Consider the following 56463-nt stretch of genomic DNA (forward strand, 5'->3'; position numbering starts at 1 on the left):
GCTGCGCCTGGAACGCTACCTCGCCGCGGCCGGGGAGGCCGCGGCGGCCGGGGACAGCGACCTGGCCCGGCAGGCGGCGGACGCGGTCGCCGCGTCCCGGCCCGCACCGGCGGAACACGTCGCGGTGCTCCTGGCGGTCGTCGACTCCCACAGCCAGGCCCTGGCCGGGGTCGAGGGGACGCTCGAACTGTGCCGGCGGATCGCGTCCGGTGACCCGTGCCTGCTGGCCGCCGTGGAGCTGCGCGCCGCCATCGCCGCCAACGTGTCGCGCAGCGACCCCGACGCGGCCCTGCGCGCCGCCACCGCGGCGGCGGGGCTGGCCCGGGCCGCCGGGCAGCCCCGGCTGGAGGCCGCGGCGCTGACCATGCGGGCCCGGATGGAGCGGGTCCTGCGCAGCGGGGACTGCGCCCGTACCCTCGGCCGCGCGCTGGCCCTGAACGTGCCCGCCCAAGCGGACGGGATCGGCAACAGTCCCCAGTACCTCGCGGCCCGGCACGCCGTCTTCGACGACCGCCTGGCGGAGGCCAGGACCCGCCTGACCTCCCTCCTGCCGCTCGCGCAACTGCGCGGACAGAGCGAGGACCTCGTCGACATCTGGCGCAGTCTGGCCGAGGTGGAGGCCCGCAGCGGTGCGTGTGCCCGGGCCCTGGCCTGGGCGGACAAGGCCCTGGAGGCGTCGCTCGGCGCCGGTCTGTCCCTCGGCCCGGCCTGTTACACCGCCGCCCTCGCGCAGGGCGCGGGCGGTTCGTTCGCCGCGGCGATGCGGTACGCGGCCTGCGGGGAACGCGCCGCGCGGGAGGAGGGCGACGTACTACACCTGGAACGCAACCTGTGGGTCGCGGGCGCGGTCCGGCTCCACACCGGGGACGTGGACGGGGCGGTGTCCGCCTTCGCCCAGCTCGCCCGGGCGGAGGACGGCCGCCGTCCCGCCGATCCCTCGATGTTCCGCTGGCAGCCCGACGCCGTCGAGGCGTTCGTCGCGGCGGGCGACCTCGACGCGGCCCACGAACTGCTCCGGAGGCACGAGGACGGGGTACGGGAGGACACCGCCACCGGGGCGGCGTGGACGCGCGCCCGGGCGTTCCTGCTGGTGCGCGCCGGGGACACCGACCGGGCCGTCGGCCTGTTGCGGCAGGCCGACGGGTTGTTCCGGCGGTTCGGGCTGCCCGTCGAGGAGGCGCGTACGCATCTGGCACGGGGGCGGGCCGAGCGCGGGCGGCGGCGCCAGGCCGCCGCCCGCGGCGCGTTCCAGGAGGCGGCCGATCTCCTCGCCGGGGCGGGGGCGGCACCGCTGCTCGCCACCGCGCGGGAGCATCTGGACCGGCTGGGCGGGAACGGCCGGCCCGGGGCCCGCCCGGCCGGGCGGGCGGAGCTGACGGAATCCGAGCTGCGGCTGGCGGACCTCGTCCGCGGGGGAGCCAGCAACCAGCACGCGGCGCAGCAGATGTACCTCTCCGTCAAGACCGTCGAGGGCATGCTCAGCCGGATCTACCGCAAGCTGCGGATCCGTTCCCGGACCCAGCTCGCCGGTGTCCTGGCCGACCTTCCCGGATGAGCCGCGGGCCGGCGGTTCAGGCCCGCGGGGCGGCCGCCTCCAGGTCGTCGACGGTGCCGGACATGACGGTCCGCACGTGCGCGGTGAGGTGCTCCGCGGGCCAGTCCCACCAGGCGACGGACAGCAGACGCGCGATGTCCGCCTCGCTGTGGCGGCTGCGGATGAGCCGCGCCGGGTTGCCGCCGACGATGCCGTAGTCGGGTACGTCGTCGACCACCACGGAGCCGGAGGCGACGACCGCGCCGTGCCCGATGCGCACGCCGGGCATGACCGTGACTCCGTAGCCGCACCACACGTCGTTGCCGACGACGGTGTCCCCCCGTCCCGGAAGGCCGGTGATCAGGTCGACGTGCTCGGCCCAGGAGCCGCCCATGATCGGGAACGGGAAGGTGGAGGGGCCGTCCATGCGGTGGTTGGCGCCGTTCATGAGGAACCGCACGCCCGTGCCCAGGGCGCAGAACTTCCCGATGACGAGCCGTTCCGGTCCGTAGTGGTAGAGCACGTTACGGGTCTCGAACGCGGTCGCGTCGTCCGGGTCGTCGTAGTAGGAGTACTCGCCGGCCTCGATCAGCGGCGAGGTCACCAGTGGCTTCAGGAGCACCACGCGCGGCTGGCCGGGGATCGGGTGCAGCACCGTCGGGTCGGCGGACAGGTGGTTCACGGCGGTCGCTTTCGACGTCGGACGGGGCCTCGACGACAGTACCCGCGGGCTCGGGCGGCAGGTACGGGAATACGCCGGTGCGGGCCGGGCCGGTGCTGTCGCACCGGGGCCGGCCCGCACGTCGGGGGGCGTGGGTCAGGAGGCGAAGCAGAGGGACTGGCCGGTGCCGAAGCCGTAGCAGTCGATCCGGCGGCCGGCGGTGGAGGTCAGGCCGGAGTTGTCGGTGACGGTGAGTTCGACGGTGTAGCTGCGCTGCCCGGCCGGGTAGCGGTGGGTGGTGGTGCGGCCGGTGGCGGAGGTGTTGTCGCCGAACTTCCAGCCGTACGAGGCGATCGTGCCGTCACTGTCCTTGGAGGCGGAGGCGTCGAAGGAGCAGTCCTGGTACCAGCACGACACCGAGAAGGAGGCGGTCGGCGGGGTGCCCGTCGGGGGCTGCACGCTGCCGGCGGTGACCTGCTTGGTGACGGTGCCGGTGCGGCCGGCGTCATCGGTGACCGTCAGCTTCACGGCGTAGGTGCCGGCCCTGGCGTACTCGTGCGACGGCCTGACGCCCTCGCCGTTCGCGCCGTCGCCGAACTGCCAGGCGTACGAGGCGATCGTGCCGTCGGGGTCCTTCGAGGCGGAGGCGTCGAAGGAGCAGGTCGCGGCGGTCGTGGAGCACTGGGCGGTGAAGTCGGCGACCGGCTCGCCGGGCTGGGCGGGCCCGCCCAGCTTGGTGACGTTCAGGAACTTGTTCGGGGAGCCCGAGCCTGCTCCGGTCACCACGCCCGACTGGGCGTTGTCCACGAGTGCGTCCCGGACCTGCGCCGGGGTGGCGTTCGGGTGGGCGGACAGGTACAGCGCGGCCGCTCCGGCCGTGTGCGGGGTCGCCATCGAGGTCCCGCTCATCGTCTGCGTGCCCCCGTTCATCTTGGTGGAGACGATGGAGCCGCCGGGGGCGAACAGGTCAAGGCAGGAACCGTAGTTGGAGAAGCTGGAGCGGGCGTCGTTGCTGTCGGTGGAGCCGAGGGTGATCGCCGCGGGCAGCCGGGCCGGGCTGGTGTTGCAGGCGTCCTTGCTGTCGTTGCCGGCCGCCACCGCGACCGGGATCCCGGCGCTGATGACACCGGCCACGGCGTCGTCGAGGGCGCGGTCGGCGCTGCCGCCCAGCGACATGTTCACGATGGCGGGCTTCTTCGCGTTCCTCGCGATCCAGTCCATGCCGGCCGCGATCTGCTCGGTCGTTCCGGAGCCCTGGCAGTCGAGGACGCGGACGCCGACGAGCTTGACGTTCTTCGCGACGCCGTAGTCCTTGCTGCCGACGGTGCCGGCCACGTGTGTGCCGTGGCCGTGGCAGTCGGCGGAGTTCGCGTCGTTGTCGATGAAGTCGTAGCCGGAGGCGGCCCGGCCCTCGAAGTTGGAGTGCTGCGTGTACAGCCCGGTGTCGGCGATGTAGGCCGTGACGGCGCTGCCGTCGTTCGGGTAGGTGTACGAACTGTCCTTGGCGCCGTCGACGCGGTCGATGCCCCAGGACGGCGGGTTGGGCTGCGTCCCGGTGGCCCGGAAGACGGTGTTCGCCTGGACGTAGCGCACTCCGGGCGCCGCGGCGAGCCGGCGGGCCTGCTCGGGGGTGGCCTTGACGGCGAAGCCCCGGAAGGCGGCGGTGTACACCTGACGGACCGCCCCTCCGTGGCGGTCCGTCAGGGTCTTCGCGTCTCCCGCGGTCTCGGCCGTGGCGGCGGCGAGCGGGGAGGGGGTGCCGGCCAGGGCCACCAGGTACTGGCCGGGGACGGCTTCGGCGGCGCCCTCGCCGAGCACGCGTCCCCCGGCGGGGCCGGCGTGCGCCGGGGCCGTGAAGAGGCCGAGAACGGTCACGGCGGCGGCGCCGAGACATATGGCGCCGAGCCGGGTGCTTCTTGCCGCACGCTGTGCACGCATCCAAGTGCTCCTACTGATCGGGTTCCTGTACGCCCCGGCGTGGGGGCCGGGGCGCAGGCACCACCCTGGGAGCGGGGGCGGTACGGGACAATCCGTAGCCGCATCCGTAGCGCTACCTATTCGGGGCCGGGCCCGCCGTCGAGGGCGCGCAGGGGTGTGCGTACCTCCGTGCGCGAGGCCACGTTCAGCTTCCGCAGCACCTTCGCGACGTGCTGCTCGACCGTGCGCGGCGACAGGAACAGCAGCTCGGCGATCTCCCGGTTGGTGCGGCCCGCCGCGACGAGCCCGGCCACGTCCGCCTCGCGCGGGGAGAGCGCGGCGCCGTAGCCGCGGGGTCCCCGTGCCGGGCCGGTGGCCAGCCCGCTCCCCCGCAGGGCCCGGCGGCAGCGGGCGGCGTCACGGATGGCGCCGCGTTCCTCGAACTCCCCTGCCAGGGCGACGAGTTCCGCCGCCCTGCCGGGGACGCAGGCGAGCGCGGCGGCGGTGGCGCGGGCCGCCGTGTACGGCCGGCGCAGGGCGGTGAGGGCGGTGGCGGCCCGCCGGTAGCCGGCCGCCGCTTCCTCGGGACGTCCCGCCGCGCGCGCCAGCTGGCCCCGGCACAGCGGCAGCGCCGCCGCGGCCAGCGGCAGGTCCCGTCCGGCGACGGCCTCGGCGAAGGCGTCGGCCAGGCCGCGGGCGTCCCGGGTGCGGCCGGCCCGTACGTACGCGCCGACCGCGGCCGGGACGAGGTCGGCGGCCCACCCCCAGAGGCCGGTGCGGCGGATCCGGGCCAGGCTCCGGTCGGCCTCGGCGCAGGCCGCGGCCGCGTCGCCACGGGCCAGGTGGATGCGTACCGCCGCGGCGGCGGCCGTCGCCAGTACGGGGGTGGCCGCGTTCGCGGGGTCGGCCAGGGCGGCGGCGTCCAAGTGGGCGCGGGCCTCGTCCCATTCGGCGTGGACGGCGCTGAGCAGGCCGAGCACGAGCCGGGCCTCCGACTCGATTCCGGAGGCGCCCTGGGCGGCGTCCCGTACGTGCTGGGCGCGCTCGGCGAGGCCGTCCCAGCGGCCCTGGCTCCATTCCAGGCGCAGCACGGTGGCGTCGATGATGCCCCGGAGGTACGGCGCCCCGCAGGCGGCGGCGATCCGGCCGCCCTCACCGTGGAACCGCTCGGCGACGTCGTCCTTGCCGAGCCAGGCGGCGCTGTCGGCGAGGTTGCCGCACATCCGGGCCAGTTCGAGGCGCCCCGCGCGGTCGGCGGCGCCCGCGCCGAGCAGTTCCTCGGCCTCGCGGCTGACGGCGGGGTCGCCGCCGCTCATGCGCAGCACGAGGTGGTTGCCCCGTACGGCGAGGCGCAGGGCCTCGTCTCCGTGCACGGCGGCAAGCTCCTCGGCTCGGTCCATCCAGTCCTGGTACACGGCGTAGGACTCGTCGCCCCAGGTGGGCATGGCGAGCCCGGCCATGCCGCGCGCGGCCCTGGCGGGCCGTTCGCGCAGTTCGGCGACGGCGCGGGCGGTGTCGGTGCGGCCCTGCCGGTGGTCGCCGCCCTGGTTGTTGAGCAGCAGGCCGAGGTTGAGGCGGATGTCGCCGCGGACGGCGTCGGGCAGTCCCCCCTCGTCCACGACCCGGCGCAGCAGGCGGGCGGTGCGCCGGTGGGAGAGGCCGATGACGGCGGCCCGGCTGAGCCGCAGTGCGAGCCGGGCGCAGTCTTCGGCGGGCAGCCCGGGATCGTCGAGGAGCCCTTCGAGGAGTTCCACGGCCAGGGCGGTGTCGCCGATCTCGCGGGCGTGTTCGGCGGCTTCCTCGGCGTACTTCCGCCAGCGTTCCGGCGCACCGGCCCGGCGGGCGTGGTACGCGAGCCGGACCAGGGGCGGTACGGGCGCGGCGGCGAGCACGTCGACGGCGCGCACGTGCAGGCGCCTGCGTTCCGGGCCCAGCAGCATGGCGTAGACCGCCTGCTGGGCGAGTCCGTGGCGGAACCCGTAGCGGTCCTGTCCCCAGTCGTGCAGGACCCCGGCCCGCAGGGCCTCGCCGATCGCGTCGGCGGCGGCCTCCTCGCCGACCCCGGCGACGGCCGCGATCAGCTCCTCGCCCGCGGGATCGCGCAGCACCGCGGCGGCCCGTACGACGTCCAGCGCGCCGGGGCCGAGGGCGGCGGTGCGGTCGGCCATGGCCTCCTGGAGCAGCGCGGGCACGGCGGCGGGCGCGCCGGGTCCGCGGACGAACTCCTCCAGCACGAAGGGGATCCCGGCGGTCCGCGCGTGCAGTTCGGCGGCGAGCCCGGCGGACACCGGCTCGCCGGTGAGGGCGGCGGCCAGGGTGCGCACCTCGTGCGCGTCGAGCGCCCCGAGCCGCATCATCAGCGAGGCGCTGCCGGGCGGGGGCCGGTAGGCGCGGCCGAGCGGGAGTCCGGGGGCGGACAGGTCCTCGCGCCGGTAGGTGAGGACGACGGCCAGTCCGGCGGGCGGGTCCTCGATCAGGAACCGGATCAGGTCCCGGGTGCCGTCGTCGGCCCAGTGGAGGTCCTCGACGACCAGGACGGCGGGGCACACGGCGGCGAGGAGCGCGCCGACGGCCCGGAACAGCCGGTGGGTGGCGGCGGCGTGGTCGTGGAGGGGCTCGCAGGCGGGCGGCAGCCCGTGCAGGAGCTCGGGGAGGTAGGGGCGCAGGGCGCCGCAGACCGGGCTGAGTCCGGCGGGGACGTCGTCGGCGAGGGTCCTGAGCACGTCGAACAGCGGACCGTACGGGAAGGGCTCGCGCAGCGGCGGGCAGGCTCCGGCGAGGACGCGCGGCCCGCCGCCGGACAGGGCCGCCAGTGCTTCGCGGACGAGGCGGGTCTTGCCGATGCCGGCCTCGCCCTCGACCAGCACCACGGACGGCCGGCGGCCGAGGGCGCCGAGCAGCATCCGCAGCTCGCCATCCCGCCCGACCAGCGTGGATGCGCCCGCCCCTGCGTTCATGCGGCCGGAGTCTACGCAGGCGGCCGGGTGCCGGGTAGATCCGCAGCGGGGCTCCCGGGGCGGGGCCGCGCGGCGGGGCGCCCCCGTCGTTCTCCGTGCGGCGCGGGGGCGGCCGCGGTGCGCGGTCTCCGGTGTCCCGGGGTGTCACCCCGCGCAAGAGGGGCTCCGTACAGGGCTGTTGTCGTCTGCGGGTACGGTTCCGGCATGGACGTTCCCGCAACGAGTTCGGCCGCAGGCAGCGTGACGCTCGCGACAGTGATCAAGGACGCCGCGCGTCGACAGCTGGTGGAGGTGGGGGCCGCGGGCCTGTCGCCGCAGGGCGTGGCCCGCGAGAGCGGTCTTGCCGCTTCCGATGTGACGGCCCTCTTCCCGCACCGGGACGACCTGTTGACGGCACTGGTCATCGACGCCTACAACGGGTCCGGCGCCGCCATGGAGCGGGCCGACGCGGCCGCCGCGGCGGCGCGGGCACCGGCGGGCGGGCGCCTCCTCGCGGTCACCCGGGCGCTCCGCGCGTGGTCCTTCGGCCACCCCTCCGAGTTCACCCTGATCTACGGCTCGCCCGTTCCCGGCTACCGGGCCCCGCACGACACCATCGCGCCCGCCTCGCGCACGCCCGCGGTCCTCGGCGGGATCGTGCGCGCGGCCCTGGAGGGCGGCGAGCTCACCCCGCCCCGCCGGGCCGTGCCCGGTCCGCCGCTGCTCCTGCCGGCGGCCGTGGAGCTCTTCGGGGGCACGCCCGGGGAGCCGTTCTCGGACATCATCGAGCGCGGCATCGTCCTGTGGAGCAACCTGATCGGTCTCCTGGTGTTCCAGGTCTTCAGCCGTACCCACGACAGCGTCAGGGACGAGGCGGCGTTCTTCGACTACGCCATCGCGGTGGCGGCGGAGAGCATCGGGCTGGAGGTCCCCTTGGGCGAGAGCGCCGGCTGACGCGGGCGGCCCGCCGCGCATCGCGGCGCGTGCGGAGTGCGGGCATCGACGCGGCGAGCGCAACGACCGCGATACGGACAATCTCACCGCGGAACTCGCCGGGCCCACCAAAGTCGCGGCCGCCTACAGTAGGCTTCACAGCGCGAGTTGAGAGCTCCCGCCCGGTTTGCATCCCCCGTCAAACCGGGCGGGTCCCCCGTTCCGCCCGCTTTCGCCGGGCCGAACGAGGGCTCCCGCCCGGATTGGTCCGGCCCATCCCCCGAGGGCCGGACCAGTCCGTTTCCGCCACCCGCCACCTCGGCGACCCCCCACACGTCGAGTTAGCTGGCAGCTATCGGCGAGACCCCACGTTGGCGGAGTTCCGGCCAATTGTCAACCAACCGCTAATCTGTGAAACTGGCGTATAGCCAAGGGCTATGCCCAGGGGGCGACGGAGGAAGATTCACCATGACCGACACCGAGGGTGGAGACCGGCCCCTGCTCGCAGTGCGCCTCGACGACCTGTTCAAGACGGTTCGCCCCAAGGGCAGGCACTGGACCAATGCCGAGGTCGCGGAGGAACTGAAGCGGGCCAACCCCGAACTCAAGGCCGGGGGCGTGTATCTGTCGCAGCTGCGGACGGGCAAGCGGGCCAACCCGTCCCCCGACCTCCTGGGCGCCCTGGCACGCTTCTTCGGCGTTTCGGTCGCGTACTTCTTCGACGAGAAGGTCGCCGAGTCGGTGATCGGCGAGCTCGCCGCCGTCGAGGCCCTGCGACAGTCCGGGGTCCGCGCCGTGGCCATGCGGGCCGCCGGGATGAAGAAGGAGAACCTCCAGGCCATCACGGCCATCATGGACCAGTACCGGCAGATGCAGGGTCTTCCCCCGGTCACCGACTCCCCGTCCCCGTCCCCGTCGTGAGGGGCATGAGGGGCATGAGGGGCATCTGGAGGGGACGGTCGGCCGACCAGGACCGCCGCAGCCAGCTCAAGAAGCTCCGGAAGGCAGGAGCCCGACGGCTCGCCGGCCTCGGCCTCCCCGAGGTGGCCGACGTGGCCGAACTGTGCCGGCACCTCGGGGAGGTGCGCGAGCGCCCGATCACGCTGGTCCCGATGCGGATGCCCTCGTCGCATCCGTGCGGCATGTGGGTCGCCGCACGCGACGAGGACCTCATCTTCCACGACGCCAACACGACCGGCGCCCATCAGGAGCACATCGTCCTGCACGAGCTCGGCCACATCATCTGCCGCCACCGGGGGGCGGGCGGCCTGGACGAGGCCGCCTCCCGGCTCCTCTTCCCCAGCCTCGACCCCGCGCTCGTGCGCGACATGCTCCTGCGCGCGACCTACGACGACGTCCAGGAGCAGGAGGCGGAGATCATCGCCTACCTCCTCGCCCAGCGGATGGGCAACGCCGAGCAGCGGCACGCCGCACCCGCGGCCACGGAGGCGGGCGAGTGCGGCGATCTCGGCAGGACGGCCATGCTCAGCCGGATCGAACGCACCCTCATCTGAGGCGAGTCGGTCCCGGCCCGGCGTGCCCCCGCGGGGCCGCTCCCGGCGGCGGAGGTCATCCGCCGTTCCCCCGCCGCCGGCGCCACCACTCCACGGTCGCCCCGATCTGCTCGTCGACCGGGGTGGGCCGCACCGAGAAGACAGCCTCGTACGCGCTGGAGTCCACGACGAACGGCCGGTCGAACTGATAGCGGATCTCCGCCAGTTCACGGAGCAGCGGCGAGAAGAGCGCCGCCACGCCCACGGCGGCGGGCGGGAGCCCGCGCACGGCGACCGGCCCCGTCCCGGCCCGGGCGGCAAGACGGCCGACCATGTCCCGTACGGACAGGGCGGGCGCGGTCGGGACGTGCCAGGGCCGCCCCCAGGCCCGCTCGTCGCCCGCCACTTCGGCCAACACCGCGGCCACGTCGGGGACATAGGTCCAGCTGTGCGGGGCGTCCGGGTCGCCCAGGGTGGATACCGGCCTGCCGCGCAACAGGCGCGGGACGACCCGCCCTGCCAGGTGCCCGCCCTCGGTCACACCGGGCCCGAAGAAGTCCGAGGCCCGCACCTCGACCGCCTTGATCCGGCCCTGTTCGTGCAGCCCGCGGGCCTGCTCCCACACCTCGGCGCGCACCGTGCCCTTGGTGCCGGTCGCCGCGAGCGGCAGCTCCTCGGTCAGGGGACCTTCCACCGGGCCGTATCCGTAGAGGTTGCCGAGCAAGATGAGAACGGCCCCGGTCGCCTCGGCCGCGACGCAGAGGGACGAGGCGAGCGGCGGCCAGCCGGCGGCCCAGCGCCGGTAGGGCGGTGCGGCGCAGCTGTGGATCGCCACCGCTCCCCGCGCGGCTTCGACGAGCCGCTCGGTGTGCGTCGCGTCCAGCGCGACGTGCTCGATTCCGGGCTCGGGGGGTCGGCCCGAGGTGGTCACGACCCGTACCGCATGGCCCTGTTCGGCCAGCAGGCGGGCCGTCGCGGCCCCCGCGGGACCGAACCCCACAACGAGATGAAAGCTCACGTCCGCACACTAGCGCGCACGCCGCGCGAGGAACCGGAGGGGGGTGGCGGGCCCCGCCCGCGGAGGGGCGGGGCGGGGCCCCGCCGGCCGGGAGGCCCGTCAGCAGGACCGGTAGCGGTATCCGCCCGAGCCCGCCGCGGAGACGTCCAGGTCGCGCTGGACGATGGCGAGCTTCGCGCCCCAGGCGGAGCAGGCGCGGCTGTAGCCCGGGGCCTCGTACTCGATGACGTACACGCGGTTCGCGTAGGCCCTCGCGAAGTCCCCGCACTCCTCGTACTGGCCGCACTCCTCGGCCACCGCGAAGTCGAAGCCGACCTTCGCCCGGTCGGGGAGCATCTCGGCGGTGTTCTTCTGGCCGATGGCGAGGCCCTCGGCGTGCGCGCGGTCGGCCAGGAGCCTGGCGAAGGCGACGTTGTCCGCCTTGGTCAGGCGGCCCTTGGAGCGGCTGAAGGAGTCGAGGTTGTCGGGTTCGACGGCCTGGTAGCCGCTGCGGGCGCAGCCGGCGACCCAGTCGCCGACGACCTTCGCGAGGCGGGTGCGCTTGTCGGCGGTGGACGTGTCGAGGAGGGCCTCGCCCCAGTCCTCGTCGATGACGGGCTTCCTGGCACCGTCGCGCAGCACCAGGTCCGGGTGGTTCTTCTGCCACCAGCCGAGGGAGTCGGGCTGGGCCTGGAAGGCGTTGACGTAGCAGATGTTGTACAGGCCCTGCGCGGGCTTCGCGGAGCGGTCGCGGGAGACCACCCGTACGCCCTTGGGGGGCGTGTACGCCCCGCCGATCTGGTAGTCGAAGGCGGCGTTCGGCGCGGGGAGCCGCGGGGCGGCGCTCTGGCCCGCGGAGACCTGGAACAGCGTCAGGCCCGCGCCGAGGGCGGCGGCGACGCCGACGGCCCCGGCGGCGAGGGTGCGCTTGCGGCGCAGGAAGGGGGTTGCGGAGTGCTTCGGCACACGTTCTCCAGTGCGAGATGCGTTCTAGTGTTCGCATCCTGCGCGAGGGATCGTGAGGACTTCATGAGACCGGCGCGGCGCCGGGCTCCGCGCGCCGCCGCCGGGCACGCCGTGTCCCCCGCGGCCCCAGTGCGAGACGGAACACCGCGCCGCCGCCCGGCCGGGTGTCCGCGGTGAGGCCGCCGCCGTGGGCGGCGGCGATCTCCGCGACCAGCGACAGGCCGATCCCCGACCCGCCGCCCGGCGAGCGGAACCGCGACGCCAGGTCCGGCAGGTCGGCCGCCGCGACGCCGGGCCCCCGGTCGGCGACGGCCACGACGGCGCCGCGGACCGTGACGTGGACCTGGGCACGCCCCGCGGCGTCGCCGGGGGTACGGCCGTGGCGCAGGGCGTTGTCGAGCAGGTTGCGTACGGCGATCCGGACGAGCGCCGGGTCCGCGGTGGCCACCGAGGGTTCCAGCGAGGCGGTCAGGGTGTGCGGGCCGGCCTCCAGGTCCTCGCAGACCTGCTCGACCAGCTGGTCCAGGCGCAGCGGCACCGGGCGCAGGGTGTCGGCGGCGCCCTGGAGGCGGCCCCGGGTCAGCACGTTGTCGACGACGTCGGTGAGCCGCTCGGTGGCGCGCCGGATGCGCGGCAGGTGCGGGTCCAGACCGCGCGGGTCCAGGCCCGCCACGTCCACGGAGCTGCGCATGACGGCCACCGGGGTGCGGAGTTCGTGCGCCGTGTCCGCGAGCATCCGTTCCTGTGCCTCCAGCGCCTGCCACGCCGGGCGCAGGCTCCTGCCCGAGAGCAGGTGGCCGGTCACCGCGGCCAGGGCGGTCAGCAGCCCCGCGCCGGTCAGGACGGAGGTGACCAGCCGGGTGTGCTCGGCCACACGGTGGGCGGGGTCGCCGACGACCACGACCGCTCCCTCCACGGCCTGGGACTCGTCGTGGTAGAAGGGCCGGCCCAGCAGGTAGGCGGGCGCGCCGCGGGCGTCGGACACCTCCTGGCGCACGGTGTCGTCGCGGTCCATGGCCGAGCGGGCGAGGGCGGTCAGCCGGGCCTGCGCGACGGGCGCGGCGGGGCCCGGTGAGGTGAAGATGCGTTGCAGCGTGCCGTCCGGGGCGGTGCGCAGCACGGTCACCTGGGGGCGGCCCCGGGTGGCCTCGTCGTCGTAGAGGCCGTCCAGCTGGATCCCGTCGTCCGTGTAGTAGATCAGCGAGGTGCTGACCGCGGCCCGCCGGCCCATCTCGTCGTACTCGGCCGCGCGCCAGGAGCGCTCGTCGGTGCGGATCACCATCCAGGACAGCGCGCTCACCCCGGCGAGGGTGACGAGGGCGTAGGCCAGCGTCAGCCGGAACTGGAGCCGCCGCAGCCGCCGCCGGGCCGGCGAGCGGTGGCGGTCCTGCCGGGAGCGCCGTCGGCGGGAGGGCCCGTCCGGGGCGGTGGCCGTCACAGGTCGTCCGGGTCCGGGCGGCCGAGCAGGAAACCATGGCCCCGTACGGTGTGGATCAGCGGGGGCGGCCCGAGTTTGCGGCGCAGCCCGGCCATGACGGCGTCGACGACGTTGGAGACCGGGTCGGCCATCTCGTCCCAGCAGTGCTCGACCAGTGCGGTGCGGGTGACGACCGTTTCGCGGTGGACGAGCAGGTGGCGCAGGACCGCGTACTCCTTGTGGGTGAGGGTGAGCAGGATTCCGCCGCGGTGGACCTCGCGGCGGGCCTCGTCCATCCGGAGGTCCGCGTGGGCCAGGTGTACGGGGAGCCGGTGGGCCGCCCGGCGGGCGAGGCTGCCGACCCGCACCACGAGTTCCTCCATGGCGAAGGGCTTCGCGAGGTAGTCGTCGGCGCCGGAGTGGAAGCCGTCGACCCGGTCGGGAAGCGTGTGCAGGGCGGTGAGGCAGAGCACGGGGCCGGACCAGCCGGCGCGGCGGCGGCGGTCCAGGGCGTACAGGGAGTCCCCGGAAGGCAGCATCCGGTCGAGGACCACGCAGTCGTAGTCGGCGAGGTCCAGCAGGATCGCGGCGTCCGGCCAGTCGCCGACGGCGTCCACCGCGTATCCGGCGGCTTTGAGCCCCGCGGTCACGAGGTCGCGGAGGTCCGGTTCGTCCTCGATGAGGAGTACGCGCATGTGCTGTTCGCCCTTGGACGTCCCGTCGGCCGCGGAGCAGGCGGGAGGAAACGCGCCGCGCCGCCACGCGGGGGGGGCGCGGCCGGAAGCACATACTAAGCAGGCAGGAGCGGAAGGGTTTCTTCTCGCGGAGTGAAATGGAAGGTAAAATTCCTTTTTCTTCCGGCGGCACCGGGCCACCCCGTAGCCCAGGTCACAGCACCGGCCCGGGAGGAGCGGCGGCGCCACCCGCCGGAACGTGCGGTGCGCGCGCGTCGCCCGCACGGGAACCGTGAACCGTACGGGCGGTGCGGGCGGTGCGGGGCGGGCGAGGCGATCGGTAGGCGGGGCCGAGCGGGGAGGCGGTGGGGCGGGGAGCGGCCGATCGCCGCCGCTCGGCTACGCGTACGGGTCGAAGGGGATGCCCGCCGGCTTGGCCTTGGCCAGGTGGGACGCGAAGGAGCCGTCTTTCAGGCCGAAGTGCGCGCTGCCGAAATCGGCCTGGGTGAGCTTGTCCCGCAGGTTCGCGGGGTAGCCCGCCCAGCCGACGAGCGCGGGGTACTGCCAGGCGCGGCGGTGGTTCTCCGGCGGTTCGTCGTTGGTGTTCGCCGCACGGAAGCAGTGCGTGCCGACCCCGTCCTTGTGGTAGACGATCTTGGGGTGGGTTCCGTCCCAGCGGATCTGGTCGCGCGCGTGGAGGTTGAAGTCGCCGTGGGCGGAAGTCGCCACGTACTTGGCCTCGTTGCCCTGGATCCACACCACGACGTGTTCCCAGTCGTGGCGGTGGCCGCCGAGGCTGATTCCGGGAATCGCCTGGTCCTTCTCGAAGTACAGCCCGTAGATCACGGCGCACCAGCCGTTGTTGCAGGTCCAGCGGGAGTATCCGTTGGTGTTCTCGAGGTCGGAGGCGTCCCGGCAACTCCCGTTGAGAGCGCCGGTGGGTTTGAGCCCGGCGTTCAGCACTCCGCTTGAGCCTATGGCGGGTGTCGGATAGCACCCGTCCGTGTCGTAGTCGTAGGCCGGCTGGAAGGTCAGCTCGATCGCTTCGGCCTGAGAGGGAAGCGCCGGGGGCGGGGCCGCGAAGGCCGCCTGCGGAACGGCGACGACCAGGGCGAGGGCGGCGCCGACGACCACCAACGATCGCTGGATGGGGCGGTTCGTCCACACAACAAGCCTCCTGGGCGGTCCGGTTCGTACGTGGCGGGCGAACGCGTCGCGGCCACGGGCGGCCGACGCGCCCGGAGCATCATTCGCGAACCGGAGCGACACGGCAAGGGCCCGGTCGGCCTTTCCCGCCAGGAATGGACCATTGAACAGCCTTATGTGCCAAGTGACTTGACTGAATGTCAGAAGTGCACGGAGGGAGGATGGAAACCCGGGCACGGGAACGGGCGGCACGGGAACGGGCGCCACGGGAACGGGCAGCACGAAGGCGTTGGCTTCGGCCGAACCGGGCTTCGACGGCACCGAACCGCAGTGGCACTCAACAGCGGTCGGCCGAAGTGACGGTCCGCGGTGACACGGGTGTCCGCATCGGAGCCGCCCCGTCCACGTGCCCCCGGGCCCCCGGGCCCCCGGCACTCTGGAGGCCCAGGCCGGGAACGGTGCCGGTCGTGGCAGGCCGGGGCCCGCCCCGCGCCCCGCGGCCCGGGACTTTCGATCAGCCGCTACGCCGTCGGCGTCAGACGGTGTTCATCAGAACGATGGCCAGGAGGTTCAGGAGGATGACGGCGACGACGACACCGATCGTCATCCAGGCCCTGCGTGATTCGTCCATGCGAACGCCACCTCCACTCGGCCGTGCCGCGGCCTCCTGGCCATGATGACCCGGTTCCGCGCGGAGCACAGATCGGGAGGAGGGGCCCGCGCCCGCACCCCCGCCGACACCTCACACCCGGCACCCCGCCCCCGGCCCGTGCCGAGCCCCCGACTCGGCCGGAGCCCCCGATTCAGCCGGAGTGCCCGTCGGGGGTGAGGCCCGCGGCAGCCGCGAACAGGCGCGCGCAGCGCCGCGTCATGGCCTCCGGGGTCTGCTCCGGGTGCTTGACCCACCAGCGGACGAGGGTGGCGACCAGGTCCCGCCAGACGTACTTGAGCGCGTCGGCGTCCAGCGGGTCGGTGGATCCGGTCGCGCGCAGCAGTTCGGCGGTGCCGCCGGCGGCGAGCCGGTCGATGGCCGCCCAGTACTCCGCGGCCCGGCGTGCGGCCTCGCCGCCGGGCGGCAGGGTGGTGTCGTACAGGACGAACCACGCCTCCCGGCGCCCCTCCAGGGCGGTGAAGATGCTGTGGAGCACGCGCAGCGGCGTGTGCGGCGCGGTCCCGTCCGGCCCGATCGCGGCCCGGATCGTGTCCAGGAGCCGGTCGCCGACGGGGACCAGGCAGGCGACGTACAGGTCTTCCTTGGTGCCGAAGTACTGGTGCAGCAGCGTCTTGGTGACGCCGACGCGCGCGGCGATGGAGGGGAGCGACGCGGCCGCGTACCCGCGGGTGCCGAACTCCTCCGTGGCCGCGTCCAGCATCTGCTGCCGACGGTGCTGACGCGGGACGCCCTTGGTGCCGGCTTTTGAAGGAGGGGTTGCCATGAGTCGATATTATCAGTAGGTAATTTACCGCTAGGTAAGTTCATGCGACCCCCTGGAGCGCACCCATGGCCGACAACCCGACTCAGCCGACCCAGCCGACGTCCCGCACCCGCTCGTGGTGGGGCTGGGGCTGGGCGGACGCTCATCCCGGCGACGCCGAGTGCACCGCGCTGGGCGCGCTGCTCCCCGGCACCCTGGCCCGCCCGCTCCCCGTGCCCCGCGTCAGGGACCTGGGCATCGGGAGCCCCGCCGTCGAACCCCCGCCGAGCCTCGCCCACCTGGTCACCGCCGACCCCGGCGACCGGGCCGCCCACGCCATGGGAAAGGCGTACCGCGACGTGATGCGCGCCCTGCGCGGGCGGCCCGGCCGCATACCCGATCTCGTCGCCCGACCGACGGACGGACAGGGCGTGGCCGACCTGCTGGACTGGGCCGGCGAGCGTCAGGTCGCGGTCGTCCCGTACGGCGGGGGGTCCTCGGTCACCGGGGGCGTGGAGTACCGCGGCGACGCCCACCGGGCGGTGCTGTCCCTCGACCTGACCGCCATGGGACGCGTCCTGGAGGTCGACGCCGAGGGCAGGGCGGCCCGCATCCAGGCGGGCACGCTCGGGCCGAGCCTGGAAGACCAGTTGCGGCCCCACGGCCTCACGCTGCGGCACTTCCCGCAGAGCTTCGAGTTCTCCACCCTGGGCGGCTGGCTCGCGACACGCGCCGGCGGCCACTACGCGACCGGCCACACGCACATCGACGACTTCGTGCAGTCGCTGCGCGTCGTCACCCCGGCCGGTACGAGCAGTTCGTGGCGGCTGCCCGCCTCCGGCGCGGGCCCCTCTCCCGACCGCCTGTTCCTGGGGTCCGAGGGGGCCCTCGGCGTCATCACCGAGGCCTGGGTCCGACTCCGGGAACGCCCCCGCCACAAGGCGTCCGCCGCCGTCGCCTTCACCGGCTTCCACGACGCGCTCCGGGCGGTGCGCGCCCTCGCGCAGTCCGACCTCTCCCCCGCCAACTGCCGCCTGCTGGACGCCGGCGAGGCGGCGCTGTCGGGAGCGTCACGGGACGGTTCCGCGGTGCTGGTGCTGGGGTTCGAGTCGGCCGACGAACCGGTGGACGCCCGGCTCGCCCGGGCCGTCGGCCTGGCCCGCTCGTACGGCGGCCGCTACGGCGGGACCTCCGGCCCGGACGGGGCGAAGGACGGGGCGAGGGGCGGCGGGGCCAGGGGCGCGGACGCGGCCGGTGACGCGGCCGTCGGGGCCTGGCGCTCGGCGTTCCTGCGGATGCCCTACCTGCGCGACGGCCTGGCCCGGATGGGGGCCGTCGCGGAGACCTTCGAGACCGCCGCGACCTGGGACCGGATCCCCGGCCTGATCGACGCGGTGCGCACGGAGGTCGGCGAGGCGGCGCTCAAGGCCACCGGGCACCCTGCGACCGTCAACTGCCGCCTGACCCATGTCTATCCGGACGGCGCGGCACCCTACTTCACCGTCCTCGCCGCGGGCCGCGCCGGTGACGAGGTCGCCCTCTGGGACGACCTGAAGGCCGTCGCGGGCGAGGTCCTGCACCGGCACCGGGCCACCATCACGCACCACCACGCCGTCGGCCGGGACCACCGCCCGGGCTACGACCGCCAGCGTCCCGAGCCCTTCGCCCTCGCGCTGAAGGCCGCGAAGGGGGCGCTCGACCCGCGGGGCATCCTCAACCCCGGCGTGCTGGTGGGCTGAACGGGGCCGCGGGCGGGCGTCCGGGCCTCGGGCCTGCGGCGCCCGCCCGGGCGCCCGTCCTCGGGCCGGAGGGAGCCGGCCCCGGGGGTCACGCCGTGCCGCCGCCGATGCCGGCGTGGAGGAACGAGGTCAGCGTCTCGATCGCCTCCTCGTCGGACAGCTCCCGGCCGAGTTCGGGCCCGCGTCCCGAAAGCCAGAGGCCGGCGCAGGTGGACAGCAGCGTGGTGAACATCGAGGCCACGAGCAACGGATCGCCCGGCAGGTCAAGGTGCTCGAGGTGGCCGGCGACGTGCCGCAGGTCCGGCTCCATCAGCTCCCGGCTGCGCCGCTCGAACGACTCGTCCACCGTGGCCGCCTCGTGCAGCGCCACCACGGTCGTCCGGTAGCGACGGTAGAAGTCCCAGTAGGCGGCCACGTGCCAGCGCACCGACTCGCGGTCGCGGAAGTCGTCCCCGTGCCCGGGCACCACCACGGTCGTGTCGGCTTCGGCCAGCAGGTCCGCCAGCAGCGCCTCGAGCAGCGTCTCCTTGTTGGCGAAGTGGTTGTAGAAGGATCCGGCCGCCCGGCCCGCCTCCGCGGTGATGTCGGTGATCTTCGTGTTCAGGTAGCCGAGGCGCCCGAAGGCCCGGACCGCCGCCGCCTTCAGTTCCGCCTCGGTCCGCGCCGCCTGCTGCTTGCGCACGCCGACCGCCATGCCCACCTCCGAGCTCCGTGTATTGACGGCAGGCTAACAGCACCCCTAGCATGAATCCATGTTCACTGAATCTGGATTCACCGTTCTGATCGTGGGCGCCGGCCCGACCGGGCTCACGCTCGCGATCGACCTGGCACGCCGGGGCGTGCCGTTCCGGATCGTCGAGAAGTCGCCGCACCCGTGCGACGGCTCGCGCGGCAAGGGGATACAGCCCCGCACCCAGGAGGTGTTCGAGGACCTTGGGGTGCTCGGCCGGCTCCAGGCGTTCGGCGCCGGCTATCCCGAGCTGCTGATCCACCGGCCGGACGGCGGTACGACGATCCGGCGGATGGACGCGCCGCACGCGCCGACGCCCTCGGTTCCCCATCCCAACGCCCTGATGATTCCGCAGTGGCGTACGGGGGAAGTGCTGGCCGAGCGGCTGGCCGAACTCGGCGGGCGGGTCGAGCGGGGGGTCGAGGTCACCGACTTCACGCAGGACGGGAACGACGTGCACGTCACGCTCGGCACCGGGGAGCGCGTCACCACCCGCTATCTGGTGGGAGCCGACGGCGGGCGCAGCACCGTGCGGCGGCGGCTCGGCGTGGGCTTCCTCGGCGAGACCCGGGATGCCGAGCACATGTGGATAGCCGATGTCCGTCTGACGGGCCTGGACCGCGCTCACTGGCACGTGTGGCCCTCGGGCGCCCACTCGGTGCGGCTGGCGCTGTGCCCGCTGCCGGGCACGGAGGACTTCCAGCTCACGGCTCCGCTGGAGGGGGATTCCGTGGCGCCCGCGCACGACATCTCCCTGGCCTCCCTCCAAGAGCTCGTCGACGAGGTCGAGTCCGGAGTCACCCTCACCCGGGTCGGCTGGACCTCGCTCTTCCGGCCCAACATCCGGATGGTGGACCGCTACCGGGTGGGCAACGTCTTCCTGGCGGGGGACGCCGCCCACGTGCACTCGCCGGCGGGCGGGCAGGGTCTGAACACCGGAGTCCAGGACGCCTTCAACCTGGGCTGGAAGCTGGCGGCCGGGGACGACGCGCTGCTCGACACGTACGAGGCCGAGCGCCTGCCGGTCGCCTCCGGGGTACTCGGCATCAGTACCCGGCTGCACCAGGCGCACCGCGAGAACGCCGAGGACGCGCTGCGCCGGGACGATCCGGTGCTGCGGCAGCTGTCCCTGAACTACCGCGGCGGGCCGCTGACCGGCGGACCGGGGACGGAGGCGGGCCGGCTGCGCGCGGGCGACCGGGCACCCGACGCGCCGTGCGGCCCGACCCGCGTCTTCGACCTGCTGCGCGGACCGCACTGGACACTGCTGGTCTTCGACGCACCCGACGCCGCTCTCCCGCCGGACGCGCCGGGCCTGCGCGTGCACCACATCGTCCGGCCGGGGGCACCGTCCCTACCGGGCGCCCTCGTCGACGTCGACGGCCACGCCCACGACGCGTACGACGTCACCGCTCCGGCCCTGTTCCTGGTACGGCCCGACAACTACCTCAGGAGCGTCACCTCCCCGTCCGCCGCCCCGGATCTCCCTCTCCGCCGGGAGGCCCGGACGACGGCCTGAGCGTCGGCGGGCCGGGCCGGCCCGGAGTTCGGCGGCGCCGCATCCGCAGGCGGGGGCACCGCATCACCTTGTACGGTCGATGAGAACAAGAGAGGACATCATGCGACATGGCGCCCCCATGCTGCCTTTTCGAAGCCCTTGAGGACGGATGACTCCCTCGATCCCGCAAGATCCGGACGCGCTCAAGGAGCTTCTCGCCCGGGAGATCGCGGCGCTGCGCACGACGGCCCGTCGTGACGCCGGAGTGAGACTGGACGACGGACAGCCGTCCGGCACCCGAACGGACCCTCCCTCCCTTCCGTGCGCCTGCGGCGGCGACGGGCCGGAGCACTCCTGCGGCGACGGGCCCGAGGGCCACGATCCGTTGGCCTGCCTGTGCGCCACGCTGCCCGCCATCCCGGTGTCCGCGGCACTGCTCGTGCCCGTGCGCGACGACTCCGGCCGCACCGTCGACTTCATCGTCAGGGCCGGCAACCACGTCCGGTCCGCGCAGTGGCTGGAAGCGCCCGACCACCACGTCGGCCGACGGCTGCGGGAGGTCCAGCCCGGGGCCGCGGCGGGCGGCCTGATCGACGCGCTGGCCGATGTGCTCACCAGCGGCCGCGCCCTGAAGGCCCAGGCGGTCGACTACACCGAGCAGCGGAGCGACGGGCTGCACCGCACCCAGCTGCTGTACGACGCCGCCTCCTGCGGGGACGGCGTGCTGGCGACGTGGAGACCGGCCCGCAACCGTACGGAACTCCTGTCGCTCGACGCCCAGTACATCGCGTCGATGGGCTGGGGCACCTGGGACCTGCTGTCCGGCACCACCACCTGGTCGGAGGGCCTGGCGTCGATCTTCCGCACCGTCACGGCGCGGCCCCTGACGCTGGCCGAACTGTGTGACGCCGTCCTGCTGGAGGACGTACCCCGGTTCGGGAAGCTGCTCACGGCCCTGCTCGACGGGGAGGAGCCGCCGGGAGCCGAGGTGCGCTTCAGCGTGGTGGGCGAGATCCGGACCCTGCACCTGGTGGGCCACCCCGTCGTCGCCACGGACGGCCTGGTGTGGTCGGTGCACCTCATCGCGCGGGACCTCACGGCGCAGGTCCGCAGTCGCCAGCGGCTCGCGGCGAGCCGACGGCAGTCGGAACGGCTGCGCGAGGAGGCGGCGGCCGAGCGGCGGGTGGCCACCGCACTGCGGGAGGCGCTGCTGCCCACGCACTCCGTCGAACTCGCCCAGATCGGGCTGTCCGTGGCGGCCGCCTACGTCCCCGCGGAATCGGAGGCGGCCGTCGGCGGCGACTGGTACAAGTGCCGTCTGCTGCCGGACGGGCGGATCCTGCTCGCCATCGGTGACGCCTGCGGGCACGGACTGGGCGCGGTCGCCCGGATGGCGCAGCAGCGCCACGCCCTCGCGGGGCTCGCGCACGCGCCGGGGACCCACGCGGGGCAGCTGACCACCTGGCTCAACGAGCTGCTGTGCGGGGACCCGGCGGCCGGGACGGCGACCGGCATCATCGGGCACATCGACGTCGAGAGGAACTTCCGCTGGGCCTGCGCGGGGCATCCCGCGCCTTTGCTGCTCCGCGACGGGCGGGCATCGGTCCTCGACACCGGGCACCGCGGCCCGCTCTTCGGCATGCTGCCCGGCTACGACTACGCCACCGCGACCAGCGCCCTGCGTCCGCAGGACCTCCTGCTGCTCTACACCGACGGCATGGTCGAGCGGCGCGGGGAGGACATCACGTCCGGCATCGACGCCCTGCGTACGGTCCTGGCGGCGTGCGACGGGCTCACGGCCCAGGCCGCCCTTGACCGCATCATGGCCGCGTACACGCCGGAGACCCACGAGGACGACACCTGCCTCGTGGCCGTCCGTCTCGGCTGACCGACCGGCGCAAACGCCCCGCCGGAGCGCCCCGCCAGAACAACCCGCCGGAGCGCCCGGCGGCGTCCGCGGTCCTCGAACCGCGTCCGCCGGGCCCGGACCACGTTTCGAACACGTCTTTGTGGCCAGACGTCTCCCTGAAGCACGCGTTCGATGACCTGGCTGTAGGAGAGCAATGGGGATGGCGAGGGTGTCGCACCTGCCCGGGCGGGCGGAGCACCACTGGATCTGGCAGGCGGAGGCCGCGTGCCGCGGCGCGGGAGCGGACGCGTTCTTCCACACGGAGGGCGAGCCGCGGCCGGACCGGGCGGCGCGCGAGGAGGCGGCCAAGGCCGTGTGTTCGACGTGTCCCGTGCGCGCCCGATGCCTGGAGCACGCGTTGCGCGTGGTGGAACCGTACGGCGTCTGGGGCGGGCTGACGGAGCGGGAACGTCAACTGGCCGCCCGCCCCGATGCCGCCGCGGCGTAGCCGCGAGGCGTTGCGTGCGGGCGGCGGACTCGGATCCACCCGCCCCTGCCCGCCGACGGAAACCGGTCGCCCCGCCCGGGACGGCGAGGACCTTCGGGGTCTGGCCCCGCCCAGGGCCATCGGGCATGCTCGGCTTCATGGGAGATGACATGGGAGACACGACGGGAGTCGGTATCGGCGCGGGCCCCGAGGCGGGCCCGCTGGGCTACCAGCACGCGTCGGGGGCGGCCTGGGTGGTCGAGGCGCGCGGTGAGCTGGACCTCGATACGCTCCCGCCCCTGGAAGCGGCTCTCAGCCAGGCGGCGGCGTCCCACCACATCGTGATCCTGGACGCGGCCGGCGTGACCTTCGCGGACTCCACCTGTCTGACCGTGCTGCTGCGGGTGCGCCAACTCGCGGACCTCCGGGTGGCCCGGCCGTCGCCGCAACTCGCCCGTCTGCTGGCGCTCACCGGTGCGGACCGGGTCGTCACCGTGCACCCCGACCTCGCCACCGCGACGTCCCAGACCTGACCCGGCCCGGGCCGGCCCGAGGCGCGGCACTCACCCGGCGGGCGGACGTCGGCCCGCCCGGCGTACCGCCGCGACCACGCCCGCCCGCCCGCCGGGAATACCCACGCCCCATTAGTTGCTATATACATTAATTGCCCTGCACATCGATCGGCGCGGACTGATCCCGCACCGCTGCGCACCACGAGCGCCGGCACCCTCCCGGCGCTGCCCGACCCCCTGGAGACACGCATGTCGGACCACCCGTCGGAGAAGCCCGCAGACGTCGTCGCTCGCCTGCGCGCCACCTTCACCACCGACCGTACGAAGCCCCTGACCTGGCGGACGACCCAGCTCGAGGCCCTGCGGACGCTGCTGACCGAACGCGGTGACGAGCTGGCCGCCGCCCTGCGCGCCGACCTCGGCAAGAGCCGTGAGGAGGCGTACCGCACCGAGATCGACTTCACCGTGCGGGAGATCGACCACACCCTGGAGCACCTGGCCGAGTGGCTTCGCCCGCAGCCGGCCCCCGTACCGGAGCGGCTGAGCCCCGCGGTCGCCCACACCGTGCTGGACCCGCTCGGCGTGGTCCTCGTCATCGCCCCCTGGAACTACCCCGTCCAGCTGCTGCTCGCCCCGGTCGTCGGCGCGCTCGCCGCCGGCAACTGCGTCGTGGCCAAGCCCAGCGAACTGGCGCCCGTCACCTCGCGGGCCCTCGCCGACCTCCTGCCTCGCTACCTGGACCGCGACGCGGTGGCGGTGGTGGAGGGCGCCGTGGCGGAGACCACCGACCTGCTCGCGCAGCGCTTCGACCACATCTTCTACACCGGCAACGGCCAGGTCGGCCGGATCGTCATGCGGGCCGCCGCCGAGAACCTCACGCCGGTCACGCTCGAACTCGGCGGCAAGTCGCCCGCGTTCGTCGACCGGGGCACGGACCTGGGCGTCGTGGCCGCCCGGCTGGCGTCCACCAAGTTCATGAACGCCGGCCAGACCTGCGTCGCCCCCGACTACGTGCTGACCGACCCCGAGACGGCCCGGGAACTGGAGAAGGAGCTGGCCGGCGCCCTGCACGGGCTGTACGGCGACGACCCCGCGGCCTCCCCTGCCTACGGCCGGATCGTCAACGAGCGGCACTTCGACCGGCTGACCGGCCTGCTCGACTCCGGCCGCACCGTCACCGGCGGCGCCCACGACCGGAGCGAGCGCTACATCGCCCCGACCGTCCTGGCCGGGGTGGCACCCGACTCCCCCGTCATGCGCGAGGAGATCTTCGGCCCGATCCTGCCCGTGGTCGAGGTCGCCGGACTCGACGAGGCCATCGCCTTCATCCGCGACCGCGACAAGCCCCTTGCCCTCTACGCCTTCACCGAATCCGCCACCACGCGCGAACGCCTGACCCGGGAGACCTCCTCGGGCGGTCTGGCCTTCGGCCTGCCCGTGGCCCACCTCACCGTCTCCGACCTCCCCTTCGGCGGGGTGGGCGAGAGCGGCATGGGCAGCTACCACGGCCGCTACTCGCTGGACGCCTTCAGCCACCGCAAGGCCGTACTGGACAAGCCCCTGCGCTGAGGCGGGCGGCCCGGGCCGGACCGACAGCGGCGGACGGACGAAGGCCGACGGACGGCCGGACGGACAGGCCGACGGACGGCCGGACGGACAGGCCGACGGACGGACGGATGGACGGACCGCGGCCGGGCAACAGCGGGACATGGCTGTCCTTCGAATGCTCGCCCGCCCCCTGCTGGCCGCCCCCTTCGTCACCGGCGGACTGCGCACCCTGCGCCGCCCCGAGGCGGTGGCGGAGCTAGCGCAACCCGTCGTCCGGGCGGTCGGTGACCGCATCCCCGCACTGGCCGGTGACCCGCTCAAGCTGGCGCGCCTGAGCGGCGCCGTCCAGATCGGTGCGGGCCTGCTGCTCGCGACGGGGCGCGCCCCGCGCCTCGCCTCGCTCGCACTGGCCGCCACCCTGGTGCCGACCACCCTGTCCACCCACGCCTTCTGGGAGGCGGAGGACCGGGAGGAGCGCGCCCGTCTGCGCGGCCACTTCCTGGCGGACCTCTCCGTGCTGGGCGGACTGCTCATCGCCTCCGCGGACACCCACGGAAAGCCCTCGCTCGCCTACCGCTCCCGCCACGCCCTCGACCACAGGCATCCGGTGCGCGCCGTCCGCCGCCCCGTGGAAGCGGCCGCCGCGGGTACGGTCGCCCGTGCCAGGGCCGTGGCGCGCCCGCTCACCGGCGGCCGCTGAGCACACCCGCCGGGCGCACCCGGGCGCCCCTGCCCCGGCGGCCCCCGATCCCGGCGAAGTCTGCCCCGCGAGGCGACCGCCGTACGCGGTGAGGCCCCGGTTCCCGTACCTCGTACGGGAACCGGGGCCTCTCGCGCGGAGGTCAGCCCTGGTCGCGGCCGTAGTAGTCGCCGACCCGGCCCCGGTAGTCGGCGTCGTCGCGGTGCTTGTCCTTGTCGTACTCGGGGGCGTTCTTGATCTGCTCCTTGGTACGGCTCACGTGGACCGTCCGCTCCTCCATGTCCACGCGGCCGACCGTACCCGCGGGCAGCAGGACCTCCTTGCCGAAGATCCACGGGCCCGTGTCGACGACGATGTACGAGGACCCGACGTCCTGGGTGTGCTCGCCGACCTTGCCGATGTGGCCGTCGGCCGCCTCGACCTTGAATCCGATCAGGCTGGCTCCGGCCGTGTAGCGGGAGTCGGGGCCATAGCTCCAGAGTTCAGACATGGATCCTCGTTTCAGGAATGTCCCCCGCACCGGGGGACGGACACGGTGTTTCCTTCCCGCCCCGCGCGCGGCCGCGGCCCGCGGTACTGCACCTGCGGGCGCTGTCACCCGGACGGCCCCGCGCCGTCGGCGGCCGCGGGCCGGGTCAGTCTTCGCGGGCCGGGTCAGCCTTCGCCGCCCGGGAGGATCTCCTTCACCTTGGCGATGGCGTAGCCCCACCCCTGTGCCACCGTCGGCTTACCGGGTACGGCCACTTCCTCGGGGTTGGTCAGGACGTCCAGCAGGACCGGTCCCGGGGTCCGCAGCGCCCGGCGGACGCTGTCGTGGAGTTCGGCCGGATCGGTGACGCGGATCCCGGTGATCCCGAGCGCGGTGGCCACCGCCGCGAAGTCGGGGTTGTCGAGTTCCGTACCGAACTCGGGCAGCCCTGCCTGCTCCTGTTCGAGCTTGACCATGCCGAGCCGGCGGTTGTCGAAGACGACGAGCTTGACCGGCAGCCGGTAGGTCTTGATCGTCATGAGGTCGCCGAGCAGCATGCTGAGCCCGCCGTCGCCGCAGAAGGCGACGACCTGCCGGTCGGGCGCCCACAGCTGGGCACCGAGGGCCTGCGGCATGGCGTTGGCCATCGAGCCGAGGTTGTACGAGCCGATCAGGCGCCGGGTGCCGCGCATGGTGACGAAGCGGGAGAGCCACACGGTGGCCATGCCGGTGTCCGAGGTGAAGACGGCGTCGTCGTCCGCGTACGCGTCGACGGCCGCGGCCAGCGCCTCGGGGCGGACGTCGTGGCCGCGGTTGTCCAGCGCGGCCCGCAGCCTTCCGGTCCAGCGGTGGTCGTGGCCGGTGTCGGCCAGGCGGCTCTGGCCTTCCCGCCAGTGCGCGAACCGCTCCCGGGCGTCGTCCAGGTGCGCGCGGTCCGGGGCCGCCTTCAGCAGCGGGAGCAGCGCCCGCAGCGTGGCGCCGACGTCACCGGCCAGGCCCACGTCCACGGGGACCCGGCGCCCCAGGTGCTCCTCGCGGGTGTCGATCTGGACCACCTTGCAGTCCTTCGGGTACCAGTCCCGGTAGGGGAAGTCGGTGCCCAGCATGAGGAGGGCGTCGCCGTGGTCGAGCGCGTGCCCCGCGGCGGGGTTGCCGATGAGGCCGGTCTGACCGACCTGGAAGGCGTTGTCGTCCTCGAACCCCTCCTTCGCCTTCAGCGTGAGCACCATGGGGGCGGAGAGGAGTTCCGCGGCCCGCAGGACCTCGGTCCGGGCGTCGCGTGCCCCGCGGCCGACGAGCAGGGTGACGCGGGAGGCGGCGTTCAGGAGTTCGGCGGCCGCCACGAGGGCGGGGTCGTCGGGACGGGTGACGGCGCGGTCGAGAGCGAAGCGCGCGGGGCGGTCCTCGCCCGCTTCCCGGTCGCCGAGGTCGCCGGGGACCGTCAGGACGGCCACTCCGCCCTGACTGACGGCGGCGCGTACGGCGGACTCCAGCATCCGCGGCATCTGGTCCGGGGAGGTGACGGTGGCGCGGTAGACGGCGACGTCGCGGAAGAGCAGGTCGTTGTCGACTTCCTGGAAGTAGTCGCTGCCGATCTCGGACAGGGGCACCTGGCCGCAGATCGCCAGCACCGGGGTGCGGCTCTTGGCCGCGTCGTACAGCCCGTTCAGGAGGTGCACGGAGCCCGGCCCCACCGTTCCCATGCATACGCCGAGTGTTCCGGAGAGCTGCGACTGCGCCCCGGCCGCGAACGCCGCGGCCTCTTCGTGGCGGCAGCCGACCCAGCTCAGGCCCTCCGTGGTGCGGATCGCGTCGGTCAGGGGGTTCAAGGCGTCTCCGACGACTCCGAAGACGTGCTCGACGCCCAGGTCCTTCAGTGCGTCGACGATCACATGGGCGACGGTGCGTGCCACGGGAGTGCCCCTTCGGTGTGGTGCGGCCCCTCGGTGCGGTGCCGGACTCGGCGGGTGCGCGGGTGGGCGGGTGCGCGGGGTGGTCCGGATCGGCCGCCCGGCAGTCGGATGCCCCGTCTGCGGGTGGTGATGCGGGCAGTGGCCGAGGCGGTGGGTCCGGGAAGCGGAGCGCGGTGCCGGCCTGGGCGGTTCACCCGTCCGGCGTACGCCGTCGCTTTGTGTCATCCCTCCGATACGCGGTGGTACCACGGCCCCCACGGCCGCCCGGCGTCCTCCCGGCCGCTGCGGCCGGTTGCGGCGGCCGGGCGCCGGGTGCGGTCTAGAGAGGGGCACGGGGTGAGCGCGGGACACCGAAGTCGCCGCGGATCGCGTGCCGTACGCACTGGAGGATTGACCGATGAGCGCTGGAAACGGTTTCCTGAGCACGGAGCAGCTGATCAACCTGACGGCCTACGACGCGGACGGGGAGAAGATCGGAAACGTCGGTCAGGTCTACCGCGACGACGCGACCGGCCGGCCGGAGTGGGTCACCGTCAAGACCGGCTGGTTCGGCATGAAGGAGTCGTTCGTCCCCCTCGCGGGCGCTCGCAGCGACGGCCAGGCCCTGCACGTCCCGCACGCCAAGGATGTCGTCAAGGACGCCCCGCGCGTCGACGCCGACCAGCACCTGGACGCGGACGAGGAGCACCGGCTCTACCAGCACTACGGCATGGCCGGCTCGAACGGCAAGGGCGAGAACCAGGGCAAGAGCCGGGGCGAAGCCGCCGGGCACCGCACGTCCGTCGACGCCCCCGGCATCGCCACCGGTACGTACGTGGACGACCGCGGGGGCAGCCGCGGCGACGGCGGTGGCCAGGACGAGCTGATCCGCTCCGAGGAGCGGCTGCGCGTGGGGACGACGACCGAGGAGGTCGGCCGCGCCCGCCTCAAGAAGGTCGTCGTCACCGAGAACGTGACCACCACCGTCCCCGTCAGCCACGAGGAGGTCCGCGTCGTACGCGAACCCGTCCGCGAGGGCGAGCGCGTACGGGGTGACATCGGCGGAGCCGAGCGGGACGTCACCCTGCACGCCGAGCGTGCCGTGACCCGCAAGGAGACCGTGCCCGTCGAGCGCGTGCGCCTGGAGACGGAGAAGGTCACGGAGCGCCAGGAGGTCTCGGGCACCGTCCGCAAGGAGAAGATCCGCTTCGAGGACGACCAGAACTCCCGCAAGGGCGAGGGCCGCAACGGCCCCCGCCGCTGACCCGGCGCGCTCACCGGCGCGTGCGGAACGGGCCCGGACTCGTCGAGTCCGGGCCCGTTCCCTTGCCGTCCGCGGGCCCGGTGGCCGGTACCCGGTGGCCGTGCCCGTCCGGTCAGTCGGTCGCGGTCGTACCCGTGATCAGGCCGACCAGTCCGGGCACTCCCCCTTCGGTGAAGGCGCGGCGCTGGCGGTCGGCGGGCGTGCCCTCCCGCAGGAGCCGGTGGACGAGGGCGCTCACCTGCCGGAGGTCGCCGGCGTCCTCCAGGGCCGGAGTGATGTGGCTCAGGAGCGTGCACAGCACGTCGCCGCTGCTGTGCGGGCGGCCGTGCGGATCGAGCAGGGTGCCGTTCAGTCCGTGCCGGGCCGCGTGCCAGTTCCCGGCCTGCAACAGCTCCGGCGGGCAGGCGGCCTGCGCGGTGCCCGCCTTCTCCTCCGCGATGGCCGTGGCGACCAGCGCGCGGACGATGCCCGCGAGCATGACCGCGTCGTCGGCCCGGAGCTGGACGTCCAGACACCGCACCTCGACGGTGGGGTAGCGGTCGGACAGCCGGGCCTGCCAGTACACCTGTCCCCTGTCGGCGATCACGCCGGATGCCACCAGGGCCTCCAGCCGCCGCTCGTAGTCGGCGTGTCCCTCGAAGTGCGGCGGCGGTCCGCTGACGGGCCAGCGGCCGAACACGATGGTCCGCCAGCTCGCGAAGCCGGTGTCGCGGCCCTCCCACACGGGCGAGTTCGCGGACATGGCCAGCAGGGTCGGGAGCCACCCCCGGATCCGGTTCAGGACCGCCACGCCCGTCTCCGGGTCGGGGATCGCCACGTGGACGTGCATGCCGTTGATCAGGTGCTCGTCGACGAGCTGCCGGGCCTCCCCCTCCATCCGCAGGTAGCGCGGCGTCCGCGTCACGGGTACGGGGTCGGTCCCCCGCAGCGGCGCGGCGCCCGTGGCCGCGATCCGGCACCCGTTCTCCTCGGCGGCCGAGGCCACGGCATGGCGCAGGCGCAGCAGGTGGCCCCCGACCTCCTCCAGGCTCGAGCAGACGGGGGTGGCCACCTCGACCTGCGCCTGGAGCAGCTCGTCCTGCACCTCGGCGCGGTCCGCGAGGGGGCCCAGGTCGGCCGTGCGGCGGACGCCCTCCACAAGGGGTGCGGGCAGCCCGGTAGCCGGTTCGACCAGCACGTACTCTTCTTCGACACCAACCGTGATCACGTTCTGCGGGTACCCGGATACGTCATGATCACCCGCGGCAGGGCGGCTGCCCGCCCCGGGCCGGTTCAGGTGGCCGCCACCCGGGAGAAGGGGCTGTCGCCGAGGCGGGCCAGGAGGTCGGCCGGGTCGCGGTAGACGGCGGCCGCCCCCGCCCGCGTCAGGTCGTCCCGGGGGATGCCGCCGCACAGCAGGCCGACGCCGGTCACTCCGGCCCGGGCGGCCGCCTCCATGTCCCAGACGGAGTCTCCGACGAAGACCGCGCGCCCGGCCGGCACCCGCGCCAGTTCGAGGGCGTGCAGGACGGGGTCGGGTGCGGGTTTGCCCCGTTCGACGTCGTCGGAGGTCGCGGTGCCGGTGATGGCGTCGTCCGCGCCGAGGGCCTTGCGCAGGGCCTCTAGTTCGCGGTCCTTGGCCGAGGTGACGAGCAGGACCTTCCATCCGGTCTCGGCCAGTTCCCGCAGGACGTCGGCGGCCGAGCCGAACGCGGGGAGCCGGTCGAAGTACGTGGCGTACAGGGTGTCGTGGGCGGCGCTGACGCGGTCGTCGCCGGAGTGGTCGCGGTCCTGGCCCAGGAGGTGGTCGAGGAGGTCCTCGCCGGGCAGGCCGATGGCCCGGTGGACGGCGTGCATGGGTACCCGGTGTCCCGCCTGGCGCAGGGCTTCCCACCAGGAGGTGATGTGGAGGTGGTTGGTGTCGGTGAGGGTTCCGTCGACGTCGAAGAGTGCGGCGCGGTTCATGGCGGCGGCCACCTCACAGGTTCCGCAGCGCGGGCAGCAGTTTGGCCTCGGCCCATTCCAGGAAGGGTTCCTGGTGGTCGCCGCCGATCTGGACGAGTGCGACCTCGGTGAAGCCCGCCTGCGCGTAGGGGCGTACGGCGTCGACGAAGGCGTCCACGTCGTCTCCGCACGGGATGGCCCCGGCGACGTCCTGCGGCCGGGTGTACCGCGCGGCCTGGTCGAAGGAGGCCGGGCCGGGGAGTTCGGCGTTGACCTTCCAGCCGCCGAGCGCCCAGCGGAACTGGTCGTGGGCGCGGGCCACCGCGGCGTCGCGGTCGGTGTCGTAGCAGACGGGGAGCTGGCCGACGCGCGGTTTGCCCGCGCCGCCGTGCGCGTCGAACCGCTCCAGCAGGTCCGGTTTCGGCTCGGTGGCGATCACCAGGTCGCCGTACCGGCCGGCGATCTCGCAGGAGCGGGGTCCGGACACGGCGATCCCGACCGGGGGCGGCGTGTCGGGGAGGTCCCACAGCTTGGCGTTCTCGACGTCGAAGTGCGCTCCGTGATGGCTCACGTACTCTCCGGTGAACATCCGCCGGATGAGGCCGGCGGCTTCCTCCAGCATGTCCAGGCGTACATGGGCGGCGGGCCATCCGGAGCCGACGATGTGCTCGTTCAGCCGCTCCCCCGATCCGAGTCCCAGCCGGAACCGGCCCTCGGACAGGATCTGGACCGTGGCCGCCTTCTGCGCGACGACCGCGGGGTGGTAGCGGAAGGTCGGGCAGGTCACGTACGTCATGAGGGGGATCCGGGAGGTCGCCTGGGCGGCCGCGCCGAGCACGCTCCACGCGTACGGCGCGTGTCCCTGCGACTCCAGCCAGGGGAAGGAGTGGTCGGAGATCACGGAGAAGTCGAACCCCGCCCGCTCCGCCCCCACCACGTGGGAGACCAGCTCGCGCGGGCCGGCCTGCTCGGTCATCATCGTGTACCCGATTCTCACCATGTGGAGCGCCTAGCCGCCATCGGGCCGGGTGAAACCTTCCGGGAGCGGGAGCCCCCGTACGGCGCAGCGCCGGCGGGGCGGGCCCGGGGGCGCCGCGGACCGTCGGCGGCCGGGGACCGCGGGTATCCGTCCCGGTCATCGGGAGCAATTCCAAGCCATCCGGAGAATGCCGGGGAACCCATTGCGCCGGGCGGGCCGCCCGGCGCTTCCGCGGGCCGGCACCCGGCCGTCCCACGGGCCGGACAAGGGTGCCCGAATGGGGAGCGACGCGGAGGCGTCCGGGCCGTGGCGAACGCGCCGCGAAAGCCGCGGACGGGTGTGTACCGACCCGCTGACGGCGGGCGGACCCACCGGGGGGCGAGGGGCTCCCCGTACGTCGCCGCATACCGGTGAAGCCGCCGGGATCGGGCCAATACCCACCAGGGGGGCCCTCATTGACGGTCGGTCACCTCCACAGGCCCGGTGATACGATCATCACACTTGCGGAGCGGCGGATGGACTTACGACGACATCTCCGACCACGGCGACCATCCGGGCGGTGCCCCCGGTACGGATGGTCCGCCGGTCCACCCGCATTGACGGAATGCAGCAACTGGCCGTCAGTCGCCTGAAGAGAGTCTTATGACGTCTTACATACAGAACCCAGTAATCTGGGCGCTTCTCGCCGCCGTGCTCGGCGCGGTCTCCGTCATTCTTCGCCAGCGCAGGGCAGCGCGGGCCTTTCGGCGTGAGATCGAAGAGATAAGAGCCCACTACACCCAGCTGGAGAGCAGCTTCTCGAAATCCGTCGAGTCCGAGAAGGAGCAGGCGCAGGACGCGACGAAATCGGTCCTCAAGTCCGCGATGAGGACGCTCCAGGGTCTTGCCGCGGAGCAGCAGTCGGTCATCTCCGGCCTGCAGACCAAATACGGCGAGTCGGTCATTCTCCAGGACCTCCTGGAGATCGACCACACGAACTCGCAGTTCGGGCGGCGCGCCCAGTCCATCGCCGTCCTGTGTGACGGCTGGCTGGGGCGACAGCGCGAGGTCGCGTCGGTCTATGACGTCGTCCGCAGCGCGCAGGGCCGGATCCGCCACTTCCGGCGTGTGGAGATCCTGTCGCAGGTCGACTTCGGCATCACCAATCGGGCCGTGGAACCCGTGGCACTGGCTCTCGCCGAGCTGCTCGACAACGCCACGAGCTATTCCAGCCCGGACACCGTCGTCGAGATCAACATCCGTACCGTGCCCAAGGGCATCTGCATCGTCGTCGACGACGCCGGTGTCAGCATGAACGACGAGGAGCGGGCCAAGGCCGAAAAGCTCCTGTCGAGTGAACGGGTGTCCGGCGTTTCCGGCCTGGGCAGCCCCCCGCAGTTCGGCTTCGCGGTGATCGGCGTGCTCTGCGAACGCTTCGGCTTCGAGGTGTCCGTGGACTCCAATTCACCCTACGGAGGGGTCCGTGCCGTCCTCCTGCTGCCGCACGAACTGCTCACCGCCATGCCGGTGAAGAGGGCCCCGGCGCCGGCGGCCCCCGCCTCGGCGGGAGACCAGGGCGGTCCGCAGTCCGCGATGACGGCGTCCTCGACCGTCGACGGCCTGCCCCGGCGCAGCCGCAAGCGGCCGATGGCGATCGTGCCCGGCAGCGCCTCGGCCCCACCCGCGGCGACCCGCTCGGACGCCGAGGCCGCTGCGATCATGGGCGCCTTCCAACGGGGTACGGAGATCGGACGGGCCACCCGCCCGGACTCGGCGAACCCGTCGAGTGATGCGAGCAGCGAAGGACATGAGGTCTCGTGAACAACGATCTGTCATGGATGCTGGACAGCGCCCTGGAGATACCCGGGGCGCTGCACGCGGTCCTGGTCTCCGCCGACGGTCTGCTGATGGCCCGGACCAAGGACTTCGACAAGGACGGCGCGGACACGGTCGCCGCCGCGATGAGCGGGGTGCAGTCGCTCAGCCGCTCGCTCGGATTCTTCATCGAGAGCGGCCACCTGCAGTGGCGCCAGACCCTCGTCGAGTTCGACGGCGGCTGGGTCTTCCTGATATCCGCCGGGGAGGGCGCGTATCTCGGAGTCTCGGCCTCACCTGACGTCGACATGCAGGACATCACCTTCCGCATGCAGCAGCTCGTCGGCCAGCTGGGCAAGGCGCTGACGACACCGCCGCGCGAGAACCTCGGCGTCCGCTCATGAACGGCTTCGACGAACTGGGTCCCGAGACCGCGGAATTAGTGCGTCCGTACGTCATCACCAAGGGCCGTGGCCTGCCCAACGAGGAACAGCTGTCCCTGATCACCCTGGTCACCGCGGCGGGCGACCAGTTGCAGCGTCCGACCCAGCTGTCCCCGGAGGAGCAGGGCCTGCTGGACCTGTGCACCGCCGGTTTCCTCTCGGTCGCCGAGATCGCGGGGCACACCCGGCTGCCCATGGGCGTGGTGAAGATCCTGCTGTCCGCTCTCACGGAGGGCGGCTACCTCATCACCCGTCCTCCCGTGCAGCGGGCCCCGCTCACGGACCGGCACATTCTCGAGGAGGTACTGAATGGGCTCCGCACCAAGTTTGGCTGAGCAGGCGTACGTGCGCGGCGGAGCGACGCAGACCGCCGTGAAGATCCTCGTCGTCGGTCACTTCGCCGTCGGCAAGACCACCCTCATCGGGGCGATATCGGAGATCCCTCCGCTGTCCACCGAGGAGACGATGACGCGCGCCGGCGAGTCGTTCGACGACCTCAAGGGCGTCCGGAGCAAGACCACCACCACGGTGGCCATGGACTTCGGCCGGCTGACCATCAGCGACCGCGTGGTCCTCTACCTGTTCGGAACGCCCGGCCAGCTGCGTTTCGTCCAGATGTGGGAGGACATGGCGCGCGGCGCGCTCGGCGCGCTGGTGCTGGTGGATCCGGAGCGGCTGGCGGACTCGTTCGCCGTGATCGACCTGATCGAGCAGTACGGCCTGGACTACGCGATCGCCGTCAACCGTTTCGACGGGACGCCGATCCGGGAGGAAAGGGCGCTCCGCGAGGCCCTGGACCTGCTCGACGACACCCCGGTCGTCACCTGCGACGCGCGCGACCCCAAGTCGTCCGCGGACGCGCTGATCACCCTTGTCCGCTATTTGCTGGACCGCTCTCGCTAGGAACAGACATGGACGCTCAACACACCGCCCCCGTGCCCCCGCCCGGGTGCCCGGCCCACAACAGCGGCGGACGGGTGCCGTTGCACGGACCGGGGTTCGCGGCCGATCCGCAGGCGTACTACGCCTACATGCGTCACTACGGTCCCACCGCGCCCGTGGAGCTCGCCCCGGGAGTGGAGGCCACGCTCGTCACCGACTACTCGACGGCGCTGCAACTCCTGCAGGACTCGGGGTCGTTCCGCAAGGACGCGCGCCGCTGGCGGGACTTCGACGAGGGCCGGATCAGCCCGGACAACCCGGCCGTGCCCGTGCTGGCGTACCGGCCCAACTGCATGTTCAGCGACGGCCCCGAGCACCTGAGACTGCGGCAGGCGGTCACGGACAGCATGGCCCGCGTCGATACGCGCAGGCTGAGCCAGAGCACGGTGCAGGTCTCCAACTATCTGATCTCCCAGTTCGGTTCGCGCGGTTCGGCCGACCTCCTGGCCGACTACGCCAAGCAGCTGCCGCTGTTCGTGTTCAACGAACTGTTCGGCTGCCCCGCCGACATCGGCGACCGCGTGCTGTTCGGGGCCACCGGCATGTTCGACGGCGTCAACGCGGAGCGGGCGATCGAGGTGCTGTTCGGGGCCGTCGGCGAGCTGGTCGCCCTCAAGCGCGCCAGGCCGGGCGAGGACGTCACCTCGTGGCTGATGCAGCACCAGGCGAAGCTGACCGACGAGGAGATGGTCCACCAGCTCGCCCTGCTGCTGGTGGCGGGCAACGAACCACTGCGCAACCTCATCGGCAACACCCTGCACCGGCTGCTCACCCACGACGCGTACGCCCACAAGGGCGGTCTGATCGACGAGGCGATCGACGACACGCTGTGGGAGAACCCGCCGATGCAGAACCTCGCGGCGCACTATCCGGCGGCCGACATGGAGTTCGCCGGGCAGAAGCTGCGGGCGGGAGACCTCGTCCTGGTCAGCTTCGCGGCGGCCAACACCGGGCCGGCGCTGACGGCCGCACGCCAGGCCGGCAGCAACCGCGCCCACCTGGCGTGGAGCGCGGGCCCGCACGCCTGCCCGTCGAAGGAGCCCGCCCGGCAGATCACGGTGACCGCCATCGAGAACCTGCTCAACCGGCTCCCCGACGTCGAACTCGCCGTACCGGAGGACAGTCTCGTCTGGCGCCCGGGCCCCTTCAACCGGGGACTCGCCACCCTGCCCGTCCGGTTCACCTCGGTCGGTCCGCAGCCCGGGACCGCCGCGGCCCCGCAGACGGAGGCTCCCGGTCCTTCCGAGACGGGCGGCCGGCGCGAACGGTCCGGCATGTGGAGCCAGTTCCTCACCTGGCTCACAAAGTGATCTACGCAACTCCCGTTAACTCACCCACCACAGCATGAACGTTTCGCCTCGAGGGTAGTGACCACCGCGTTGTTCCATCCTGCTCACGAGGCGAAAAGGAGGTGTCGTGGACCACATGTCCGACGACGCCACTGTCATGCAACACCCCGCCGGTATCGGTCCGTTCGGTACCCGCTCCTCCAGGCGGGTGTCCCCTTGGGCGCTCCGCGCCGTGCCGGGAGCCCCGGCTCCGGCGACGGGGTCCCGGCACGGCGGCCCGAAACCGCCCGACGTGGAGACACTGGGCGGACACGCGGCGAGACAGGTACTGCGGCTGTGCGAGGCCGCTGGGTTGAGCGGCACCGACTCCGCGTCCTACGCGCGAACGCTTCTCGCGGTGCTCGGCCCCGCCGGTGAACGGCCGCTGGACCTGCCGCCCCCCGACCGCTCCTTCCTCTCCGACGACCACACGCCGGTGGAGTTCTCGCTCTCCTTCGTGGCGGACGCGGCGCCGACCCTGCGGGTGCTGCTGGAACCGGGGTTCGGCGCCGGCAGCCTGGAGGAGAACGGCCGTACCGGTCTGCGGGTCATCCACGAACTGGCCCAGCGATGGGGGTTCGACACCGCGCGCCTGGACGAACTGGAGGACCTGTTCTTCCCGCCGGACCCCGAGGGTCCGCTGGCACTGTGGTGTGCGCTGGAACTGCTCCCCGGCGGGGTCCCCAAGGTCAAGGTGTACCTGAACCCGGCGGCGTCCGGACGGGAACGCGCCGCCGCAACGGTGCGGGAGGCCCTGCACCGGCTCGGCCACCGGCAGGCGTTCGCGGCGCTCCCCGAGGGTGATCGCCACCTGTTCTTCGCCCTGGACCTGGGTGCCTGGGAAGAGCCCCGGGTGAAGGTCTACCTCGCGCACCACGACCTGTCGGCCCCGGAGGCGGCCGGGCTGTCCCGCGTGGCCGGCGGCCCCGTCGCCGAGTCGGCGGCCGAGGTCGGCAGGTTCTTCGGCATGGCGGCCGGACACGACACCGACGACGGCGTCGGCGCCACGGGAGACGGGGCGGACCCCCGGCTCGGCCGGCGGCCCGTCCAGTCCTGCCACGCCTTCACCGAGACGGCGACCGGCCGCCCCAGCGGCTTCACCCTGTACGTCCCGGTCCGCGACTACGCCCCGCACGACGGCGAGGCCCTCGACCGCGCGGTGGCCGTGCTCGGCCGGTACGGCATGGACCCCGCCCCGCTGGTCCGGTCGCTGTCCGCCGTCACGAGCCGGTGCCTGCACGACGGCGTGGGGCTCATCGCCTACCTGGGGCTCGCCCACCAGCAGGGGCGGCCGGCACGGGTGACCGCGTACATCTCCTCGGAGGCATACCGGGTCAAGCCGCCGGTCGCCGCGCCGGCCCCGCGGACCGAAGCCGTCCGCTGAGGCCGGCCGGCAGCCGCTACGCGTCCTGCAGCTCCCGGAGTTCCCGCAGGTACGGCCCGACGTCCACCTGGATGGAGGCTCCCTCGGTCCGCCCGTAGCGCTCCTGGACGCGGCTCAGGTACGCGTCGATCTCCTCGCGCATGACGTCCGCCGACGGCAGGGCGACCTCGCCGCCGATGATCCGCGCCACCCACCGGGACTGCGCTTCCACCAGACGCGTGATCGAGCCCACCGGACGGATCAGGCCGACGAAGTACAGGCCGCTCCGGTCGGGCGCGACCACACGCCGGTAGAGCTCGACGGCCTTCTGCGGGCCCGCCGGACACCCGGTGGGCAGGAAGGGGAAGGCCATGCGGAATCCGGTGCAGTAGACGATCGCGTCCACGTCGGCCGTGGTTCCGTCGGTGAAGCGCACCCGGCCGCCGTCCAGGGAGTCGATCGCGGGGCGCGGGACCACCCCGCCGTGCCGTATCCGGCTGAGGATCTCGTCCGAGATGGTCACGGCCGAGGAGAAGACGGGGTGGTCGGGCTCGGGGAGGCCGTAGTCGGACAGCCTGCCCCGGGCCACGAGCAGCGCCTGCTCCACGAAGCGGCGCTGGTCGGGGAAGGACATCTCGTTCCACCACGGGGCGTCGGCGATCAGGTCCACGGACATGCCGAAGAGCTGCTTGGGCACCACGTGCAGACCCCGGCGGACGGACAGCAGGGTCCGCGCGGCGTGCCGGGACAGGTCGGCGGCGATGTCCACCCCCGAGGCCCCCATCCCCACGACGACGACCCGCTGGCCCGCGAAGTCGCCGCCGTCGTGGTAGTCCATCGAGTGGAGGATCCGTCCGGTGAAGGAGTCGGAGCCCGGAGGCAGCGAACTGGGCAGCGCCGCCTCGGTGTTGTGGCCCGAGGCGACGACGACCCGTTCGAAGCGCCGCACGGACTCGGTTCCCCGCACGTCCCGGCTGGTGACCGTCCAGGCGCCGTCGGCGTCCTGCCGTACGGAGAGCACCTCGGTGCCCAGTTCGATGCGGGGCAGCAGCCCGGCCCACTCGGCGAAGGACCGCAGATAGGCGGCGACATCGCCGTGACGGGGGTAGAGGGGCAGTTCGGCCGCCATCGGGAAGTCGGCGTAGCCGGTGAGCTGTTTGGCACTGTTCAGGTGCAACGACCGGTAGGCCGGGCCCCGTTCGCCCGCTCCCGGCTGCCGCCAGATCCCCCCGACGTCCGGGGCCTTCTCCAGGCAGACGAAGTCGATTCCCCTGCCCGACAGGGCGTGTGCGGTCGCCAGCCCCGCCAGGCCCGCACCGATGACGCATACGGTCGCGGCAGTGGGAACGCCGCCGGCACGTGACCCGTTCAAGGACCCCTCCACAGAACACCCTCCGTTGTCACACGGGGCGTTGACTTCCCCGCGTACGGGCGCCCTGATGCCTCACGATACCCACCGGCCCCAAGCGCACGGGTGCTGAGGTCACCTGCGGCCCGAGGCCCGGTACGCGCTCCGACACCCGGCAGCAGGTGCGCCGGTGGCCCGTGCACCGGGAGGGTGGAGGGGCTGCCCGGCCGGGGGTCGCCGGGGTGATCCGGCGCGTCCACCGGGCGGGTCTTCGGTGTCCGGACCGCGGAGGGCACCGCGGGAAGCATCCGCGAGAGGACGCGGAAGACGACGCGGAGGGTGGCGCGCAGGCCCCAGAACGGCGGATCGGAGCCGCGCCGAGGGGGTGGCAGGGGGGTCGGACAAGGGTTTTCCCTGTATCGGGTTCATCTCCGTGTTGCCTACTGTCTGCCCACCGGCGATCTTCCCCGGGGCCCGCGGCCCACACGTCACCCCACATGGACGTGGAGCCGCGCCGACCCGGGGGACCACCGGTACCGCCCTCGTCCCGACCGCCGTGCGACGCCCACCGGGCGGGCGGACAGGACAACACGGCACACGGCGGCGACCGGGACCGGACCGACCACCCCACCCCGGTCCCGCCGCTGCCACACACCTCCCACATGCACCGACCGGCCGCTCCGGCCTGCCCGGAAACGGCCCGCGAAAGGGAACACCGTGCACGCAACGAGACGCAGGCTCATATCCGTCGTGGCGATGTCCGTCACGCTCCTCGCCGGCAGCGCCACCGCTTCCGTGGCCGTCGCCGCGGACGTCCCCGCCCCGGCCCCGGCCGGTGCCGCCGCCGCGGCTCCGGTGGAGAACCTCATCGTCGGGTACAAGTCCTCCGCCAGCGAAGCCAGTTCCAACACGGCCGCCGCCGACGACGCGGCCGCCAAGGGCAAGAAGGCCGGCAAGAAGGCGAAGTTCGACCGCCGTCTGGGCACCGGAGCCGCCCTGGTGAACCTCGGCCAGGCCGTCGCCCCCGCGGACGCCGCCGACGTGATCGCCCAGTTCCGCGCGGACCCCGATGTCGCCTACGTCGAGCCCGACTCCCGGGCCTACGCCCTCGCCGCCACCCCCAACGACACCGACTACGCCAAGCAGTGGGACCTGTTCGAACCCACCGCCGGCATGAACGTCCCCGCCGCCTGGGACAAGACCACCGGCAGCGGCGTCACCGTCGCCGTCATCGACACCGGCTACGTCGCCCACAGCGACCTCGCCGCCAACACCGTCGCCGGCTACGACTTCATCACCAGCTCCACCGCCGCCCGCGACGGCAACGGCCGCGACAACAACCCGGCCGACCAGGGCGACTGGAGCGCCGCCGGGGAGTGCAGCGCCACTTCCAAGGCCAGCGACTCCTCCTGGCACGGCACCCACGTCGCCGGCACCATCGCCGCCGCCACCGGCAACGGCAAGGGCATCGCCGGCATCGCGTACAACGCCCGCATCCAGCCCGTCCGCGTCCTGGGCAAGTGCGGCGGCGCGACCTCCGACATCGTCGACGCCATCACCTGGGCCTCCGGCGGCAGCGTCCCCGGGGTCCCCGCCAACGCCACCCCGGCCAAGGTCATCAACATGAGCCTCGGCGGCTCCGGCGCCTGCGGCACCAGCTACCAGAACGCCATCAACGCCGCCGTGGGGCGCGGCACGACCGTCGTCGTCGCCGCCGGCAACAGCAACGCGGACGCCGCCGGGTTCTCCCCCGCCAGCTGCAACAACGTCATCAACGTCGCCGCCAGCAACCGCACCGGCGACCGTTCCTTCTACTCCAACTACGGCAGCATCATCGATGTCGCCGCCCCGGGCGGTGAGACCCGCCGGGCCACCGACACCCCCGGCACCGTCACCACTCCCGAGAACGGCATCCTCTCCACCCTCAACGCCGGCACCACCACCCCCGGCGCCGAGAACTACAAGCCCTACCAGGGCACCAGCATGGCCGCCCCCCACGTCGCGGGCCTCGCCGCCCTCCTCGTCGCGGCCAAGCCCTCCCTGACCCCCGCCCAGATCGAGTCGGCGATCAAGACCAACGCCCGCCCGCTGGCCGGAACCTGCACCGGCGGCTGCGGCACCGGCCTCGCCGACGCCACCGCGACCGTCAACGCCGTCGCCACCACTCCCACCACCCCGGCCTTCCAGAACACCACCGACGTGGCGATCGGCGACAACACCACCGTCGAAAGCCCCATCACCGTCAGCGGTGTCACCGGCAACGCCCCCGCCACCCTCAAGGTCGGCGTCACGATCGCGCACACCTACACCGGTGACCTGAAGGTCGACCTCGTCGCCCCGGACGGCAGCGTCTACACGCTCCACAACCGCACCGGCGGCAGCGCCGACAACATCAGCCAGACCTACACCGTCAACGCCTCCACCGAAACCGCCAACGGCACCTGGAAGCTCCGCGTCAACGACAACGCCGGCGGAGACACCGGCAAGATCGACGCCTGGAACCTCACCTTCTAGAACCCGACGCCACCATCAGGTCCGAGCCCGGGCGGGAGCCCCCGCTCCGGCCCGGTGGCACGCGGTGCGCACCACACGAGCGCGCGGGTCTGCCGGTACCTCCCGTACCGGCAGGCCGCGCGTGTTCAGCCCGGGCCGTACGGCTCCGTCCATCCGAGGGGCTGGGCGGAGGCGTACGGCCCGTTCTCCGCGGTCGCGAGGGATCGGTCGTACCTCTTCGCGCCCCGGGGGCCGCAGCGTCGTTCCCGTTCCTCCGCTTCCTCACCGCCGAGCAGCTCGTCGGCCCCGCGGAAGCCGAGGGGTACCGGGCCGAGATGGACCGGCTGGTGTCGGACCCCGCGGTCCGGGCCGACGAGCGCGCCATCGTGGAGCCCGGCTCCGGCGAGGTCCGCTCGGTCTTCGAGGTCCACCGGATCAGCGAGGTGTTCGCGCGGCTCGCCGCCGATCCCCGGATCGTGGACCGGGCCCGGCAGATCCTCGGTTCCGACGTGTACGTCCACCAGTCCCGCGTCAACGCCAAGCCGGGATTCGGCGCGAGCGGCTTCTCCCGGCACTCCGGCTTCGAGACCTGGCACCCCGAGGACGGCCTGCCGCGGATGCGGACGGTCTCGGTGTCCGTCGCCCTCACGCCCCACACGACCAACGGCAGCCTCATGATCATGCCGGGCTCCCGCCGGACGTTCCTCGGCTGCGCCGGCGCGACGCCGCTGCGCTGACCGGCCGCCGGGACGCGCCTCGCGCCGCCCCGCGAGGCGCTCCCCGTCGCTCAGGCGGGCTCGGCAGCGACGGCTCCGTACACGGTGAGGGCCGGGGTCAGTGGGGAGCCCGGATCTCCTCAGGCCGTGCCCCGTCGCTCCGGAAGGCACCGAGGTGCTCGCGGAGGAATGCCTCGAGGGTGCGGGGCGGCCGCCCGAGGATCCGGGAGACCGTGTCGTCGGGCTCTTCGGGGTGGGTGGTGGCCATCCGCTGGATCTCCACCACGTGGGCGGCGAGCCAGTCGGGCATGCGGGCCGCGGAGACGAGGTGGCGGTGCAGTTCCGCACCGGTCAGGTCGACGTACCGCACCTGTCGCCCCAGCAAGGCACCGAGCAGGCCGACGAGTTCCGGGTGGGAGTACGTCCGTCCGCCGGTGAGGGTGTGGGTGTGCCCGGCGATCTCGGGCCGGGTCAGCGCGGCGGCCGCCACGTCGGCGATGTCGCGGCAGTCGATGTAGTTGCAGGCCGCGTCCCCCATGGCGCCGTGGACGACGCCGCCCGCGGCCACCCCGGGGGCGAGGAGGAGCAGCTTCTGCATGAACGCGTAGGGGCGCAGGACGGTACGGGTGACCCCCGAGCTCCGGAGGGCCTCCTCGACGGTGTGGTGCCCGCGGGCGACGGCCACGGGAGAGCCGGGGCCGGCGCCGGGGGCGGAGAGCTTCACGATGTGCCCGATGCCGCTGTCGGCGGCCGCGGTGATCGCATTGGTTTCCAGGGTGACCTGGGCGGGGCCGTTGGCCATGGTGAGGAAGAGCCGGTTCGCGCCGGTGAAGGCGGCCCGCAGGGACGCGGGGTCGGCGGCGTCTGCGGCCAGGACCTCGGTCCGCGCGAGGGCGGCGCCGCCGAGCCGGTCCCGGAGCCGACCGGGATCGCGGCTCAACGCCCTGACGGGCAGTTCCAGTTCGGTGAGGCGGTGCAGGAGTGCGCTTCCGGTGGCTCCGGTGGCTCCCATGACGACGATCATTCGGTGTCCTTCCGTGGCGGTGCGGTGATGGGCGGGTGCGACAGGTGGTGGTCGCTGCGGCGACGCGGTGCGGCGGCCCGGATCAGCGCACGCCGTGGGTGGCTCCGCGCCAGCGCCAGGTGATGATGGCGGCGGCGAGCGCGGCGGAGAGCGGGACGTCCAGCCGGAGGCGTCCGGGCCACGGCGAGCCGGACGGGAACGGCGCGGGCCACACCGTGAGGCCCTGGACGGCGAGGTGCACGGCCCCGGCCGCGACGACGGCCGCCATCAGCGCCGCGCCCGCCGCCAGTACGGCCTTCGGCAGGGAGGCGGCCCGGCGGGGACGGATGCCCGCGCGCCGGAGCCGGGCACCGGTGAGGGCCGCGACGAGCGCCGAGGTGCCCGCGATGGAGGTGAGGGCGGCAACGGTCAGGTCCTGCCGCCCCGAGGCCAGGCCACCGGCGCCGGCGGTGAGGGCGGGGGCCGCGTAGGCGATCAGCACCTCGCGCCAGAGGACGAAGCGGCCCGGCGGACGCCCACCGCCGTGCGGGGCGTTTCTTCGTGTACCCACGGAGATCTCTCCTCGGTTGGTAATTAGGAACCTAACTATATGGATATGCGAAACGACCCCTCCCCCTCCCACCTGCGCGTGCGAGGAGCGGCGCGCAGGCGGCACGGGGACGCGGGCTCGCGCCGGCGGGCACCGCGCGCCGCCGGCTAGCGCTCGGTCAGCGCACCGATGCCCCGGGTGACGCGCGAGAGCAGCTCGAGGAAGACGGTCCGCTCCTCGACGCTCAGGTCGGCCACCATCGCCTGGAGGCGGCGGAAGTGGTCGGGGGCGAGGTCGCGCAGCTTCTGCGCGCCGCGCGCGGTCAGGACGACCACCGAGGCGCGCCCGTCCTGGGCGGACGGCCGCCGCAGGACCAGCCCGTCCCTCTCGAGGGAGTCGATGAGCCCGGTGACCGTCGCCCGGGAGACGCCGAGGCTGGCGGCCAGGAGCGAGGGCGACTTCTCGCCCTCGCTGTCCTCCAGGTCCGCGAGGAGGCGGTAGCGGCCGGTGGACAGGCCGAACCGGGAGAAGTGGACCTCGCTCGCCTGACCGAGCCGGGCCCCGGCGGCCATCAGCCGCACCGCGACCAGTACGGCCTGCGGGTCGGAATCGAGGCCGTAGTGCCGGATCTGACGCCGGGCCTGATCCAGCGTCGGGGCCTCCTCGAACGAGGCTTCGCGTGCGTCCATGGAGATAATATGGACCCTAACCACCTGCCGCGTCAAGGGAGTCGATCACGCCGCCGGACGGACCCTCACGCGCTCCCGGTCCCGCTCCCGGTCCCGCCGGCCGCCGCGACCCGGGCGATGCGCAGGGCGAGCTGGATCTCCAGCACCCGTTCCGGCGACTGCCAGTCGCGGCCGAGGAGTTGTCCGACCCGGTCCAGGCGCTGCACCACGGTGTTGATGTGGACGTGCAGCGCGTCCTTCGCCCTGGACTGGCTCATGCCCGCGGAGAAGTACGCCTGGAGGGTGTGGAGGAGATCGGTACCGCGCTTCGCGTCGTACTCGATGACGGGGCCGAGGGTCTGCTCGACGTAGCCGCCGAGGTCCGTCCGGTCTCCGAGCAGTACGCCGAGGAAGCCCAGTTCGGCCGGCGCGGCCCCGGTGCCGCCGCGGCCCAGGGCGAGGAGGGCCCCGAGGCAGCGGCGGGCTTCCGCGTGGGCGTCGGCGAAGCCCGCGGCGCCCGTCACCGGCCCCGCGGCGCCGACGGTGACCGGTGCGGCCACCGCCTGGCCCAGTTCGTCCGCGAGGGTGCGGGCGTCGGCGCCGGGGGTCTCGGACGGCGCGAGCAGCACCACCTCGTCGAGGTGCTGCCCGGCGAGTCCCCTGCGAATCCGTACGGAACGGGCGGCCGCGGCCAGCAGCCGGCGGCGGGGCACGGTCCCGGCGCGCAGGACGAACACCGCGTGCGGGTGGTCGAGGTTCACCCTGAGCCGGCGGGCCCGGGCGGCCAGGCTGGTGGGGTCCGCCGCCCGCGCGAGCAGGTCTCCCAGGAGTTCGCCGCGTACGCGGTCCTCGGCTTCGGCGACGGAGCGGCGCTGCAGCAGGAGCAGGGCGGTGACGACGCTGGCGCGCTCGAAGAGGCGGCGGTCCGCCTCCCCGAGGTCGGCGCGGCCGGTCAGGGCGATGCTGCCGAGGAGTTCGGGCCCGGCCAGGACGGCGCACACCCAGGCTCCGTTCACGGGCACGGCCCGGCCGCCGGCCCGGGAGGCGGCGACGGCCCGCGCCGGCGGGGCCTGGGGCTCCGCGCCCGCCCGGGCGAGTTCGGCGCCGTCCGGGTCGTGGATGAGGGTCCCGCCCTGGAGGACTGCGCCGATGGCGGTCGCGACCTCCGCGATGTCCCCTCCCCTCAGGACGAGGTCGGTCAGCCGGTCGTGGGCGTCCGCGGCCCGCCGCATGGCCTCGCTGTGCGCCTCGATGGTCCGCGATGCCTCGTTGAGGTCGACCAGCGCCGTGCGGGTCTCGTCCAGCAGCCGGGCGCTGTCGATGGCGATGGCGGCGTGGTCGGCGAGCGAGGCGAGCAGGGCGACCTCGTCGGGCGCGAAGGTACGGGCGGTGCGGTCCGCGGCGTACAGGACGCCGATCACCCGCGTACCCAGGCGCAGCGGTACGCCGAGGATCGCCCGCAGCCCTTCGTCCGTGACGGCGGCGTCGATCGTCTCGGTGTGCTTGAAGCGCGGGTCTTCGCCGTAGTCGCCGGTGGTGTAGGGGCGGGCCGACTCGGCGACGAGTCCCCCCAGCCCCTCCCCCATTCCCAGTCGCACCCGCTGGAACGCCGCGGAGACGCAGCCGTCGGTCACCCGCATGTACGTGTCGCCCGCCTCCTCGTCGTTGAGGGACAGGTACGTGACGTCCGTGCCGAGGAGCAGCTTGGCCCGGTGCGTGATCGCCCGCAGTACGGCGTCCAGGTCCCTGAGCGCCGCCAGGTCGCCGGCGGTGTCGAAGAGCGCGGCCAGCTCGACCTCGCGGCGCCGGTGCTGGCCGAGCGTACGCCGTACGCGCAGCGCCACCTGGGTGGCCTCGGCTATCGCGGCGGCCTCCGGCCCGCCCGCCGCCGCGTCCCGGGCCGCCTCCGCCGCCCGCGCGAAGTCTTCGGGTGGCGCGCCCTGCTCCAGCAGGTCAAGCAGCTGCCGCAGGACGGTCCAGGCCGGGCCGGTGCCGGAGTCCTTCACGGTGGTGGGCATGGGGCGCTCTCCGTGGCTCGGGAAGCCCGCCGCTGCCTGCGGGACGCGGCGGACGGGGCGCGGCGGGCGGCCGGAGCTCACCGGTCCGCGGGGATCGATTCGTGCGCGGGCCGGCGGCCGGGGACCGTCGTGGCGGCCGGCTCGTGGTCCCGCGCCAGGCTACGCCCGCGCGTCTCCCTGGCCACCAGGACGGTCAGGGTGGTGACGAGCGTCGCCGCGGCGAGGTAGAGGGAGATCGGCACGGACGAGCCGTAGCGGTCGAGCAGGGCGACGGCGATGATCGGGGCGAGCGCGCCGCCGATGATGGAGGCCAGCTGGGATCCCATCGAGGCGCCCGAGTAGCGGACCCGGGTGTCGAACATCTCGGAGATGAAGGCGGCCTGCGGTCCGTACATCGCGCCGTGGAGGACGAGTCCGACGGTGACGGCCGCGGCGATCACCGGGAAGGACTTGGTGTCCAGCATCGTGAAGAACACGAAGGCCCAGCCGGTCATGCCGACCGAGCCGATCAGCGTGACCGGGCGGCGGCCGATGCGGTCGGACAGCGCGCCCCAGGCCGGGATGGTGACGAAGTGGACGGCGGATCCGATGAGGGCCGCGTTCAGCCCCTGGCTCTTGGACAGCCCGAGGTGCGTGGTGACGTAGACGAGCAGGAACGCGGTGATGATGTAGTACGAGATGTTCTCGCCGAGGCGGGTCCCGATCGCGGTGAGGACTCCGCGCCAGTTCGAACGGAACACCTCGGCGATCGGCGGCTTCTCCTTGACGCCCGCGGCGGCCGCCTGTCCGGCGGCCTTCGCCCGGGCCTCCAGGAAGAGCGGGGATTCGGAGACCGACACCCGGATCCACAGGCCGATCACGACCAGGACGCCCGAGAGCAGGAACGGGATCCGCCAGCCCCAGGCGAGGAACGCCTCCTCGGACTGGACGGCGGCCAGCAGGGCGAGCACGCCGGTGGCCAGCAGGTTGCCGCCGGGAGCGCCGGCCTGGGGCCAGGAGGCCCAAAAGCCGCGGTTCTTGTCGTCCCCGTGCTCCGAGACCAGCAGGACCGCGCCACCCCATTCGCCGCCGAGTGCGAAGCCCTGGACCAGGCGCAGCAGCGTCAACAGGACGGGGGCGCCGACTCCGATGCTCGCGTGGGTGGGGAGCAGGCCCATGGCGAAGGTGGCTCCGCCCATGAGGAGCAGGCTGAGGACCAGCAGCTTCTTCCGGCCGATCTTGTCCCCGTAGTGGCCGAAGACCAGGCCGCCCAGGGGGCGGGCCGCGAAGCCGATGGCGTAGGTCAGGAACGCGAGCAGGGTTCCGACCAGCGGTTCGCTGCTGGGGAAGAACAGCTTGTTGAAGACCAGTGCGGCGGCGGAGCCGTAGAGGAAGAAGTCGTACCACTCGATGGTGGTGCCGATGAGGCTCGCTGCGATGATTCTCCGGATGCCGGACGGGGCCTGCGGAGCCGTTGCTGGGGTGACCATGTGCACCACTTCCGGGGTCTGCGGGGACGACGGTGTCGCCACAACGTAGGAGTCCGCAGGTCACCGGTACATGTGGCCGGTCCTCACAATCACCCCCGCACCGGTGTGCCCGGCCACCACACCCCGGAACCGGTTCTCTCCGGGCGGGCGGAGCGGCCGACGCCTCGCCCGGGGGCCGCCGCGGGGCACAGCGGCTCCGGGGCCGCTTCATCTGCGGCTGTTATAGTTCAGCCCTCCGGTGGGAAATCCCGGAGTGGTGGGGCGGTTCGGCCGCCAAGCGGCACCAACGGCAAGGGGAGCGTGGAGAATGCGCTGCGGGAAGACCCTGGCCCTCTGCGTCAACGCCGCCGTCTTCCTCGTGGTTTCCTTCTTCGCTCTCGGATTCCTCACCCCGACGCCGCAGCCGGCCGAAGCCGCCGTGACCTCGTCTTCCCAGGCCCATTCCATGTGGGACAACTCCGGGCTGGATCTTCCGGACGAATTCGAGGACGGGGACGTCGCGCTCCGCCACCGCAGTCAGGACGCTGACGTCACCGCGATTTCGCCGCCCTCCAAGGAAGCGATGGGCTCCTCCGCGCCGGGCTGCCACGCGTCTGCTCCGGATTCCCCCTGCCAGGTTTCCCGCGGCTGCGTCACCCCGCTCGTTTCTTCCCCGGTGCGGGTCCTTCGCTGCTGAGCGGCACACCGGATTCCCTTCCGGTTGACGCCAGGGTGACCCGCTGCCCGGATCCCGCCGCAGCCCCGCTGCCGTCGTAGGCCCGCTGCCGTCGTAGGCCGCACTGAGCCGCGCTCCCGTCCCTGCCCGTGGGCAGCTCGCGCCGCGGCGGATGTGCCGTCGGGCTCGACGGGTCGCGGTGCTCGGGGACGCCGTGCGCGGCGGCGGCGCGGTTCCCGCCCTCACCCCGGTGAAAGCCGCTGCGGGGGAACGCGCGAACTCGCCCGCGCCCGCTCCGCCCCAGCCGACGGGCCGTACACCTGAGCCGACGAAGCCTTTTCAGGGCCGATCGAAGCCCTGCCGCAACGCCCCCGCCGTGTGGCCGAAGCCCACAGTGCGTGGCCGAAGCCCACAGAGCCCGGAGTAGACACATGAACGAATTCCCATTGGCCGCGGAGCCCGCAGGCGGAATCGCGGGCTGGGCGGCGGACCTCGTCGACACGATGGGCGGTCCGGGAGCGGGACTCGCCATCGCGCTGGAGAACCTGTTCCCGCCCTTGCCGAGCGAGGTCATCCTGCCGTTGACGGGATTCGCGGCGGGGAAGGGAGTGATCAGTCTCTACTCCGCGCTCTTCTGGACCACCGCCGGTTCGGTGGTCGGCGCCCTCGCCCTTTACTGGATCGGCAACCTCTTCGGCCGGGAACGCATGTACTCCCTGTGGGCCCGGCTCCCCCTGGTCAAGACGTCCGACCTGGAGAAGACCGAGCAGTGGTTCGCCAAACACGGCACGAAAGCCGTGTTCTTCGGCCGGATGATTCCCATTTTCCGCAGCCTCATCAGCGTACCGGCCGGTCTCGAACGGATGCCCATACCGCTTTTCCTGCTTCTCACCGCGTTGGGCAGTTCCATCTGGAATTTCATTCTCATCATGGCCGGCTACTGGCTGGGGGACCAATGGGAAACAGTGGGGCAGTACGTGGGAATCCTCTCGAAGGTCATCATGGTTGTCGTCGTGGCGGCTCTGGCCGTCATGATCGGGCGGAAGGTGCGTTCCCGCCGGAAATCCAGGAAGAACCGGCCCGCCCGGCATGCCAGGCACGCCCGAGGCGAAAAGGATGCGTGAATCCATTCGTCGTCCGTGACGTCACCGGAAAGCGGTCACGTGCGCCCCCGCACAGCCGCCTCCGGTGGTCCGTGTGGGTTTCCGGGACCGCCGGACGTGGTGGGGCACGACGAAGAGGCCGCGCGGCAAGCGCGCGGACGGGCATGCGATCGAAGAGGTGGCACGGATGGCAATGTGGGACCGCATCAAGGACCAGGCCAAGGGACGCCTTCAACAGCAGCCGCAGGGCTCCGGCGGGCACGGGCGACCGGGGGCGGGTTCCGGTGGGGGATCGAAGGCCCAGCTGGTGGATGTCTTCAAGTCTCAGCTCAGCACGCTCAAGACGGAACTCAAGAGCGGTGCCTACCGGGACGCCACCATGGCCGTGTGCGCCCTGGTCGCGGCCGCGGACGGGACGGTCGACGAGGCCGAGCGCCGGCAGGTGGAGTCGCTGATCCTGCAGAACGACGTCCTGCGGAACTTCCCGCCCGATCAGCTGCGGCAGCGGTTCAACAAGCATGCCGACCAGCTGAGCCTCAACCCCGTGCAGGGGAGGGCCGAGGCCATGCAGGAGATCGCCAAGGCGGCGAAGAAGCCCGTGGAGGCCAAGGCGGTGGTGCAGACCGGCTTCGTGATCGCCGGAGCGGACGGACACATCTCCCCAGACGAGCAGCGGGTCCTGCGGGAAGCGTGCGCGGCGCTCGGTCTGTCCGCGCAGGAGTTCGGTCTCTGACCGGACCGATGTCACGCTCCGGGGCCCTTCGCGGGAAGGGCCCCGGGGCGGTCAGGCGGCGGTCCAGCCCCCGTCCACGGGGAGGGAGGCACCGGTGATGTAGCCGGTGTGCGGACCGCAGAGCCATACGGCGACGGCCGCGACCTCCTCCGGCTCGATGAGGCGTTTGACCGCGGAGCGGCCGAGCAGCACCTCGCCGACCACCTGCCCGGCGTCGATGCGGTGGGCGGTGGCCTGCGCCGCGATCTGCCGCTCCACGAGGGGGGTGCGCACGTAGCCCGGGCTGATGCAGTTGCTGGTCACTCCGTGCGGCGCGCCCTCGAGGGCGGCCACCTTGCTGAGCCCTTCGAGGGCGTGCTTCGCGGTCACGTATCCGGCCTTGAACGCGCTGGCCCGCAGGCCGTGCACGCTGGAGATGTTGACGATCCGGCCCCAGCCCCGCGCGCTCATGTGCGGCAGTGTGTGGCGGATCAGGAGGAACGGCGCCCGGACCATGACCTGCTGCATGAGGTCGAACTGGTCCGGCGGGAACTCGGCGAGCGGTGCCACGTGTTGGAGCCCGGCGTTGTTGACCAGGATGTCGACCTCCGTGGGGAGCTCCCCCAGCAGGTCGCTCCGGGCGAGGTCCACGACGTGCGCCCGGCCGCCGGTCTCCTCGGCGGCGGCCGCGGCCGCCCTGGCGTCGACGTCCACCACGTGGACGAGGGCTCCGGCGGCGGCGAGCGCCGTGGCACAGGCCCGTCCGATGCCGCTGCCGGCGCCGGTCACCATGGCGGTGCGGCCCGCCAGGCAGGCGGCCGGTGTCCCCCCGGACGGGAGATTGATTCCGCTTGTCATGGCTGGAAGCATGCGCGACGTGCGGGCGCCGTTTCCATGTGTACGCCCCACACAGCCGGTCTCCGCCCTGTGGCGCGGTGCCCCACCGGGGCCCTCGCGGTCGCTCTACCGCAGCAGCCGCTTCCAGTCCTCCGGGACCCGGCCGGCCGGGCCCGGCGCCGGCTGGTCCGCGGGATGCCCGGTGGGCGGCGCCAGCGCGGGACCGGACTCGTACAACTCGTTCTCGCCGTAGTCCCAGAACCACGGTTCGCCCGGTTCGAAGCTCTGCACCAGGGGGTGGCCGGTGGACTTCCAGTGGGCGGTGGCGTGCCGGCCTGGCGAGGAATCGCAGCATCCGATGTGGCCGCACTGGGCGCACCGCCTCAGGTGGAACCACCAGCCGCCCGCCGCGTCACAGTCGGCGCAGCCGGTTCCGGTGGGCGGGACTCCCGGGTCGATCCCGTTGCTCCCGTTGCTCCCGTTGCTCCCGTTGCTCCCGTTGATTCCGTTGATTCCCTGGCTTCCGTCGGTGCCGGTCATACGGGCTCCTCCTCAGTCGCGGTTCCGGGCCCGGCCTCGGGCCCGGCCTCGGGGTCCGGGTCGGTCAGGGGCAGCAGTACCTGGAACCGGGTGTCGCCCGGCGCGGACTCCACCTGGAGGCTGCCGTGGTGCTTGTTGACGATGATCCGCCAGGAGATGTCCAGGCCGAGGCCGGTGCCCTCGCCGACCGGCTTGGTGGTGAAGAAGGGATCGAAGATGCGGCTGCGGATGTCCGCCGGGACGCCGGGTCCGGTGTCGCGGAACTCCACCAGCAGCCGGTCGCCCTGCCGGGCCGTGCGGACCGTCAGCGTGCCGTCGAGGCCGGTGCTGCCCATGGCGAAGACGGCGTTGTCGATGAGGTTGGTCCACACCTGGTTGAGTTCCGCCGGGTAGGCGGGCACGTCCGGGAGGGTGCGGTCGTACTCCTTGACCACCCGGACCCGGGGGCCGATCTTGCCGGTCAGCATCAGCAGGGTGCTGTCGAGGAGTTCGTGGACGTCGACCACCCGGTGGGGCGCGCGGTCGAGCTGGGAGTACTGCTTGGCGGCGTCCACCAGGTGGGAGATGCGGGTGGTGGAGTCGTCGATCTCGTCCATCAGCAGCTCGGTCTCGACCGTGTAGTTGAGCCAGCCGATCGCCCCGGGCAGCATGTCCTCGGCCACGGTCGCGGCGACCTGCTCCAGCCAGTCGGTGTCCAGTCCCGCCTGGACGAAGGTCGGCGCGATCCGCCAGCCCTCCGCGATGCCGTGGCCGTCGAGCCAGTCGGCGAGTTCGTCCTCCCGGTCGGAGGCTTCCAGCGGGCTCAGCACCGGTGCCTTGGCGACGCGGTCGGCGGTGCGGTCCTGGATCTCGATGAGGTCGGCGAGCGCCTCGCGCGAGTAGGAGCCCTGGGCGATGACGGCCAGCTTGTGCCGCATCCTGCCCACCCGCTCCCGCAGCGTGGCGGTGGCCCGTACGGCCGCCGCGGCCGGGTTGTTGAGCTCGTGGGTGAGTCCGGCGGACAACGACCCGAGCGCCAGCAGCCGTTCGCGCTGACCGATGGCCTGCTGGGTGCTCTTCGACCCGAAGAAGAGCCCCTCCAGCAGGTGCGCGGCCATCGGGAACCACTCGCGCATGACGTCCGAGAACGACTGCGCGGGCAGCACGAAGAACCGCGTCGGCTCGGTCACCCGCATCGAGTTGTTGTACGTCTGCGGCACCCGGTCCCCCAGGTACGCCTGCATGGCTCCCGAGTACACCCCGCGCTGTGAGGTCCGGGCCACCTCCACGTCGTCCCCGCCGACCCGGCGGTACAGGACGACGGTGCCCTCGATCATGACGTAGAAGCAGGTCGCCGGGTCGCCCTCGGTGTACACCGGACCGGGCTCGAACCGCTCCACCACCCCCTCGGCGCACAGCCGCCCGAGCTGCTCCGGGGACAGCTTCTCGAACAGGAACAGCGAGGCGATCTCCTGCGGGGCGCAGGGCATGACCTGCCCGCTCACCTGCCCGCTCACGACTGCTCCAGGTAACGGTGGACGAGCATGACGGCCATGGCTCCCTCTCCGACGGCGGACGCGACGCGTTTCGCCGACTCCGCTCGCGCGTCGCCCGCGACGAACACGCCGGGAATGTTGGTCTCCAGGTGGTAGGGCGGCCGCTCCAGCTCCCATTCGGCGGGCGGCCTCCCGTCCGGTGTCAGGTCCGGGCCGGCCAGGATGAATCCGCGCTCGTCGCGCAGCACCGTACCGTCCAGCCAGTCGGTCAGCGGGGCCGCGCCGATGAACACGAACATCCATTGCGCGTCGACGAGTTCGGTCGCGCCCGTGTCGACGTCGCGCAGCGTCAGCTGCTCCAGGTGCCCGTCTCCGTGCGCCGCCTCGACCACGGTCCGGCTCCGGACCGAGATGTTCGGGGCCTCCTCGATCTGCTGGACCAGGTAGTACGACATCGACGCCCTCAGGGACTCCCCGCGCACCAGCAGCGTCACCGACTTCGCGCCCCGGGCCAGGTACATCGCCGCCTGCCCCGCGGAGTTCGCGCCGCCGACGATGTACACGTCCTGCCCCTGGCAGGACGACGCCTCGGTGAGCGAGGAGCCGTAGTACACCCCGCAGCCGGTCAGGTCGTCGCAGCCGGGAGCGTGGAGCTGCCGGTAGGACACCCCGGTCGCCAGGATGACGCTGTGCGCGGCGACCGCCGAGCCGTCGGAGAAGCGGACGACACGGGCCGCGCCGCTGGCCTCCAGGCCCGTGACCTCGCGCGCCGTGAGGATCTCGGCGCCGAACCGGCCGGCCTGGCGGCGGGCGCGCTCGGTGAGCTGCGCGCCCGACACGCCGTCCGGGAAGCCGAGGTAGTTCTCGATGCGGGAGCTCTGCCCGGCCTGCCCGCCGGTCGCCGACCGCTCGATCAGGACCGTGCGCAACCCCTCCGAGGCCCCGTACACGGCCGCGCCGAGCCCGGCGGGGCCGCCGCCGATCACGACGAGGTCGTAGAAGTCGGCGGCCGGCGTCGTCGCGAGCCCCACGCGGGCGGCCAGCTCGGCCGCCTCCGGCTCGATCAGCACGCCGCCCTCCGGCGTGATCACCAGGGGCAGCCGCCGCCCGTCGGCCCCGGCGGCCTCCAGCAGCCGCCGGCCCTCGGGCTCGTCGGAGGAGTACCAGCGGTACGGCACCTGGTTGCGCGCCAGGAACTCCCGTACGTCCGAGGAGCGCGCCGACCACCGGTGCCCGACGACCTTGGTGGCGGGCACCGGCCGGTGGTCGCTGGAGCGCCAGGCGGCCAGGAGGTCGTCCACGACCGGAAAGAGCTTCTCTTCCGGCGGGTCCCAGGGCTTGAGCAGGTAGTGGTCGAGGTCGACGACGTTGATCGCGTCGATCGCCGCGTTGGTGTCGGCGTACGCGGTCAGCAGCACGCGCCGGGCGCCCGGGTACACGTTCAGGGCCTGTTCGAGGAACTCGATGCCGTTCATCTGCGGCATCCGGTAGTCGGCGAGGATCACGGCCACCAGGTCTCCCCGCAGTTTCAGCTCGCGCAGGGCCTCGAGCGCGGACTCCCCGGACTCGGCGCGCACGATGCGGTACGCGGCGCCGTAGCGGCGCCTGAGGTCGCGGGCGACGGCGCGGGACACGCCCGGGTCGTCGTCCACGGTCAGGATGACGGTCCGCGCTGTGTCGGCGACCTGTGCCATACGTCTCCCACCCCGAGGGGCCTGGAACGATCGGCGCGGCGAGCCGTCCGCGCCGGTTTCCGCCCATCGTATGTTCGATCGTCCCGGTTCGCCCCGGGGCGGGGCGGACCGTGCGCCGCGAGCACAGCCCGGGTCCGGGCGGGGGCCGGGGGTGCGCCGTAGGCTGGAGCCAGGAACGGACCGGGAGGGTGCCGTGGCGGCCCATCAGCGCTTCCACCTGGATCAGGACGGGCACTCGATCACCGTCCTGTGCGATCTGCCGCGCCACCACGTCGAGGTTCTCGTCGACGGGAAGGCCGTCTCCTCGGTGCGCACCGGCCGCGCCGCGGTCACCCTCGTGCGGGGTGAGATCACCACCGAGCCGCCGCGGCCGTTCACGGTCCGCCTCGAACACCCCGACGACCCCGGCGGGATCCCACTGTGCGTGCTGGAGACGGAACGCATGCGCTACCTCATGCCGAACGTTCCGCAGACCCGGCAGGAGGAGTGGCCCGCCGAGCCCACGCCGTCGCCGCGCACGCCCGGTGAACTCCTCGCGCGGTGGCGCGCCCGGTACCGCGACCGCCGCCCGCCCGGCGGGAGCGCGGCGCACTGACGGGAGGCCGGCCGCCCCCGGGGTCCGCCCCTTGACGGGCGTCTTCGTTTCGCGCATCCTGACTGAAACTTCAGTCAGGAAACTCCCGAAGGCGGCTCGCCCGTGACCTCGTACGCACTCCTCACCTCCTACGGCTCCCCCCTCGGCTCACCCGCCCGCACGGAGCCCGCCGAGCGGGACCCGCTGCGCGTCGGCCTCGTCCAGACGCGCTGGTACGCCGACGAGGACGAGCACGACGCCCGGCTGCGCGAGGGCGTGGCCCTGGCCGCCGGACAGGGCGCCACGGTGGTGTGCCTGCCGGAGCTGACCCGCAGCCCGTACTTCTGCAACACCGACGACCCGATGGCCGACGGCGCCGCCCGCTACCTGGAGGACGTCGAGGGCGGCCCCACCGTCCGCCTGGCCGCCGGGCTCGCGACCGACCTCGGCATCACCGTCCACGCCTCCCTCTACGAGCGCGCCGAGGACGGCGGCCTCGGATACAACACCGCCGTCTGCGTGGACCCCGACGGCGCCCTGATCGCCCGGACCCGCAAGAACCACATCCCCGCCTTCCCCGGCTACCGCGAGGACCTCTGCTTCCGGCCCGGCGACAGCGGCTTCCCGGTCGTCGCCCTCGAAGGCGCCCGCTTCGGCTTCCCGACCTGCTGGGACGAGTGGTTCCCCGAACTCGCCCGCGCCTACGCCCTGCACGGCGCGGAGGTCCTCGTCCATCCCACCGCCATCGGCTCCGAGGTGGACCTACCGGACTTCGACACCCGGCCCTTGTGGGAGCACGCGATCAGCGCCAACGGTCTGGCCAACGCGCTCTTCATGATCGTGCCCAACCGGGTGGGCACCGAGGGCCGTTCCACCTTCTACGGCTCCTCCTTCATCTCCGACCCGTACGGCCGCGTCCTGCTGCGCGCCCCGCGCGAGCGCCCCGCCGTGCTCGTCGCCGACCTCGACCTCGACCAGCGCCGCGACTGGCTGGAGTTCGGCCTGATGCGGACCCGCCGCCCCGAGCTGTACGGCCGGCTCACCGAGCGTCTCGACCCG

Annotated in this window: 49 protein-coding genes and 1 pseudogene (1 of these 50 only partly in view); 25 read left to right on the top strand and 25 right to left on the bottom strand. The window is 73.2% G+C overall.

Annotated elements, in window-relative coordinates:
* Positions 1 to 1555, top strand: a 1555-nt coding sequence (locus ABT106_RS08255) for a LuxR C-terminal-related transcriptional regulator (RefSeq protein ID WP_351274087.1), incomplete at its 5' end; no start/stop codon positions are given.
* Positions 1556 to 1571: 16 nt separating this feature from the next.
* On the opposite strand, the gene ABT106_RS08260 is transcribed toward ABT106_RS08255, so the two are convergent.
* The 3 genes from ABT106_RS08260 to ABT106_RS08270 form a co-directional block, all read right to left on the bottom strand.
* The gene (locus ABT106_RS08260) at positions 1572 to 2216 is read right to left on the bottom strand and encodes a CatB-related O-acetyltransferase (RefSeq protein ID WP_351274090.1); all 645 of its coding nucleotides are present in this window, start codon (positions 2214 to 2216) and stop codon (positions 1572 to 1574) included.
* A gap of 135 nt (positions 2217 to 2351) precedes the next feature.
* The gene (locus ABT106_RS08265; RefSeq protein WP_351274093.1) at positions 2352 to 4133 is read right to left on the bottom strand and encodes a S8 family serine peptidase; all 1782 of its coding nucleotides are present in this window, start codon (positions 4131 to 4133) and stop codon (positions 2352 to 2354) included.
* A 116-nt stretch (positions 4134 to 4249) separates the two neighbouring features.
* Positions 4250 to 7069, bottom strand: a complete 2820-nt coding sequence (locus ABT106_RS08270) for an ATP-binding protein (protein ID WP_351274095.1) — start codon at positions 7067 to 7069, stop codon at positions 4250 to 4252.
* Positions 7070 to 7273: 204 nt separating this feature from the next.
* On the opposite strand from ABT106_RS08270, the gene ABT106_RS08275 reads away from it, so the two are divergent.
* From ABT106_RS08275 to ABT106_RS08285, 3 genes are all read left to right on the top strand, one after another.
* The gene (locus ABT106_RS08275) at positions 7274 to 8002 is read left to right on the top strand and encodes a TetR/AcrR family transcriptional regulator (RefSeq protein ID WP_351274098.1); all 729 of its coding nucleotides are present in this window, start codon (positions 7274 to 7276) and stop codon (positions 8000 to 8002) included.
* A 447-nt stretch (positions 8003 to 8449) separates the two neighbouring features.
* A complete protein-coding gene (locus ABT106_RS08280) occupies positions 8450 to 8902 on the top strand; it encodes a helix-turn-helix domain-containing protein (protein WP_351274101.1) in 453 nt (150 codons plus the stop codon).
* 14 nt (positions 8903 to 8916) lie between these two features.
* A complete protein-coding gene (locus tag ABT106_RS08285; RefSeq protein ID WP_351274104.1) occupies positions 8917 to 9495 on the top strand; it encodes a toxin in 579 nt (192 codons plus the stop codon).
* A 55-nt stretch (positions 9496 to 9550) separates the two neighbouring features.
* Here the strand turns inward: ABT106_RS08285 and ABT106_RS08290 are convergent, their stop codons facing one another.
* The 6 genes from ABT106_RS08290 to ABT106_RS08315 all read right to left on the bottom strand — a co-directional run bounded on the left by ABT106_RS08290 (position 9551) and on the right by ABT106_RS08315 (position 16110).
* Positions 9551 to 10492, bottom strand: a complete 942-nt coding sequence (locus tag ABT106_RS08290; RefSeq protein ID WP_351274107.1) for an NAD-dependent epimerase/dehydratase family protein — start codon at positions 10490 to 10492, stop codon at positions 9551 to 9553.
* Positions 10493 to 10591: 99 nt separating this feature from the next.
* A complete protein-coding gene (locus ABT106_RS08295) occupies positions 10592 to 11437 on the bottom strand; it encodes an endo alpha-1,4 polygalactosaminidase (protein ID WP_351274110.1) in 846 nt (281 codons plus the stop codon).
* 61 nt (positions 11438 to 11498) lie between these two features.
* Positions 11499 to 12875 (bottom strand): ATP-binding protein, encoded by a 1377-nt coding sequence (locus ABT106_RS08300; RefSeq protein ID WP_351274112.1) that lies wholly within the window; start codon positions 12873 to 12875, stop codon positions 11499 to 11501.
* Entirely contained in the window at positions 12872 to 13549 is a 678-nt protein-coding gene (locus ABT106_RS08305) for a response regulator transcription factor (RefSeq protein ID WP_351274114.1), read from the bottom strand. Before ABT106_RS08305 ends, ABT106_RS08300 begins: the two co-directional genes overlap by 4 nt.
* A gap of 378 nt (positions 13550 to 13927) precedes the next feature.
* The gene (locus ABT106_RS08310) at positions 13928 to 14695 is read right to left on the bottom strand and encodes an NPP1 family protein (RefSeq protein ID WP_351274117.1); all 768 of its coding nucleotides are present in this window, start codon (positions 14693 to 14695) and stop codon (positions 13928 to 13930) included.
* Positions 14696 to 15477: 782 nt separating this feature from the next.
* Positions 15478 to 16110, bottom strand: a complete 633-nt coding sequence (locus ABT106_RS08315; protein ID WP_351274119.1) for a TetR/AcrR family transcriptional regulator — start codon at positions 16108 to 16110, stop codon at positions 15478 to 15480.
* A 65-nt stretch (positions 16111 to 16175) separates the two neighbouring features.
* Between ABT106_RS08315 and ABT106_RS08320 the strand changes: the two genes are divergently transcribed.
* Positions 16176 to 17828 carry an FAD-binding oxidoreductase gene (locus tag ABT106_RS08320; protein WP_351274122.1) on the top strand — a complete coding sequence of 551 codons (1653 nt, stop codon included), beginning with the start codon at positions 16176 to 16178 and terminating at the stop codon, positions 17826 to 17828.
* 88 nt (positions 17829 to 17916) lie between these two features.
* Here ABT106_RS08320 and ABT106_RS08325 read toward each other — a convergent pair whose 3' ends face one another.
* Complete coding sequence (locus ABT106_RS08325) at positions 17917 to 18522, bottom strand: TetR/AcrR family transcriptional regulator (RefSeq protein WP_351274125.1); 606 nt, start codon at positions 18520 to 18522, stop codon at positions 17917 to 17919.
* Positions 18523 to 18580: 58 nt separating this feature from the next.
* Here ABT106_RS08325 and ABT106_RS08330 point away from each other — a divergent pair, with 58 nt between their 5' ends.
* The 6 genes from ABT106_RS08330 (at position 18581) to ABT106_RS08355 (ending at position 25152) form a co-directional block, all read left to right on the top strand.
* On the top strand, positions 18581 to 20077 hold the full coding sequence (locus ABT106_RS08330) for an FAD-dependent monooxygenase (protein WP_351274127.1): 1497 nt from the start codon (positions 18581 to 18583) through the stop codon (positions 20075 to 20077).
* Positions 20078 to 20225: 148 nt separating this feature from the next.
* Positions 20226 to 21944, top strand: a complete 1719-nt coding sequence (locus tag ABT106_RS08335) for a PP2C family protein-serine/threonine phosphatase (protein WP_351274129.1) — start codon at positions 20226 to 20228, stop codon at positions 21942 to 21944.
* 181 nt (positions 21945 to 22125) lie between these two features.
* A complete protein-coding gene (locus tag ABT106_RS08340) occupies positions 22126 to 22413 on the top strand; it encodes a WhiB family transcriptional regulator (protein ID WP_351274132.1) in 288 nt (95 codons plus the stop codon).
* A 149-nt stretch (positions 22414 to 22562) separates the two neighbouring features.
* Complete coding sequence (locus tag ABT106_RS08345; RefSeq protein WP_351274135.1) at positions 22563 to 22925, top strand: STAS domain-containing protein; 363 nt, start codon at positions 22563 to 22565, stop codon at positions 22923 to 22925.
* A 228-nt stretch (positions 22926 to 23153) separates the two neighbouring features.
* The gene (locus ABT106_RS08350) at positions 23154 to 24473 is read left to right on the top strand and encodes an aldehyde dehydrogenase family protein (protein WP_351274138.1); all 1320 of its coding nucleotides are present in this window, start codon (positions 23154 to 23156) and stop codon (positions 24471 to 24473) included.
* A 139-nt stretch (positions 24474 to 24612) separates the two neighbouring features.
* Complete coding sequence (locus ABT106_RS08355; protein WP_351274141.1) at positions 24613 to 25152, top strand: DoxX family protein; 540 nt, start codon at positions 24613 to 24615, stop codon at positions 25150 to 25152.
* 142 nt (positions 25153 to 25294) lie between these two features.
* On the opposite strand, the gene ABT106_RS08360 is transcribed toward ABT106_RS08355, so the two are convergent.
* Both ABT106_RS08360 and ABT106_RS08365 read right to left on the bottom strand, forming a co-directional pair.
* Entirely contained in the window at positions 25295 to 25642 is a 348-nt protein-coding gene (locus ABT106_RS08360) for a PRC-barrel domain-containing protein (RefSeq protein WP_351274143.1), read from the bottom strand.
* A gap of 164 nt (positions 25643 to 25806) precedes the next feature.
* Complete coding sequence (locus ABT106_RS08365) at positions 25807 to 27534, bottom strand: thiamine pyrophosphate-dependent enzyme (RefSeq protein WP_351274146.1); 1728 nt, start codon at positions 27532 to 27534, stop codon at positions 25807 to 25809.
* 397 nt (positions 27535 to 27931) lie between these two features.
* On the opposite strand from ABT106_RS08365, the gene ABT106_RS08370 reads away from it, so the two are divergent.
* The gene (locus tag ABT106_RS08370; RefSeq protein ID WP_351274149.1) at positions 27932 to 28777 is read left to right on the top strand and encodes a PRC and DUF2382 domain-containing protein; all 846 of its coding nucleotides are present in this window, start codon (positions 27932 to 27934) and stop codon (positions 28775 to 28777) included.
* A gap of 112 nt (positions 28778 to 28889) precedes the next feature.
* On the opposite strand, the gene ABT106_RS08375 is transcribed toward ABT106_RS08370, so the two are convergent.
* The 3 genes from ABT106_RS08375 to ABT106_RS08385 form a co-directional block, all read right to left on the bottom strand.
* A complete protein-coding gene (locus tag ABT106_RS08375; protein ID WP_351274152.1) occupies positions 28890 to 29984 on the bottom strand; it encodes a carboxylate-amine ligase in 1095 nt (364 codons plus the stop codon).
* Positions 29985 to 30049: 65 nt separating this feature from the next.
* Positions 30050 to 30721: an HAD family hydrolase gene (locus ABT106_RS08380; RefSeq protein WP_351274155.1), complete on the bottom strand. Its 672-nt coding sequence runs from the start codon at positions 30719 to 30721 to the stop codon at positions 30050 to 30052.
* 13 nt (positions 30722 to 30734) lie between these two features.
* Positions 30735 to 31700, bottom strand: a complete 966-nt coding sequence (locus ABT106_RS08385) for an LLM class F420-dependent oxidoreductase (RefSeq protein WP_351274157.1) — start codon at positions 31698 to 31700, stop codon at positions 30735 to 30737.
* Positions 31701 to 32321: 621 nt separating this feature from the next.
* Here ABT106_RS08385 and ABT106_RS08390 point away from each other — a divergent pair.
* The 6 genes from ABT106_RS08390 (at position 32322) to ABT106_RS08415 (ending at position 37570) form a co-directional block, all read left to right on the top strand.
* Positions 32322 to 33479 carry an ATP-binding protein gene (locus ABT106_RS08390; RefSeq protein WP_351274160.1) on the top strand — a complete coding sequence of 386 codons (1158 nt, stop codon included), beginning with the start codon at positions 32322 to 32324 and terminating at the stop codon, positions 33477 to 33479.
* Positions 33476 to 33877: a roadblock/LC7 domain-containing protein gene (locus ABT106_RS08395; protein ID WP_267719842.1), complete on the top strand. Its 402-nt coding sequence runs from the start codon at positions 33476 to 33478 to the stop codon at positions 33875 to 33877. Before ABT106_RS08390 ends, ABT106_RS08395 begins: the two co-directional genes overlap by 4 nt.
* Positions 33874 to 34251 (top strand): DUF742 domain-containing protein, encoded by a 378-nt coding sequence (locus ABT106_RS08400; protein ID WP_351274163.1) that lies wholly within the window; start codon positions 33874 to 33876, stop codon positions 34249 to 34251. The genes ABT106_RS08395 and ABT106_RS08400 overlap by 4 nt, the downstream gene beginning before the upstream one ends.
* On the top strand, positions 34226 to 34819 hold the full coding sequence (locus tag ABT106_RS08405; protein ID WP_351274165.1) for a GTP-binding protein: 594 nt from the start codon (positions 34226 to 34228) through the stop codon (positions 34817 to 34819). Before ABT106_RS08400 ends, ABT106_RS08405 begins: the two co-directional genes overlap by 26 nt.
* Positions 34820 to 34827: 8 nt before the next feature.
* Complete coding sequence (locus ABT106_RS08410) at positions 34828 to 36168, top strand: cytochrome P450 (RefSeq protein ID WP_351274167.1); 1341 nt, start codon at positions 34828 to 34830, stop codon at positions 36166 to 36168.
* Positions 36169 to 36499: 331 nt separating this feature from the next.
* Positions 36500 to 37570, top strand: coding sequence for a tryptophan dimethylallyltransferase family protein (locus ABT106_RS08415; protein ID WP_351274169.1), 1071 nt, complete (start codon positions 36500 to 36502; stop codon positions 37568 to 37570).
* Positions 37571 to 37586: 16 nt separating this feature from the next.
* On the opposite strand, the gene ABT106_RS08420 is transcribed toward ABT106_RS08415, so the two are convergent.
* Positions 37587 to 38921 carry a flavin-containing monooxygenase gene (locus ABT106_RS08420; RefSeq protein ID WP_351274172.1) on the bottom strand — a complete coding sequence of 445 codons (1335 nt, stop codon included), beginning with the start codon at positions 38919 to 38921 and terminating at the stop codon, positions 37587 to 37589.
* Positions 38922 to 39653: 732 nt separating this feature from the next.
* Here ABT106_RS08420 and ABT106_RS08425 point away from each other — a divergent pair.
* Together ABT106_RS08425 and ABT106_RS08430 are read left to right on the top strand one after the other, a co-directional pair.
* Positions 39654 to 41411, top strand: coding sequence for a S8 family peptidase (locus ABT106_RS08425; protein ID WP_351274236.1), 1758 nt, complete (start codon positions 39654 to 39656; stop codon positions 41409 to 41411).
* A gap of 161 nt (positions 41412 to 41572) precedes the next feature.
* A pseudogene (locus ABT106_RS08430) lies at positions 41573 to 42118 on the top strand (phytanoyl-CoA dioxygenase family protein); the annotation flags it as partial.
* Between the two features lie 106 nt (positions 42119 to 42224).
* On the opposite strand, the gene ABT106_RS08435 reads toward ABT106_RS08430, so the two are convergent.
* From ABT106_RS08435 to ABT106_RS08455, 5 genes are all read right to left on the bottom strand, one after another.
* Complete coding sequence (locus ABT106_RS08435) at positions 42225 to 43130, bottom strand: NmrA family NAD(P)-binding protein (protein WP_351274175.1); 906 nt, start codon at positions 43128 to 43130, stop codon at positions 42225 to 42227.
* Between the two features lie 82 nt (positions 43131 to 43212).
* Positions 43213 to 43680 (bottom strand): hypothetical protein, encoded by a 468-nt coding sequence (locus ABT106_RS08440; RefSeq protein ID WP_351274178.1) that lies wholly within the window; start codon positions 43678 to 43680, stop codon positions 43213 to 43215.
* Between the two features lie 146 nt (positions 43681 to 43826).
* Entirely contained in the window at positions 43827 to 44348 is a 522-nt protein-coding gene (locus ABT106_RS08445) for a MarR family winged helix-turn-helix transcriptional regulator (RefSeq protein WP_351274181.1), read from the bottom strand.
* 65 nt (positions 44349 to 44413) lie between these two features.
* Positions 44414 to 46345, bottom strand: a complete 1932-nt coding sequence (locus ABT106_RS08450) for a helix-turn-helix domain-containing protein (RefSeq protein WP_351274184.1) — start codon at positions 46343 to 46345, stop codon at positions 44414 to 44416.
* A 77-nt stretch (positions 46346 to 46422) separates the two neighbouring features.
* Positions 46423 to 47814 (bottom strand): MFS transporter, encoded by a 1392-nt coding sequence (locus ABT106_RS08455; RefSeq protein WP_351274186.1) that lies wholly within the window; start codon positions 47812 to 47814, stop codon positions 46423 to 46425.
* 307 nt (positions 47815 to 48121) lie between these two features.
* Here ABT106_RS08455 and ABT106_RS08460 point away from each other — a divergent pair, with 307 nt between their 5' ends.
* From ABT106_RS08460 to ABT106_RS08470, 3 genes are all read left to right on the top strand, one after another.
* The gene (locus ABT106_RS08460) at positions 48122 to 48490 is read left to right on the top strand and encodes a hypothetical protein (protein ID WP_351274188.1); all 369 of its coding nucleotides are present in this window, start codon (positions 48122 to 48124) and stop codon (positions 48488 to 48490) included.
* A gap of 410 nt (positions 48491 to 48900) precedes the next feature.
* The gene (locus ABT106_RS08465) at positions 48901 to 49593 is read left to right on the top strand and encodes a DedA family protein (RefSeq protein ID WP_351274191.1); all 693 of its coding nucleotides are present in this window, start codon (positions 48901 to 48903) and stop codon (positions 49591 to 49593) included.
* Between the two features lie 166 nt (positions 49594 to 49759).
* Positions 49760 to 50305: a tellurite resistance TerB family protein gene (locus ABT106_RS08470; protein ID WP_351274194.1), complete on the top strand. Its 546-nt coding sequence runs from the start codon at positions 49760 to 49762 to the stop codon at positions 50303 to 50305.
* A gap of 51 nt (positions 50306 to 50356) precedes the next feature.
* Here the strand turns inward: ABT106_RS08470 and ABT106_RS08475 are convergent, their stop codons facing one another.
* The 4 genes from ABT106_RS08475 to ABT106_RS08490 all read right to left on the bottom strand — a co-directional run bounded on the left by ABT106_RS08475 (position 50357) and on the right by ABT106_RS08490 (position 54830).
* The gene (locus ABT106_RS08475) at positions 50357 to 51142 is read right to left on the bottom strand and encodes a 3-hydroxybutyrate dehydrogenase (protein WP_351274197.1); all 786 of its coding nucleotides are present in this window, start codon (positions 51140 to 51142) and stop codon (positions 50357 to 50359) included.
* A gap of 105 nt (positions 51143 to 51247) precedes the next feature.
* Positions 51248 to 51661, bottom strand: coding sequence for a UBP-type zinc finger domain-containing protein (locus tag ABT106_RS08480; protein WP_351274199.1), 414 nt, complete (start codon positions 51659 to 51661; stop codon positions 51248 to 51250).
* Positions 51658 to 53130, bottom strand: a complete 1473-nt coding sequence (locus tag ABT106_RS08485) for an ATP-binding protein (RefSeq protein ID WP_351274239.1) — start codon at positions 53128 to 53130, stop codon at positions 51658 to 51660. The genes ABT106_RS08480 and ABT106_RS08485 overlap by 4 nt, the downstream gene beginning before the upstream one ends.
* A gap of 23 nt (positions 53131 to 53153) precedes the next feature.
* Positions 53154 to 54830, bottom strand: a complete 1677-nt coding sequence (locus tag ABT106_RS08490; protein ID WP_351274202.1) for an NAD(P)/FAD-dependent oxidoreductase — start codon at positions 54828 to 54830, stop codon at positions 53154 to 53156.
* Positions 54831 to 55023: 193 nt separating this feature from the next.
* Between ABT106_RS08490 and ABT106_RS08495 the strand changes: the two genes are divergently transcribed.
* Positions 55024 to 55425 (top strand): hypothetical protein, encoded by a 402-nt coding sequence (locus ABT106_RS08495; protein ID WP_351274205.1) that lies wholly within the window; start codon positions 55024 to 55026, stop codon positions 55423 to 55425.
* A 102-nt stretch (positions 55426 to 55527) separates the two neighbouring features.
* Positions 55528 to 56463: the 5' portion of a nitrilase-related carbon-nitrogen hydrolase gene (locus ABT106_RS08500; protein WP_351274208.1), read on the top strand. The gene runs 42 nt beyond the window's last position; the window shows 936 of its 978 coding nt (coding positions 1–936); its start codon is at positions 55528 to 55530; its stop codon lies off the right edge, out of view.

Origin of the sequence: Streptomyces sp. NPDC002044 (assembly GCF_040296725.1) — a bacterium.
GTDB lineage: Bacteria > Actinomycetota > Actinomycetes > Streptomycetales > Streptomycetaceae > Streptomyces > Streptomyces antarcticus.

Coding starts and splice junctions, on each gene's coding strand:
- ABT106_RS08475 (WP_351274197.1), bottom strand. CDS start 51,142: ATGACAAGCGGAATCAATCTCCCGTCCGGGGGGACACCGGCCGCCTGC.
- ABT106_RS08280 (WP_351274101.1), top strand. CDS start 8,450: ATGACCGACACCGAGGGTGGAGACCGGCCCCTGCTCGCAGTGCGCCTC.
- ABT106_RS08485 (WP_351274239.1), bottom strand. CDS start 53,130: ATGCCCTGCGCCCCGCAGGAGATCGCCTCGCTGTTCCTGTTCGAGAAG.
- ABT106_RS08385 (WP_351274157.1), bottom strand. CDS start 31,700: ATGGTGAGAATCGGGTACACGATGATGACCGAGCAGGCCGGCCCGCGC.
- ABT106_RS08350 (WP_351274138.1), top strand. CDS start 23,154: ATGTCGGACCACCCGTCGGAGAAGCCCGCAGACGTCGTCGCTCGCCTG.
- ABT106_RS08465 (WP_351274191.1), top strand. CDS start 48,901: ATGAACGAATTCCCATTGGCCGCGGAGCCCGCAGGCGGAATCGCGGGC.
- ABT106_RS08480 (WP_351274199.1), bottom strand. CDS start 51,661: ATGACCGGCACCGACGGAAGCCAGGGAATCAACGGAATCAACGGGAGC.
- ABT106_RS08330 (WP_351274127.1), top strand. CDS start 18,581: ATGTTCACTGAATCTGGATTCACCGTTCTGATCGTGGGCGCCGGCCCG.
- ABT106_RS08460 (WP_351274188.1), top strand. CDS start 48,122: ATGCGCTGCGGGAAGACCCTGGCCCTCTGCGTCAACGCCGCCGTCTTC.
- ABT106_RS08285 (WP_351274104.1), top strand. CDS start 8,917: ATGAGGGGCATCTGGAGGGGACGGTCGGCCGACCAGGACCGCCGCAGC.
- ABT106_RS08340 (WP_351274132.1), top strand. CDS start 22,126: ATGGCGAGGGTGTCGCACCTGCCCGGGCGGGCGGAGCACCACTGGATC.
- ABT106_RS08380 (WP_351274155.1), bottom strand. CDS start 30,721: ATGAACCGCGCCGCACTCTTCGACGTCGACGGAACCCTCACCGACACC.
- ABT106_RS08390 (WP_351274160.1), top strand. CDS start 32,322: ATGACGTCTTACATACAGAACCCAGTAATCTGGGCGCTTCTCGCCGCC.
- ABT106_RS08355 (WP_351274141.1), top strand. CDS start 24,613: ATGGCTGTCCTTCGAATGCTCGCCCGCCCCCTGCTGGCCGCCCCCTTC.
- ABT106_RS08425 (WP_351274236.1), top strand. CDS start 39,654: ATGTCCGTCACGCTCCTCGCCGGCAGCGCCACCGCTTCCGTGGCCGTC.
- ABT106_RS08270 (WP_351274095.1), bottom strand. CDS start 7,069: ATGAACGCAGGGGCGGGCGCATCCACGCTGGTCGGGCGGGATGGCGAG.
- ABT106_RS08470 (WP_351274194.1), top strand. CDS start 49,760: ATGGCAATGTGGGACCGCATCAAGGACCAGGCCAAGGGACGCCTTCAA.
- ABT106_RS08360 (WP_351274143.1), bottom strand. CDS start 25,642: ATGTCTGAACTCTGGAGCTATGGCCCCGACTCCCGCTACACGGCCGGA.
- ABT106_RS08405 (WP_351274165.1), top strand. CDS start 34,226: ATGGGCTCCGCACCAAGTTTGGCTGAGCAGGCGTACGTGCGCGGCGGA.
- ABT106_RS08370 (WP_351274149.1), top strand. CDS start 27,932: ATGAGCGCTGGAAACGGTTTCCTGAGCACGGAGCAGCTGATCAACCTG.
- ABT106_RS08325 (WP_351274125.1), bottom strand. CDS start 18,522: ATGGCGGTCGGCGTGCGCAAGCAGCAGGCGGCGCGGACCGAGGCGGAA.
- ABT106_RS08320 (WP_351274122.1), top strand. CDS start 16,176: ATGGCCGACAACCCGACTCAGCCGACCCAGCCGACGTCCCGCACCCGC.
- ABT106_RS08345 (WP_351274135.1), top strand. CDS start 22,563: ATGGGAGACACGACGGGAGTCGGTATCGGCGCGGGCCCCGAGGCGGGC.
- ABT106_RS08410 (WP_351274167.1), top strand. CDS start 34,828: ATGGACGCTCAACACACCGCCCCCGTGCCCCCGCCCGGGTGCCCGGCC.
- ABT106_RS08400 (WP_351274163.1), top strand. CDS start 33,874: ATGAACGGCTTCGACGAACTGGGTCCCGAGACCGCGGAATTAGTGCGT.
- ABT106_RS08435 (WP_351274175.1), bottom strand. CDS start 43,130: ATGATCGTCGTCATGGGAGCCACCGGAGCCACCGGAAGCGCACTCCTG.
- ABT106_RS08490 (WP_351274202.1), bottom strand. CDS start 54,830: ATGGCACAGGTCGCCGACACAGCGCGGACCGTCATCCTGACCGTGGAC.
- ABT106_RS08265 (WP_351274093.1), bottom strand. CDS start 4,133: ATGCGTGCACAGCGTGCGGCAAGAAGCACCCGGCTCGGCGCCATATGT.
- ABT106_RS08335 (WP_351274129.1), top strand. CDS start 20,226: ATGACTCCCTCGATCCCGCAAGATCCGGACGCGCTCAAGGAGCTTCTC.
- ABT106_RS08445 (WP_351274181.1), bottom strand. CDS start 44,348: ATGGACGCACGCGAAGCCTCGTTCGAGGAGGCCCCGACGCTGGATCAG.
- ABT106_RS08275 (WP_351274098.1), top strand. CDS start 7,274: ATGGACGTTCCCGCAACGAGTTCGGCCGCAGGCAGCGTGACGCTCGCG.
- ABT106_RS08455 (WP_351274186.1), bottom strand. CDS start 47,814: ATGGTCACCCCAGCAACGGCTCCGCAGGCCCCGTCCGGCATCCGGAGA.
- ABT106_RS08450 (WP_351274184.1), bottom strand. CDS start 46,345: ATGCCCACCACCGTGAAGGACTCCGGCACCGGCCCGGCCTGGACCGTC.
- ABT106_RS08305 (WP_351274114.1), bottom strand. CDS start 13,549: ATGCGCGTACTCCTCATCGAGGACGAACCGGACCTCCGCGACCTCGTG.
- ABT106_RS08315 (WP_351274119.1), bottom strand. CDS start 16,110: ATGGCAACCCCTCCTTCAAAAGCCGGCACCAAGGGCGTCCCGCGTCAG.